At 64.5% G+C, this 46,923-nt stretch carries 48 protein-coding genes (1 of these 48 running past the window's edge); 24 read left to right on the top strand and 24 right to left on the bottom strand.

Annotated elements, in window-relative coordinates; genetic code table 11:
* On the top strand, positions 1–287 hold a 287-nt coding region (locus F3H96_RS10785), incomplete at its 5' end, for a hypothetical protein (RefSeq protein WP_210248152.1).
* Between the two features lie 406 nt (positions 288–693).
* Here the strand turns inward: F3H96_RS10785 and F3H96_RS10780 are convergent.
* Positions 694–834 (bottom strand): DUF1127 domain-containing protein, encoded by a 141-nt coding sequence (locus tag F3H96_RS10780; RefSeq protein WP_071074868.1) that lies wholly within the window; start codon positions 832–834, stop codon positions 694–696.
* Positions 835–1,186: 352 nt separating this feature from the next.
* A complete protein-coding gene (locus F3H96_RS10775; protein ID WP_149791911.1) occupies positions 1,187–2,197 on the bottom strand; it encodes an NAD(P)H-quinone oxidoreductase in 1,011 nt (336 codons plus the stop codon).
* A gap of 113 nt (positions 2,198–2,310) precedes the next feature.
* Between F3H96_RS10775 and F3H96_RS10770 the strand changes: the two genes are divergently transcribed.
* The 3 genes from F3H96_RS10770 to F3H96_RS10760 all read left to right on the top strand — a co-directional run bounded on the left by F3H96_RS10770 (position 2,311) and on the right by F3H96_RS10760 (position 4,143).
* Entirely contained in the window at positions 2,311–2,505 is a 195-nt protein-coding gene (locus F3H96_RS10770; protein ID WP_149791910.1) for a DUF1192 domain-containing protein, read from the top strand.
* 82 nt (positions 2,506–2,587) lie between these two features.
* On the top strand, positions 2,588–3,835 hold the full coding sequence (locus F3H96_RS10765) for an MFS transporter (RefSeq protein WP_149791909.1): 1,248 nt from the start codon (positions 2,588–2,590) through the stop codon (positions 3,833–3,835).
* A 32-nt stretch (positions 3,836–3,867) separates the two neighbouring features.
* Positions 3,868–4,143, top strand: a complete 276-nt coding sequence (locus F3H96_RS10760; protein WP_149791908.1) for a metalloregulator ArsR/SmtB family transcription factor — start codon at positions 3,868–3,870, stop codon at positions 4,141–4,143.
* A 127-nt stretch (positions 4,144–4,270) separates the two neighbouring features.
* Here the strand turns inward: F3H96_RS10760 and F3H96_RS10755 are convergent, their stop codons facing one another.
* The 4 genes from F3H96_RS10755 to F3H96_RS10740 form a co-directional block, all read right to left on the bottom strand.
* Entirely contained in the window at positions 4,271–4,735 is a 465-nt protein-coding gene (locus F3H96_RS10755; protein WP_149791907.1) for an SRPBCC family protein, read from the bottom strand.
* An 11-nt stretch (positions 4,736–4,746) separates the two neighbouring features.
* Positions 4,747–5,082, bottom strand: coding sequence for a metalloregulator ArsR/SmtB family transcription factor (locus F3H96_RS10750; protein ID WP_149791906.1), 336 nt, complete (start codon positions 5,080–5,082; stop codon positions 4,747–4,749).
* A gap of 5 nt (positions 5,083–5,087) precedes the next feature.
* Positions 5,088–5,744, bottom strand: coding sequence for a glutathione S-transferase family protein (locus tag F3H96_RS10745; RefSeq protein ID WP_149791905.1), 657 nt, complete (start codon positions 5,742–5,744; stop codon positions 5,088–5,090).
* Positions 5,745–5,838: 94 nt separating this feature from the next.
* Complete coding sequence (locus F3H96_RS10740) at positions 5,839–6,666, bottom strand: alpha/beta hydrolase (protein WP_149791904.1); 828 nt, start codon at positions 6,664–6,666, stop codon at positions 5,839–5,841.
* A 90-nt stretch (positions 6,667–6,756) separates the two neighbouring features.
* Between F3H96_RS10740 and F3H96_RS10735 the strand changes: the two genes are divergently transcribed.
* Both F3H96_RS10735 and F3H96_RS10730 read left to right on the top strand, forming a co-directional pair.
* Positions 6,757–7,281, top strand: a complete 525-nt coding sequence (locus F3H96_RS10735) for a helix-turn-helix domain-containing protein (protein WP_149791903.1) — start codon at positions 6,757–6,759, stop codon at positions 7,279–7,281.
* Positions 7,282–7,367: 86 nt separating this feature from the next.
* The gene (locus F3H96_RS10730; RefSeq protein WP_149791936.1) at positions 7,368–7,601 is read left to right on the top strand and encodes a hypothetical protein; all 234 of its coding nucleotides are present in this window, start codon (positions 7,368–7,370) and stop codon (positions 7,599–7,601) included.
* A gap of 117 nt (positions 7,602–7,718) precedes the next feature.
* Here F3H96_RS10730 and F3H96_RS10725 read toward each other — a convergent pair whose 3' ends face one another.
* From F3H96_RS10725 to F3H96_RS10715, 3 genes are all read right to left on the bottom strand, one after another.
* Positions 7,719–8,120 carry a hypothetical protein gene (locus F3H96_RS10725; protein WP_149791902.1) on the bottom strand — a complete coding sequence of 134 codons (402 nt, stop codon included), beginning with the start codon at positions 8,118–8,120 and terminating at the stop codon, positions 7,719–7,721.
* 310 nt (positions 8,121–8,430) lie between these two features.
* On the bottom strand, positions 8,431–8,613 hold the full coding sequence (rpmF, locus tag F3H96_RS10720) for a 50S ribosomal protein L32 (RefSeq protein WP_006203806.1): 183 nt from the start codon (positions 8,611–8,613) through the stop codon (positions 8,431–8,433).
* Between the two features lie 153 nt (positions 8,614–8,766).
* Positions 8,767–9,474: a transglycosylase domain-containing protein gene (locus F3H96_RS10715; RefSeq protein ID WP_188131350.1), complete on the bottom strand. Its 708-nt coding sequence runs from the start codon at positions 9,472–9,474 to the stop codon at positions 8,767–8,769.
* Positions 9,475–9,602: 128 nt separating this feature from the next.
* On the opposite strand from F3H96_RS10715, the gene F3H96_RS10710 reads away from it, so the two are divergent.
* From F3H96_RS10710 to F3H96_RS10700, 3 genes are all read left to right on the top strand, one after another.
* Positions 9,603–10,520 (top strand): polyprenyl synthetase family protein, encoded by a 918-nt coding sequence (locus tag F3H96_RS10710; RefSeq protein ID WP_149791900.1) that lies wholly within the window; start codon positions 9,603–9,605, stop codon positions 10,518–10,520.
* Positions 10,521–10,839: 319 nt separating this feature from the next.
* Complete coding sequence (locus F3H96_RS10705; protein ID WP_149791899.1) at positions 10,840–11,058, top strand: 4-oxalocrotonate tautomerase family protein; 219 nt, start codon at positions 10,840–10,842, stop codon at positions 11,056–11,058.
* A 155-nt stretch (positions 11,059–11,213) separates the two neighbouring features.
* Entirely contained in the window at positions 11,214–13,547 is a 2,334-nt protein-coding gene (locus F3H96_RS10700) for a response regulator (RefSeq protein ID WP_149791898.1), read from the top strand.
* A gap of 15 nt (positions 13,548–13,562) precedes the next feature.
* Here F3H96_RS10700 and F3H96_RS10695 read toward each other — a convergent pair whose 3' ends face one another.
* The 4 genes from F3H96_RS10695 to F3H96_RS10680 all read right to left on the bottom strand — a co-directional run bounded on the left by F3H96_RS10695 (position 13,563) and on the right by F3H96_RS10680 (position 17,013).
* On the bottom strand, positions 13,563–14,300 hold the full coding sequence (locus tag F3H96_RS10695; RefSeq protein ID WP_149791897.1) for a class I SAM-dependent methyltransferase: 738 nt from the start codon (positions 14,298–14,300) through the stop codon (positions 13,563–13,565).
* 164 nt (positions 14,301–14,464) lie between these two features.
* Positions 14,465–15,325 (bottom strand): lytic transglycosylase domain-containing protein, encoded by an 861-nt coding sequence (locus F3H96_RS10690; protein ID WP_149791896.1) that lies wholly within the window; start codon positions 15,323–15,325, stop codon positions 14,465–14,467.
* A gap of 4 nt (positions 15,326–15,329) precedes the next feature.
* Positions 15,330–16,580: a flavodoxin-dependent (E)-4-hydroxy-3-methylbut-2-enyl-diphosphate synthase gene (gene ispG, locus F3H96_RS10685; protein ID WP_149791895.1), complete on the bottom strand. Its 1,251-nt coding sequence runs from the start codon at positions 16,578–16,580 to the stop codon at positions 15,330–15,332.
* Between the two features lie 253 nt (positions 16,581–16,833).
* The gene (locus tag F3H96_RS10680; RefSeq protein ID WP_149791894.1) at positions 16,834–17,013 is read right to left on the bottom strand and encodes a YdcH family protein; all 180 of its coding nucleotides are present in this window, start codon (positions 17,011–17,013) and stop codon (positions 16,834–16,836) included.
* A 242-nt stretch (positions 17,014–17,255) separates the two neighbouring features.
* On the opposite strand from F3H96_RS10680, the gene F3H96_RS10675 reads away from it, so the two are divergent.
* The 3 genes from F3H96_RS10675 to F3H96_RS10665 all read left to right on the top strand — a co-directional run bounded on the left by F3H96_RS10675 (position 17,256) and on the right by F3H96_RS10665 (position 19,161).
* On the top strand, positions 17,256–17,459 hold the full coding sequence (locus tag F3H96_RS10675) for a DUF465 domain-containing protein (protein WP_027166663.1): 204 nt from the start codon (positions 17,256–17,258) through the stop codon (positions 17,457–17,459).
* Between the two features lie 131 nt (positions 17,460–17,590).
* On the top strand, positions 17,591–18,088 hold the full coding sequence (gene purE, locus F3H96_RS10670) for a 5-(carboxyamino)imidazole ribonucleotide mutase (protein WP_149791893.1): 498 nt from the start codon (positions 17,591–17,593) through the stop codon (positions 18,086–18,088).
* Positions 18,085–19,161, top strand: a complete 1,077-nt coding sequence (locus tag F3H96_RS10665; protein WP_149791892.1) for a 5-(carboxyamino)imidazole ribonucleotide synthase — start codon at positions 18,085–18,087, stop codon at positions 19,159–19,161. Before purE ends, F3H96_RS10665 begins: the two co-directional genes overlap by 4 nt.
* Positions 19,162–19,168: 7 nt before the next feature.
* Here F3H96_RS10665 and F3H96_RS10660 read toward each other — a convergent pair whose 3' ends face one another.
* On the bottom strand, positions 19,169–19,591 hold the full coding sequence (locus tag F3H96_RS10660; protein WP_149791891.1) for a lysozyme inhibitor LprI family protein: 423 nt from the start codon (positions 19,589–19,591) through the stop codon (positions 19,169–19,171).
* A 241-nt stretch (positions 19,592–19,832) separates the two neighbouring features.
* Here F3H96_RS10660 and ykgO point away from each other — a divergent pair, with 241 nt between their 5' ends.
* From ykgO to F3H96_RS10645, 3 genes are all read left to right on the top strand, one after another.
* Entirely contained in the window at positions 19,833–19,958 is a 126-nt protein-coding gene (gene ykgO / locus F3H96_RS10655; protein WP_040974291.1) for a type B 50S ribosomal protein L36, read from the top strand.
* Positions 19,959–20,103: 145 nt separating this feature from the next.
* The gene (locus tag F3H96_RS10650; protein ID WP_149791890.1) at positions 20,104–20,736 is read left to right on the top strand and encodes a hypothetical protein; all 633 of its coding nucleotides are present in this window, start codon (positions 20,104–20,106) and stop codon (positions 20,734–20,736) included.
* A gap of 125 nt (positions 20,737–20,861) precedes the next feature.
* Positions 20,862–21,923, top strand: coding sequence for an alpha/beta hydrolase (locus F3H96_RS10645; protein ID WP_149791889.1), 1,062 nt, complete (start codon positions 20,862–20,864; stop codon positions 21,921–21,923).
* 230 nt (positions 21,924–22,153) lie between these two features.
* Here the strand turns inward: F3H96_RS10645 and pyk are convergent, their stop codons facing one another.
* Both pyk and F3H96_RS10635 read right to left on the bottom strand, forming a co-directional pair.
* Positions 22,154–23,581, bottom strand: coding sequence for a pyruvate kinase (gene pyk / locus F3H96_RS10640; protein ID WP_149791888.1), 1,428 nt, complete (start codon positions 23,579–23,581; stop codon positions 22,154–22,156).
* Complete coding sequence (locus F3H96_RS10635) at positions 23,578–24,066, bottom strand: DUF1036 domain-containing protein (RefSeq protein ID WP_149791887.1); 489 nt, start codon at positions 24,064–24,066, stop codon at positions 23,578–23,580. The genes pyk and F3H96_RS10635 overlap by 4 nt, the downstream gene beginning before the upstream one ends.
* Before the next feature lie 235 nt (positions 24,067–24,301).
* Between F3H96_RS10635 and F3H96_RS10630 the strand changes: the two genes are divergently transcribed.
* The 3 genes from F3H96_RS10630 to F3H96_RS10620 all read left to right on the top strand — a co-directional run bounded on the left by F3H96_RS10630 (position 24,302) and on the right by F3H96_RS10620 (position 27,036).
* Complete coding sequence (locus F3H96_RS10630) at positions 24,302–25,099, top strand: N-formylglutamate amidohydrolase (protein WP_149791886.1); 798 nt, start codon at positions 24,302–24,304, stop codon at positions 25,097–25,099.
* A gap of 53 nt (positions 25,100–25,152) precedes the next feature.
* Positions 25,153–25,461, top strand: a complete 309-nt coding sequence (locus F3H96_RS10625; RefSeq protein ID WP_149791885.1) for a DUF1244 domain-containing protein — start codon at positions 25,153–25,155, stop codon at positions 25,459–25,461.
* 393 nt (positions 25,462–25,854) lie between these two features.
* Positions 25,855–27,036, top strand: a complete 1,182-nt coding sequence (locus F3H96_RS10620) for an MFS transporter (protein ID WP_149791884.1) — start codon at positions 25,855–25,857, stop codon at positions 27,034–27,036.
* On the opposite strand, the gene F3H96_RS10615 is transcribed toward F3H96_RS10620, so the two are convergent.
* Positions 26,994–27,908: a LysR family transcriptional regulator gene (locus F3H96_RS10615; protein ID WP_149791883.1), complete on the bottom strand. Its 915-nt coding sequence runs from the start codon at positions 27,906–27,908 to the stop codon at positions 26,994–26,996. The genes F3H96_RS10620 and F3H96_RS10615 overlap by 43 nt on opposite strands.
* A gap of 96 nt (positions 27,909–28,004) precedes the next feature.
* Here F3H96_RS10615 and F3H96_RS10610 point away from each other — a divergent pair, with 96 nt between their 5' ends.
* Entirely contained in the window at positions 28,005–28,961 is a 957-nt protein-coding gene (locus F3H96_RS10610; RefSeq protein ID WP_149791882.1) for an SDR family oxidoreductase, read from the top strand.
* A gap of 27 nt (positions 28,962–28,988) precedes the next feature.
* Here the strand turns inward: F3H96_RS10610 and F3H96_RS10605 are convergent, their stop codons facing one another.
* From F3H96_RS10605 to F3H96_RS10580, 6 genes are all read right to left on the bottom strand, one after another.
* Positions 28,989–29,147, bottom strand: a complete 159-nt coding sequence (locus tag F3H96_RS10605; RefSeq protein WP_149791881.1) for a DUF3309 family protein — start codon at positions 29,145–29,147, stop codon at positions 28,989–28,991.
* Positions 29,148–29,294: 147 nt separating this feature from the next.
* On the bottom strand, positions 29,295–32,468 hold the full coding sequence (locus tag F3H96_RS10600) for an efflux RND transporter permease subunit (protein ID WP_149791880.1): 3,174 nt from the start codon (positions 32,466–32,468) through the stop codon (positions 29,295–29,297).
* A 77-nt stretch (positions 32,469–32,545) separates the two neighbouring features.
* Positions 32,546–33,745, bottom strand: coding sequence for an efflux RND transporter periplasmic adaptor subunit (locus F3H96_RS10595; protein WP_149791879.1), 1,200 nt, complete (start codon positions 33,743–33,745; stop codon positions 32,546–32,548).
* Between the two features lie 367 nt (positions 33,746–34,112).
* Positions 34,113–35,534: a coniferyl aldehyde dehydrogenase gene (locus tag F3H96_RS10590; RefSeq protein ID WP_149791878.1), complete on the bottom strand. Its 1,422-nt coding sequence runs from the start codon at positions 35,532–35,534 to the stop codon at positions 34,113–34,115.
* Between the two features lie 237 nt (positions 35,535–35,771).
* Positions 35,772–36,902, bottom strand: coding sequence for a patatin-like phospholipase family protein (locus F3H96_RS10585; RefSeq protein ID WP_149791877.1), 1,131 nt, complete (start codon positions 36,900–36,902; stop codon positions 35,772–35,774).
* A gap of 200 nt (positions 36,903–37,102) precedes the next feature.
* Positions 37,103–38,218: a citrate synthase/methylcitrate synthase gene (locus tag F3H96_RS10580; RefSeq protein ID WP_149791876.1), complete on the bottom strand. Its 1,116-nt coding sequence runs from the start codon at positions 38,216–38,218 to the stop codon at positions 37,103–37,105.
* Between the two features lie 108 nt (positions 38,219–38,326).
* Between F3H96_RS10580 and F3H96_RS10575 the strand changes: the two genes are divergently transcribed.
* Positions 38,327–39,469, top strand: a complete 1,143-nt coding sequence (locus F3H96_RS10575; RefSeq protein ID WP_149791875.1) for a citrate synthase — start codon at positions 38,327–38,329, stop codon at positions 39,467–39,469.
* Between the two features lie 173 nt (positions 39,470–39,642).
* Here the strand turns inward: F3H96_RS10575 and phaR are convergent, their stop codons facing one another.
* Positions 39,643–40,236 carry a polyhydroxyalkanoate synthesis repressor PhaR gene (gene phaR, locus F3H96_RS10570; RefSeq protein ID WP_149791874.1) on the bottom strand — a complete coding sequence of 198 codons (594 nt, stop codon included), beginning with the start codon at positions 40,234–40,236 and terminating at the stop codon, positions 39,643–39,645.
* A 305-nt stretch (positions 40,237–40,541) separates the two neighbouring features.
* On the opposite strand from phaR, the gene F3H96_RS10565 reads away from it, so the two are divergent.
* From F3H96_RS10565 to F3H96_RS10550, 4 genes are all read left to right on the top strand, one after another.
* Positions 40,542–41,726, top strand: coding sequence for an acetyl-CoA C-acetyltransferase (locus tag F3H96_RS10565; protein ID WP_149791873.1), 1,185 nt, complete (start codon positions 40,542–40,544; stop codon positions 41,724–41,726).
* Positions 41,727–41,834: 108 nt separating this feature from the next.
* Positions 41,835–42,560: an acetoacetyl-CoA reductase gene (gene phbB, locus F3H96_RS10560; RefSeq protein ID WP_149791872.1), complete on the top strand. Its 726-nt coding sequence runs from the start codon at positions 41,835–41,837 to the stop codon at positions 42,558–42,560.
* A 713-nt stretch (positions 42,561–43,273) separates the two neighbouring features.
* On the top strand, positions 43,274–46,648 hold the full coding sequence (locus F3H96_RS10555; RefSeq protein WP_149791871.1) for a helicase-related protein: 3,375 nt from the start codon (positions 43,274–43,276) through the stop codon (positions 46,646–46,648).
* 13 nt (positions 46,649–46,661) lie between these two features.
* On the top strand, positions 46,662–46,923 hold the 5' portion of the coding sequence (locus tag F3H96_RS10550) for an RNA-binding S4 domain-containing protein (protein WP_149791870.1). It continues 125 nt past the right edge of the window; only the first 262 of its 387 coding nucleotides appear in the window; it begins with the start codon at positions 46,662–46,664; its stop codon lies beyond the right edge, outside the window.

Raw genomic sequence — 46,923 nt, 5'->3', positions numbered from 1 at the left:
CGGTCCAGGACAGCGCCTTCGTCGCCGCCGATCCGGCGGCGCTGGCCGAGATCCTGTGCCTCCAGGAAGAGCGCGTCGTCGCTCGCGACAACACAGTCGCCTTCGCGCGGCTCAGATTGCAGCTGCCGCAAAGTCCGATCCGACATCACTTCGTCAAAGCCACGGTCAAGATCAGGCAATATCCTGATGGCACGTTCGCAATCTTCCACGGGCCGCGTCGCATTGCGGCATATAGCTCCGATGGCACCCCAATCCAGAACTGCCGTCAAATCGGCAGAGCTGCGTGAACCGCTTCGACGCAAACTGAAGCGGACAAATGATGTGCTACCAAACCGGACAACTTGATTAGCTACCGACATGTTTTTGGCAACAGCGCATGCCCCCCGAGAAACTGGAATCGATATCCGGAAGGATCGTGCGCGGTGCCGAGTGCGACAGCGATCCTTGCGCGTCCGAAAGGACGCGCGCCGCTGAAGTGCAGGTCGGCGAAGCGCGTGGGGCGGTTTTGGGAGAACGACGGGCAGCCTCAAAGCCGCCGGTCGAATCCGCTTCGACGCGACGCACCGCTTGGAGGCCCCAAAAGACAAAACCCGCTGGACGAGGTCCAGCGGGCTTGGAACCGGAAACGAAGCAAGCGTCTCGACGGCTCTGCTTGCATGTCCCAGCCCGGCCTTGCGGTCGGGCTGCGTCTGATTACACCGCCTGGCGGGCGATACGCTCGATGTCGGCACGATTGATGCCGAGGTCGCTCAGCTGGCGGGCATTGAGCTTGTTCAGCTCGCGCACGGTCTCGTTGTACATGCGCCACTTACGGAAAGCACGGATCGGGTTCATAATGGTTCTCCAGTCGTTTGGTCAAATCGTTTGATGCCGCGTAAATAGGCACGCTTGCCTACAATTTGAACGGACGCTTTTGCATGGCCGCAATGCGTTTTGTGCAATGCAGCATTAAGCCTTTGTTCAGCTTGGTGCGCCCCGCAGGCGGGGTCGAGATTCAGGTCAGGCCGAGGCGAGAATGGTGGCTTCCGAGAACCGGCCTTCGCCGGCCGTAGCCTTCATAGATCGCATACACTTATGAGGGCCTCGGCCGGCGAAGGCCGGAGCGGAGCGTACTTATAGTAAGTGAGCACCGGGAGCGGAGGAAGCCGCCATTCACAGTCCGGCCTCACCTGAATCTCGGCCCCGACTAGCCGACGTCGAGGACTATCTTGCCGATATGCTCGCCCTCCTCCATCCGCTCATGCGCCCGCCAGGCTTCGGTCAGCGGAAAGATCATGTCCATGACCGGGGCGACCTTGCGCGTGCCGAGCAGCGGCCACACCTGGGCCTCCAGCGCGGCGGCGATCGCCGCCTTGAACTCGACGGTGCGCGGCCGAAGCGTCGAGCCGGTATGCGTCAGTCGCTTCACCATGATCTTGGAGAAGTCGGCGCTGGCTACGGCGCCGGCCTGCAGCGCGATCTGGACGATGCGCCCTTCAATGGCCGCGGCATCGTAATTGCGCCCGACATAGTCGCCGCCGACCATGTCGAGGATGACGTCGGCACCCTTGCCGCCGGTCGCATCCTTCACGGCGGCGACGAAATCCTCCTCGCGGTAGTTGATCGCGCGGTCGGCGCCGAGCTTGAGGCAGGCGTCGCATTTGTCCTTGCTGCCGGCGGTGGTGACGACATAGGCGCCGAATGCCGAAGCGAGCTGGATGGCGGTGGTGCCGATGCCGGACGAGCCGCCATGGACAAGCAGTGTCTCGCCCTTTTTCAGGCCGCCGCGCTCGAACACATTGTGCCAGACGGTGAAGTAGTTTTCCGGAACCGCCGCTGCTTCGGAATGCGTGAATCCGGCCGGCACCGGCAGCACGCTGCCCGCATGCACCTTGACATATTCGGCATAGCCGCCGCCTGGCGTCAGCGCGCAGACCCGGTCGCCTAAACGCCAGCGCGGTACCTCGTCGCCGAGCGCCACGATTTCGCCCGAAGCTTCGAGGCCCGGCAAATCGGACGCGCCCGGCGGGGGCGGATAGGCACCCTTGCGCTGCTGCACGTCCGGCCGGTTGACGCCCGCGGCATGCACGCGGATCAGCACCTCGCCCGGGCCGGGCACCGGCACGTCGCGCGTTTCAGGCTTCAGCACTCTCGGGCCTCCAGGCTGCGAGATCGCGATGGCCGTCATCTTCGCCGGAATCTTACGATCGTTCGCCATGGCTTTCCCGTCTCCTCGAATCTGTCCCGCCGCCGGCGGTTTGCATCGGCGCCCCTGCCCTATGTATGCTGATTGCCGGATCAGGCAAATGGCCAAACAAGGGAGGAGCGACGATGGCGATTTTCGACGACGAACCCGAGAAAAAGCGGCGCCCACACGAGATCGGCCAGGACCTGTCGCTGCTGTCGGTTGACGAATTGGCCGAGCGCATCGCCCTCCTGCGCGACGAGATCGCCAGGCTGGAAGCCGAGCGGGCCGCCAAGGGCGCTACCAAATCCGCGGCCGAGGCACTGTTTCGTAGGGGATAGTTTCGCCGGCGTGTCCGCCCGCCCCGGAAAAGCCTGATTGCGACTGCCAGACCTGCGCCCCGAAATTCCAGCCGGATCACTCATGTTTGCAACCTACAGACCGATCCTTTCGCTGCTTCGCGGCACCGCGTTCCTGCTCGCGGCCTCCGGCCTGCACGGCCTGCTGCTGCCCTTGCGCGGACAGATCGAAGGCTTCTCGACCGCATCGCTCGGCCTGATGGGCACGGCGTGGGCCGGCGGCTTCGTCGCCGGCTGTTTCTTCGCGCCGCGCCTGGTGCGCCGCGCCGGCCATGTCAGGGCCTTCGGCGCCTTCGCTGCGTCGGGCGCGATCATCGCGCTGCTGACCGGCCTCATCATCGACGAGTATTTCTGGATCCTGCTGCGCGCCTTCACCGGCTTCACCATGGCCGGCGCCTTCATGGTCATCGAGAGCTGGCTGAACGAGAAGGCCACCAACGAGAACCGCGGCACCGTCTTCGGCCTCTATATGATGGTCACCTATGCCTCGATCATGGGCGGCCAGATGATCGTCGCCGGCGGCGATGTCAGGTCGGCCTCGCTGTTCATGATCACCGGCATCCTGTTTTGCCTGTCGCTCATTCCGACGGCGGTCTCGACGCAGTCGACGCCGAAGCCGCTGCAGGACGTCAAGCTCGACGTCAAAGGCCTCTACGCCAATTCGCCCGTGTCCGCGGTGGCCTGCGTTCTCATCGGCATCGCCAACGGCGCCTGGGGCACGCTGGGCGCCGTCTATGGCGCCCGCATCGGCATCTCGACCGCGGAGATCGCGCTGATGATGAGCCTCGTGGTCGTCGCCGGCGCCGCCATGCAGCTTCCCGCCGGACGCCTCTCGGATACAACCGACCGGCGCTTCGTGCTGGCCGGCGCCGCCTTCGGCGCGGCTCTGGTCGCGTTGCTGATCTTCCTGTTCGCGCCGCGTTCGGGTGTCTTCGTCATCGTGATGACGGCCGCCTATGGCGCTTTCGCCTACACGCTCTATTCGATTGCCGTCGCCCATGCCAACGACCACGCCCGCTCCGAGGACTTCGTCAAGGTTTCCGGCGGCCTGCTGTTGCTCTACGGCTTCGGCACGATGATCGGCCCGCTGTTGGCCGCCGCCTTGATGGGGACGGTGCGTCCGGAGGGGCTCTTTCTGGCGACTGCCCTCGCCCATCTCAGCCTCGCCGGCTACACGCTGCTGCGCATCCGCGCCCGCGCGCCGGTGCCGATCGAAGACCGCGATGCCTTCAAGACCCAGCCTGCCGACCGCGCGGTCACGCCCGAGGCCTTGCGGCTCGATCCTCGCAGAAAGGTTGAAACCAATAGTTGAGATTCGGGGAACTTTGCCCCACAAATAAAGGCATGATGTTTTCTGACGCCTTCATGGCGATAGCCGATCCCAACCGGCGCTATCTCTTGGAAGAACTCCGGCGCGGCCCGAAGACGGTGAACGAATTGGCGGCCGGATTGCCCGTCTCACGACCGGCCGTTTCTCAGCATCTCAAAGTCCTGCTCGACGCCGGCCTGGTCAATGCCAAGGCCGAAGGTACAAGGCGCGTCTATACTGTCAGCAGCGCCGGCTTCGTCAGGCTCAACATCTGGCTCGACCAGTTTTGGGAAACAGCGCCGGGGGAATGACTTAATGCATGTCGTCCGAGAGTGTGAGCGGTCTTGGGACAACGACATGCATCAAGACTAAGACTTAAAGCGCGGCGCCGTTTCAGCGCGACGCGCGAGCATGATGCTCCGCCAACTGCTCAGAGCCTCAGTTCGCTGCCGCCAGTGCCGCGCCGAGCGCGTCGAGCAGTTCGCCCGTTCCATGCTCACGCGTGGCCGGTGTGTCGATGCCGTCGAAAAAGGCCCCTTGCTCGGTCAGGACAAGTCGCGTGCCCTTGCCTTCCGCGATGAGCTCGATCGTCGCGAGTGAAACAGAGACCCTGGTTTCGCCGAACAGCAGCTCGTAGCTGTAGACAATGCGCCGGTTCGGCACGATGTCCTGATAGACCGCGTTGAAGAAATGCATTTGTCCGTCGCTGGGGCAGCCGGCGTTCACCTCGCGGCCGCCAACACGAAAGTCCATCTCATGCCGGCTCGGCATCGGATTGTCGGGATCGACGAACCAGCGCTTCTTGGCCGCCGGATCGCTCAGCGCGAAAAAGACCTTCTCGGGCGCCGCCGGATAGACTCGTTCGACGACGAAGGTGGAATGGACGACGGATCGTTCGCTCATCTCGAATCCTTTCAGGTTTCGTCTTTGGTTTCAGCGAGGAAATCGCCGAGACGGTCGAGCCGGCGCTCCCAGGCAAGGCGCCGCTCGTTGATCCACCGCTCGGCGGCCCTGAGCGCCTTCGGCTCGATCCGGCAGGTCCGCACGCGGCCAAGCTTTTCGGTCCTCACCAGGCCGCTTGCCTCGAGTACGTTGAGGTGCTGGACGACGGCCGAAAGCGACATCGCCAGCGGTTCAGCCAACTGGCTGACCGACGCCGGCCCGCGCGACAGCCGCTCCACCATCTGCCGCCGTGCCGGATCGGCGAGCGCCTGGAACATCAGGTCGAGCTGGGCGGGATCGTGCAGCATTGAGGCTAGCCGTCGTTGTAGGGGAAGAGCTTGAAATAGGGCTGCGCTTCCTCGATCACACGGGCGAAGGACGGGCGCGCCAGCAGACGGTCGTGGTAGCGTTTCACGGCCGGGAACCCGTCGCCGAACGGCTCGACCTTGTTGGCGTAGAACAGCGCCGGCGACGCGGCGCAGTCGGCCATTGTGAAGGTCTCGCCCACCGCCCAGGTCTTGGCCCGCATCTGCTCTTCGACGATGGCGTAGGAATTGCGCAGCTGCGCACGGCACTCCTCGACGCCGAACGGGTCTACCTTGTCCTTGGGCCGAAGCCTGTCGCCTACGATCTTCTGCATCGGGTGCTGCACGTAGAAATCGTAGAAGCGATCGGCCTGACGGACCTGAAGCGCGAGATCGACATCGGCGGGAACGAGCTCTACCGGCCCGGGATAATGCGCGGCAAGATATTCGACGACGATGGTCGATTCCAGCACGGTGCGGCCCCGCGCGTCGTCGTGCAGCGCCGGCATCTTGCCGGTCGGCGATATCTTCAGAAAAGCCGCGCGCGAGGCTTCGTCAGCGAGGTCGACGATGACCGGCGTGAACCGCGTGCCGTTCTCATAGGCCGCGATCAACGGCTTCCAGCAGAAGGATGCCAGGGGATGGAAGTACAGCGTCAGGGACATTTTTCTCGTTCTCTTGCGCATTCGCGGATCGGATAAATACTGAAGTAACTACTTCACTATTGAGGCGGACTGTTCGAGTCAAGACAGTCGTTCGCTAGCCGTGGGTGGCGATGGCCTCGATGATTTGCCGCCAGTCGTTGCGGTGCAGTTCGTGGCCACCGCCTTCGATCCGCACCAGCCTGGCGCCCGGAACCGCATTCGCCAGTGCCTCGCCATGCTCGAACGGAAAGAGAGGATCGGTCGCGCCGTGGATGACGAGCAGCGGCACGGTCAAATCCTGCACCGTCCGCTTCGGACCTTCGCTCTTCAGCGCAAAATGGTTGGTCGCGCTGGCGAGACCGCCGGAACGGCCGTAATCCTCCTCGATCATCGCGCGCGTCCGCGTCTCGTCGAACGGATGCAGGCTGCTGGCAATTGCGCGCGCGTCCCTGACCATGAAATCGAGCACCTGCCGCCGGTCCGACCAGTCGACGTCACCACCCGCGGCTGAATGTTTCCTGTAGGCCTCGCTCATCCCCGGCAGCTTGGACGTGTCGACGCCCAGCGGCGAGCTGGAGATCACGGTAAGCGCGCTGACGCGTTCTGGATATTTCAACGCCACGATCTGGGCGATCATGCCGCCCATCGACATGCCGGCGACATGCGCCTTGGCCACGCCATGGTCATCGAGAACGCGCATCGCATCGTCGACCATGTCCTCGAACGTATACGGCGGATTGCCCGGCGTGTATTTCGTCGACTGGCCGGTATCGCGATTGTCGTAGCGGATGACGAAGCGGCCGCGCTCGGCAAGTTGCCGGCAAAAGGCCTCGGGCCACCAGAGCATCGAGGCCATGGCGCCCATGACCAGAAGAATTGCCGGGTCGGCCGGATCGCCGAACGTCTCGGACACGATCTCAGGGCGTTGCGCTGTCGCGGTCATCCATTCCTCCTCCTATCTGCTTGCAATTTGCAATCAGTTGCACGATAATGAAACCGATATCATAATGCAACCGGTTTTTTGGAGATCGTCATGAACACAGAGCACCGCTCCGGCTGCCCCATCAATCTGTCGCTCGAAGTGTTTGGCGACCGCTGGAGCCTGATCATCCTGCGTGACATGATCTTCGGCGGCAGGCGCCATTTCCGCGAAATGCTCAATGGATCGCTGGAAGGCATCGCCTCCAACATCCTCGCCGACCGGCTGAAGCGGCTGATGGAGCTCGGGCTGCTGACCAAGGCGGACGATCCCAGCCACAAGCAGAAGGCAATCTACAGCCTGACCGAGATGGCGATAACCCTGGTGCCGATCATGGCGCATCTCGGCGCCTGGGGACGGGTCTGGCTGCCGGTGAGCGAAGAACTTTCGATCCGCGCCGAATTGCTGGAGAAAGGCGGCCAGCCGCTATGGGAGCAGTTCATGGACGAACTCCGCCATGAGCATCTGGGGCTGCCGTCAAAGACGCCGCCAGGCATGCCGACCGTGCGCCAGCAATTGCGGGAAGCCTACGAGGCTGTGCTCGCACGAAAAGCCGAGGCCGTCCCCCTCATGCCGTAGGCTGACCACTTATTTTCCCACTTGCCGGCATTTCCCTGCTATCAAGGGAAAATTGGGTATCGCGATTTGCGGATTGGATTTTGCGCGTGGCCGACAACTCCAAGGACGCCGCGCGTGCGCGCGCCGATCTACGTTTCAAGAAGCAGGAAGAGGCAGCCACCCTTCGCGAGAAGGCGATGGCGGAATATGCGGCCGAAACCGACGCGCGCAAGGCCAAGACGATGAAGCTCAAGGCGCTCCGGCTGGCCAAGGAAGCCGAAGATCTGGCTAACCCTTCGCCGGCCACAGCCCGCAAGCCGGCGCGCTCGAAGAAAAAATAGAGCAGGCACCAGCCCTATATCGCGTCGCGTCGAAACGGAGTCGGGCGACGCGTTTTGAGCCCTGCGTCGGTGCATGTCGATCGCCCAAATCCGCTCCGCGCATTTGAGCGACATACGTCAGTTCAGATTGATGTCGCGGCTTGCCGACCGCATCGACACCGAAAACCCGGCCAGCACGTCGAACAGCGCGATGACCATCAGCGTGAAGAACACCGAATGCGCCGCGCCCTTCACCAGCAGGAACTCGACCAGGAAGGCGATGAACACCACCGTCGACAACAGATGATCCAGGATCGATGCGTTGGTGGTGCGGACCGATTTTGAGATCTCGACGAACAGGAAGATCAGCCCGATCAGCACCATCAGGTCGCCAATCGTCATCGAGAAGACGCCGCCCGACATCATGCGGAACGAGAGCATTTCGGTCATCCAGGGATCGTCGCCGCCGCCGAACAATCCAAGCAGTCCGAGATTGTAGAGGACGAAGGGCACGATCAGCAGCGGTATGGCACCGAACATCTGGGCGACTCCAATGGGGCACCCCCTTTTGTAAAATCCGCGGCAAGCGCGCCGTCAAGGTTTTTCGCCGGCGCGGCGAACACGCTCTAAGACCTAATGAAATAACGATGTCAGCCGGTTGCCTGCCCGACATAGCGCCCCTCAAGCCACCGGCGAATGATCCCTGGTGCTTGAAACAGGCCGCGCACGGCGGCGGCATGGAACACCGACGGGTCTCGCCCGACTGCGTCGGCGGACCATCGAGGTCGCCAAAAACAAAAAGACCGGCCAGAAGCCGGTCCTTTGAAAGCTCACAAGCCGTGGAAGCTTCTCAGCTTTCCTTCGGTTCCAGAACCTGGCGGCCGCGGTACATGCCGGTCTTCAGGTCGATGTGGTGCGGCCGGCGCATTTCGCCGGAATTCTTGTCCTCGACATAGGTCGGGGCCTTGAGGGCGTCGGCCGAGCGGCGCATGCCGCGCTTCGACGGAGAGGTTTTTCTTTTTGGAACGGCCATGGATATGCTCCACTACATGGTCAAAATGCCCCGGCAACCCTCGCGAAAGGGCCGCATCGAGGCCATAATCTGAGAAAGTCGGGTGCCTATACACGCCTTGCGCCGTTTTGGCCAGCGCCGCCGTGAAAATTTTTGAGCCGGCGCCTCCTCGCTTTAATCCAGACAACCGACATAGGCGCCGGAGCGGCCGGCCCGGCGCTCGATGAGGGAGGCCAGCCGCCGCAAACCCGGCCCCGGCCTGGCCGGGTTGCGCGCGATCGGATTGGGCAAGCTGACGGCAAGCAGCGCCGCCTGCCGGCGCGACAATTGCTTGGCCGAGACACCGAAATGATGCTGCGCGGCGGCCTCGATGCCGTAGATGCCCGGCCCCCATTCGGCGACGTTGAGATAGATCTCCATGATCCTGCGCTTCGACATCACCGCATCGAAATAGACCGCCAAGGGCAACTCGACCACCTTGCGCACGCTGCTGAGCGGCCGCGCCCATAAAAAGAGGTTCTTCACCGTCTGCATGGTGATGGTGGACGCGCCGCGCGTCGCCTCGCCGGCCAGCGCGTCGTCGACGACGCCGCGCAATTCGCCCAGATCGACGCCGCGATGGAAGCAGAACTGCCCGTCCTCCGACATGATCACCGAATGTGCCAGCACCGGCGCGACGTCGTCGATCGACACCCAGCGCCGGTCGTAGCCGGAGAAGGTCACGAGGTCTTTCAGCATCAGCGTCGAAACCGGATGCACGAAGGGCGGCAGGTAGAGGAAGGTGAGCACGACCGGGATAGCCGCCAGCACCAGCGCCACGATCAGGCAGCGCCGCGCGATGCGGTTCAGACCGGCGCGGTTCAGGCGCCGCGGCCGCGCCATGTCCAGCCCTTCGCTTTCATGTTCGACGATCGGTTCCGTCAAGCCGCCCCACCCGTGCCTCGCCCTCTCCGGCATAAAGGCGCGAGCCTGCTTGCGCAATGTCTGAGTGTCGGCTACCGCTCGCGGCCATGAGCAAAGACGACGAGATCGCCTTCGAATCCGCGCTTTTTATGCGCGCCGCTGCCGTCGAGACCCGGCTGCGGCAGGTCCTCGACGGGCATCCGCTCGCCGGCGAAATCTCCCGGCCCGAGCGCCTGATGGCGGCCATGCGCCACGGCGTGCTCAATGGCGGCAAGCGGCTGCGCCCTTTTCTGGTCATGGAAAGTGCCGCGCTGTTTTCTGCCGATGGTGACGCCGCGCTCCGCGTCGCCGCGGCGCTCGAATGCGTGCATTGCTATTCGCTGATCCATGACGATCTGCCGGCGATGGACGACGACGATTTGCGCCGCGGCCAGCCGACCGTGCACAAGGCCTTCGACGAGGCGACCGCGATCCTCGCCGGCGACGCGCTGCTGACTTTAGCCTTCGACATCATCGCCGACGAAGCAACCGGCCTGCCGGCCGAGCACCGGGCGGCGCTCGTGCTGGCGCTTGCGCGTGCCGCGGGCGCCGGTGGCATGGTCGGCGGCCAGATGCTCGACCTCGATGCCGAGCGCAGACGGCCGGACGAGGCCGGCATCATCAGGTTGCAGGCGATGAAGACCGGCGCGCTGATCCGTTTCGCCTGCGAGGCCGGCGCGATCGTCGCCGGGGCACCACCCGCCGACCGCGAGCGGCTGGCCGAATTCGGCTCGGCGATCGGCCTTGCCTTCCAGCTTGCCGACGACCTGCTCGACCTGACGGCCGACGCAAAGCAGATGGGCAAGGCGACGAACAAGGACGCCGCCGCCGGCAAGGCGACGCTTGCCGCCCTGCACGGGCCCGACTGGGCGCGCGAGCAGCTCCACGGCCTGATCGACCAGGCGCAAGCGCTGCTCGAACCGTATGGCGAACAGGCGGATATGCTGAACGCGGCGGCGAAATTCGTGGCCACGCGCAACAGCTGATAGCGCGGCGCCACAGGCGACCGCGAATGCCAGCCCGGCACCGATACGATCTTCGCAAGCTTGCCTCTGCGAAATGCGGGATGCCCACGCCAGGAAAGCGCGCAGCCGCGGAGCGAGCTGCCGGTTCTGTGGATAGAGCGCCGACGGCGGCTCTGATTGTTCGCCCTGTGCGAATACTGCTGTCAATGGCGGGGTGATTATCCGGCATCCTCAGCAATCTATATCCGGACCAGGACAACGAACGGAGATCGACCCGTCCGATGACGGCCTCGCCGACTTCCATCCATCGCCGTGAAGTCCAACTCGAAAGGATCCAGGAATGCCCTTTGCCAACTTCAAGACGCCGGCGGCCGCCCTCACAAAAGCGCAGAAGGAAGACCTAATCCACAAGACCACGCAAATGTTCGTCGACTATTTCGGCGAGCGTGTGCGCCCCTACACCATGGTGCTGATCGAAGAAGTCCCCGATGGAGGCTACGGCCGCGCCGACGAAGTCTTCATACTTCCCGACGCCTATCGGGCGAAGGACACTCCCTGATTTGACCCGGCGAGCCGCTGGCCAAGTGGCTCGCGCTTGTCGGCAACCCAACTTGACCCGGCGCGCCCGGTCATCATGGCGCCACCAACGAAATCTTAATGTAAATCAAGCGTAATCCCGGCCATTAAAATTGTGCGTATGTGTTGGGGTTGCGCATGCCGGAATATCCCTCGTTCGTCCGGTCGATCCGGATCCGCTACATTTCTGGATTGCTGATCTTCGCGCTGGCTTCGGCGGCAGTGATGTTCGCGCTCAACCGCGTGAACTCCTACCGCCATGAAGTCGATGCGCTAAGCGGCAATTTCGTCATCTTTTCCCGCGACCTGCGCAACGCCACCAATTTCGCCGAAACCACCGGCACCGCCTGGCGGACCGAGACACGCGATGCCCTGGCGGCCGCCGCGCGCGGCCACTCCGAGCGCCTGATGGGGGAGATCGAGACCCTGAACGCGCAGCTTGCCGCGATCAGGCCGCGTCTGTCGAAAAGCACCGTCAATGCGTTGGACACCGCCTCGGTGAATGGCGACCTGTTCTGGTCCGCGCGCGACATGGTGCGCAACTTCAACCTGATGTCGGCGGCGCAGAAGGTCGACGAATGGAGCTATCGCGAGATCCGCAACCAGAACGATCTTTTCGCCCAGCCAATGCTGGTGCGCGTGCGCACCGCGCTCGACGACGAGCGGCGCCTTGCCGACGCCTCCAGCGACCGGCTGCTCTTGTGGGCGAGCGGCCTGCTGATCGCGGTGATCGCCATCGCCGCGGTTCTGATCTTCCGGCCGATGGAGAACGCGATCCGGCGCGCCTTCGCCGAAACCGCCGCGTCGCTGTTCAAGGCCGAAGCCGCCGACCGCGCCAAGTCCGAATTCCTCGCCAATATGAGCCATGAGATCCGCACGCCGATGAACGGCGTGCTCGGCATGGCCGAGTTGCTCGCCAAGACCGAGCTGACGCCGCGCCAGAAGACCTTCACCGATGTCATCGTCAAATCCGGCAACGCACTCCTCACCATCATCAACGACATCCTCGACTTCTCGAAGATCAATGCCGGCCAGCTGACGCTCGACCCCGCCCCCTTCCGCCTGGCGGAAGCGGTGGAGGATGTGGCGACGCTGGTGTCGGCGCGCGTCGCCGAAAAGAACCTCGAGCTCATCGTGCGCGTCGACCCGCGCCTGCCGGCTTTCGTCGTCGGCGATGCCGGGCGCTTCCGCCAGATCGTCACCAACCTGCTCGGCAACGCCGTGAAGTTCACCGAGAAGGGCCATGTGCTGGTCGATGTCAGCGGCGACGTCGTCGACGGCGTCGTCCAGCTCAAGGTTCGTGTGGAGGATACCGGCATCGGTATCCCCGCCGAAAAGCTGCAAAACGTGTTCGAGAAATTCGCCCAGGTCGACGGCTCCTCGACCCGCCGCCACGAAGGCACCGGGCTTGGCCTGGCGATCGGCGCCCGGCTTGTCGACCTCATGGGCGGCAAGATCGGCGTCGAGAGCGAGATCGGTCGCGGCTCCGTGTTCTGGTTCGCCGTGCCGCTGCCGGCGCATGACCAGGAGGCGCGCAACGACCTCGTGCCGGTCGATGTCACCGGCGCCCGAGTGCTGGTCATCGACGACAATCCGGTCAACCGCGAGATCCTGCTGGAGCAGCTGCGAAGCTGGAGCTTCGACTGCGCCGCCGCCGAAAGCGGCGCCGTCGGTCTCGCTTTCCTCGACCGCGCCTGCCAGCTCGGCGCCTCGGTCGACTGCATCATCCTGGATTACCAGATGCCCGGCATGAACGGCGCCGATGTCGCGAGAGCCATCGCCGCCGACAGCCGGTTGGCTGGCATTCCGGTGGTGCTGCTCACCTCCGTCGACCAGGTCGATTTCGGCAGGCTGGTGATCGATTTCGGCATCGTCGCGCATCTCACCAAGCCGGCGCGCTCGGCGGTGCTGCTCGGCACGGTGATTGCCGCGATCCAGAAGGCGCGCACGCAAGGCGCCAAGGCGCATTTCGTGCGCGAGCCGGTCGTGACCCAGGCGGCCCCACCGGCCTTCACCGTCATCCGCGGCCCGGCAGTGCCGGTGCCTGCGGCCCCGGAATCGACCGCCGCCCCGAGCGGGCCGATCGACATTCTCATCGCCGAGGACAATGACGTGAACCAGCTGGTCTTCGGCCAGATCCTCAATGGTTTCGGTCTCAGCTACCGCATCGCCGGCAACGGCCGCACGGCGGTCGAGATGTACCGCTCGCTGCGCCCTCGTCTTGTGCTGATGGACGTCTCGATGCCGGAGATGAACGGCTATGAGGCGACCCGCGCCATCCGCGCGATCGAAGCGCAAAACGGCGATCACACGCCGATCATCGGTGTCACCGCGCATGCGCTGAAGGGCGACCGCGAGAAATGCATCGAGGCCGGCATGGACGACTATCTGCCGAAGCCGGTATCGCCCGACCGCCTCGGCGCTAAGATCGGCACGTGGTTGAGCGAAACGGTGGCGGCCAAGACGGCTTAGCCGTGACCGGGCCGATCAGCGCAAACGCCCGATGGGAATGATCTCCGGCGAGCTGTCAACATAAGGTTCGCCACGCCAGTTGCCGAGCCAATGCTCGACCAGAAGACCGGCCTCGTCCAGCATCCTGGCGATATCGTCTTTTGTCGGGAATGCGATCTTGGATTCAGCCCCCAGAACCTGTCGTCTCCCTGAGACCTCATAGAAGGTCGAATAGGTGACGACGCCGGTGGCGGCATCGCGTTCGACGTCATTCCATGATTTGACCACGCCAAGGTTCGGATGCGTCAATATCCGTTCGGAGCGCTGCGGCGTCCATTCCAGCCACTCCTTCACAGTGGGGTTTCGGCTGTCGAAAATGAAGCGTCCTCCGCTCGCAAGATGCGCTGCGATCGTGCGCAGGACTGCGCCCTGGTCCTCTTTTGTCAGGAAGACCTGAAACGCATGTCCGGTCAGCAGCACCAGGTCGAAGCGCCTTCCGAGCCGGACGGTTCGCGCATCGCCCTCGACCCACTCGACCTTGTCTCCCCCGGGTCTGCCGCGCCCGACCTCGAGCATCGGCAAGGCAGGATCGACTCCGGTGACACGGCGTCCGTCGCTAAGGGCCGCAGCCAATTGCCCGGTACCGCAGCCGAGATCAAGAACCGAGCGTGTGTTGACGGCAAACTCAAGACAGTAATTGAAATCGTCGCCGCCTACGTTCTCGATGTCGTAAAACTGAACGAGTTCGGGGTCGCTGTAGAGTCTGTCGGTCATGGCTGTCGCCTATAGCCGAAATTGCGGCCGGATGCGAAGGCTGCGACAGAACGCTCCGCGCGCTAGCCGCGGCGGAAAGGCTCCTTCTCGAGGCCGTGATGCTGCCGACACCGTTGAGCAGGACGACTTTCGCTGTCATGTCTTGACGCCCCTGTCTTGATGCTTCACCGGTTGCGCAGCACCACGCAGGCGCCGCCGACGCTGTGCAGCTTGCCGCAGATGCCGTCGGCCTCGGCACGTGAGTCAGCGCCGATCCTGACCGCATAGATGCCGCGCCGGCCGATCGGCGTGCGCACCCGGCTCACCACCGGGTCACGGCTGGCGAGCAAGGTCGGGAACCGGCCCCTGACCCTCAGCCATTGGCCGATCGCCGCCGAACGGCGGAAATTGCCGGCCACCTGGACACCCCACGGCTTGACGTTGATCGAGGCCATGGCGATGGTCCGCGACATGATCACCGGCAGACTGCGGCAGGCGACCGCGAAGCTCGTCTTCGGGTCGAGCGGCTGGATGGCGCCGGCGTAGGAAGCATCCGAGAAGTTGTCGACGGGTTCGCCCATGACGTCGAGGACATAGCTTTCCGTCTCCATCGGCAGGAAGCCGCCTGAGGCGAGCCAGCGCGACACCCGGTTCTCGCCGGCATTGTAGGCCGCCGCCGCGAGGCCGAGATTGCCGTAGCTCGCCTTCATCTCGGCAAGATACTTCGCCGAAGCCGGAATGGCCTGCTCGATGTCGAAGGAGTTGGCCAGGCCGCGCATCTTGGCGGTGCCCGGCATGAACTGCGCGATGCCTTCGGCGCCGACCGGGCTCACCGCATTCGGATCGAAGCGGCTCTCCTTCCAGATCAGCCGCGCGAAGAAATCCTTGGGCAGGCCGTTGTGTTCGGCCTGGGTCTCGATCAGTTCGCAGACGCGGTTGATGAGCCGCTTGGCGGCCGACCGCGACTGCGGCGGATCGGCCAGTGCGTTACCGGTCGAGCACAGCCCCAAAAGCAGGAAAAGCGTCGCCTTCAACAAACGACGCATAGGCTTATTCCGCGGCGGCTTTGCCGTGTCCGTACCGCTGCTCGATATAGTCGGCGACCATCTTTTCGAAGTCCTGCGCGATCGAGGGGCCGCGCAGCGTCGCCGCCTTCTTGCCGTCGATGAAGACGGGCGCCGTCGGCGTTTCGCCAGTGCCGGGCAGCGATATGCCGATATCGGCGTGCTTGGATTCGCCGGGACCGTTGACGATGCAGCCCATCACCGCGACCTTGAGGTTCTCGACGCCGGGATATTTTTCGCGCCACACCGGCATGTTTTTGCGGATGTCGGCCTGGATGCTCTGGGCGAGTTCCTGGAACACGGTGGATGTCGTGCGCCCGCAACCGGGGCAGGCGGCGACGATCGGCACGAACTGCCGGAAACCCATGGTCTGCAAGAGTTCCTGCGACACCTGCACCTCGCGGGTACGGTCGCCATTCGGCTCTGGTGTCAGCGAGATGCGGATCGTGTCGCCGATGCCTTGCTGCAGAAGGATGCCCATGGCGGCGGACGAAGCGACGATGCCCTTGGTGCCCATGCCGGCTTCGGTCAGGCCGAGATGCAGCGCGTGGTCGGAACGCGTCGCAAGCTCGGCATAGACGGCGATCAGGTCCTGCACGCCGCTGACCTTCGCCGACAGGATGATCTTGTCGCGGCCAAGCCCGATCTCTTCCGCCATCTCGGCCGACAGGATCGCCGATTGGACAATCGCCTCGCGCGTGACCTCCTGCGCGGTGAGCGGAAAGCCCTTGGCCTGGTTGTCGTCCATCAGCCGGGTCAGCAGCTCCTGATCGAGCGAGCCCCAGTTGACGCCGATGCGCACCGGCTTGTCATATCTGATCGCCATTTCGACGATCGCGGCAAACTGGCGGTCCTTCTTGTCCTTGAAGCCGACATTGCCGGGATTGATGCGGTATTTCGCCAGCGCCTCGGCGCAGGCCGGATGATCGGCCAGCAGCTTGTGGCCGATATAATGAAAGTCGCCGACCAACGGCACCTCGATGCCGAGCCGCAACAGCCGCTCGTGAATGTGCGGAACCGCCGCGGCGCTCTCGTCGCGGTCGACGGTGATGCGCACGATTTCGGAGCCGGCGCGATGCAGCGCCGCGACCTGGGCGACAGTCTGGTCGACATCGGCGGTGTCGGTATTGGTCATCGACTGCACCACGACCGGCGCGCCGCCGCCGACCATCACGCCGCCGACCGATACGCCGACCGAAGCGCGCCGCGGGAAGGGAGAAGAAAAATATCCGGTCATGCCGGCCGCCTCTATCAGGGAGTTCCGGGCATGAGGTGGCGGAGCAAAGATGGCTTGTCAATGGCAAGCGATAGGCAAGGTCGGCAAATACGCTGCCCGCCATTCAGCCGCCATGTGGCTCAGCAGGAATATCGGGCCACAAGATGCACGCTCAAAGCGGTCACAAATTCAGCGCAAAACACTCGGCCGGTGGCATTGCTTGCCACCGGGAGGCTGCACCGCGGCGGGAGCGGTGATGTTGCCTAAAGGAGCTTCAGTGTGCGGTCGGTTTCGCCTTCAGCTTTTCAATCTCGTCCTTGATTGCCAACTTGCGCCGCTTGAGAGTGGCGATCTCGAGGTCGTCTACCGACGGATGATTCATCGCGTCGACAAGCTCACGCTCGATATCGCCGTGCTTTCGTTGCAGCTCGTCAAGATGGGATGCAAGAGACATGATTGGTTCTCCCTTTCATGGTTTCCTCGATTGCAGCCGTCGCAGGCGCCTCCACCGCAGGTTGCGACTGTGACGGCACAATGACAGTTTGCCACCAACCGATCTTGATGTCGAATGCCACGTGGTAGCATTCCACGACAAAGTGAAATGTGGTAAGGGCTGCGCGCCGGTCACAGAAGTTGCAAACCCACCGGTCCCGCCCAAACAGCCCGATTGGGCGATGCATACGCAGACGGTAGATAATGTCCGAACAGGAACAGGCTGAAATACGCCTCGAATATTCCCGGCTCAAGCAAGAACACGCCGATTTCGACGCCGCCATCAACGCGATGATCGCCATGGGCTGCGACCCGCTTCAGATCCAGCGCATGAAGAAGAAGAAGCTTCTTCTCAAGGATCGGCTGATGGCGCTGGAAGACCGTATCATTCCCGACATCATCGCCTGAGCCGAATGTGGAGGCCGCGCCCCAAGAGGCTGCGGACCCCGCTGACGGCCAAGGGGCCCGCAGCCATGACAATCCTTGCGGCAGCAGGCGAATTCCGCTAAGGCGCGCCTTTGCCGCCGGGAGCGAAAACCTTGACCGATCAGCGTGCCGACGTCGCCATCATCATGGGCAGCCAGTCCGACTGGGCGACGATGCGCCAGGCGGCGGAAACGCTGGAGGCGCTGGGCATCCCGCACAAAAGGCTGATCGTCTCCGCCCACCGCACGCCCGACCGTCTCTACGAGTTCGCCAAGGGCGCAAAGGCCGCTGGCTACAAGGTGATCATCGCTGGCGCCGGCGGCGCGGCGCATCTGCCCGGCATGACGGCGGCGATGACGCCGCTGCCGGTCTTCGGCGTTCCGGTCGAATCCAAGGCGCTGTCTGGCCAGGACTCGCTGCTCTCAATCGTGCAGATGCCGGCCGGCATTCCGGTCGGCACGCTGGCGATCGGCAAGGCGGGTGCGGCCAATGCGGCGCTTCTCGCAGCGGCGGTGCTGGCGCTCAATGACGACAAGCTCGCCGCCCGGCTCGACGCCTGGCGCTCGGCGCAGACCGCCAAGGTCGCCTCCGAGCCGACGGACGCGCCATGAGCTTGGCTCCAGGTTCAACCATCGGCATCATCGGCGGCGGCCAGCTCGGCCGCATGCTGGCGATGGCCGCGGCGCGCCTGGGGTATCGCACAATCATTCTGGAGCCGCAGGCCGACTGCCCGGCGGCGCAGGTCGCCAACCGGCAGATCGTCGCCGCCTATGACGATCCGGCAGCCCTGGCGGATCTCGCCGCCGCCAGCGCGGTGGTCACCTATGAATTCGAGAACGTCCCGGTCGCTGCTGCGGAGGCGCTCGCGGCAACGGCTCGGGTCTTTCCGCCGGCACGCGCGCTCGAAGTCGCGCAGGATCGCGTCACCGAGAAGAGCTTCCTGAACGGCATCGGCATCCCGACGGCGGCGTTCTGCCCGGTCGACAATGATGATCAACTGACCGAGGCCCTGAAAAAATTCAGCGGCAGCGGCGTCCTGAAGACCCGCCGCATGGGCTATGACGGCAAGGGCCAGCGCGTCTTCCGCAACATGGAAACGGTCGGCTTCGCCGGCGTCTGCGAGGCGATGGGCGATGTGCCGCTGATCCTGGAATCGCTCGTCGCGTTCGAGCGCGAGATTTCAGTCATCGCCGCGCGCGGGCTCGACGGAACCATCGCCGCCTTCGATCCGGCCGAAAATGTCCACCGCGAAGGCATATTGCGCAGCTCGACCCTGCCGGCAGTCATCCGCCCGGAAACGGCCGCCGCCGCCAAGGATGCCGCTGCGAAAATCCTCTCCGCGCTCGACTATGTCGGCGTCATCGGCGTCGAGTTCTTCGTCCTTGCCGACGGCTCGCTTCTAGCCAACGAGCTGGCGCCGCGCGTGCACAATTCCGGCCACTGGACCGAGGTCGCCTGCGTCATCTCGCAGTTCGAGCAGCATATCCGCGCCGTCGCAGGCCTGCCGCTGGGCTCGCCCGCCCGGCATTTCGACTGCGTGATGGAAAACCTGATCGGTGACGACATGCTGAAGGTGCCGGCGCTGCTCAACGAGCCCGACCTGATGCTGCATCTCTACGGCAAGGCCGAGTCGCGCCCCGGCCGCAAGATGGGCCATTTCACCCGCATCGTTCGGGCGCGATAACCCTGGCTTACTGCATATTCTGGTCTTCGTCCCCATCCGGGTTGGCGCAGCTCGGATCGCTTGACTTGCAGTTGGCGTCGGCGGCGAGCTGCTTTATGCGCGCGTCGGTAAGCCGCATCAGGCACTGCGACACCTCCATCGGATGGATGGAGCCGCCGTCGCTGTCGGCCGTCGAATAGGCGCATTCGGCATCGCGGAAAGCGATCCAGGCGCGCTGCGCCGTCTGTAGGAGCTTGTTCGAGGCCTGGTCGTTGCGCCCGACAAGATCCTTGTAGGCGGCGTTGAGCTTGGCATCGGCCGCCTGGTAATCGGCGTCGGCGCAGATGTTCATCATCGATTGGCTGTCGTCGTTGCGGTCGCAGTCCTCCGCCCGGGCGGCCGGGGCGGTTGCCAGAAAGGCAAGGCAGGCGGACAGAAAGAGGCGGCGCATGGAGACCTCGGGTCGCTTGGCGTTGGGTCACCATCCCAGCCGCTCCCGAGTCGCGCAATGCCGTGCTGCGCGGATGGCGAACATTTGATAGGCTGCGCCACTTGTGGCATTCGAATACGCGCACGTGGTTGACACGGATAAGGCTCCTCGTTTATGAGCCACGCAAGTTCAAAGGCGCGCTTTTTCCGGGCGCGCCTTTAAAATTCGGCCCGGGACGGGCCCTGACCGAACAGGCAAGACCATGAAGATCAAGAATTCGCTCAAGGCGCTCAAGGCGCGTCATCGCGACAACCGGCTGGTTCGCCGCAAGGGACGCATCTACATCATCAACAAGACCGCTCCGCGCTACAAGGCGCGCCAGGGCTGACGCTTGCGCGTGGCTGATGCCTGTCGCCCAAAGCTGCGCAGCGGTTTTGGGAGACATGCGCCGCGCTGATGTCGATTGCCGGTTCGCCGGCCCTCTCACGCTAAAATCATTTGGACGATCCGCCGTCCGGGATTAGATTCCGGCGATGCGGATTCGTTTTGCTTTTCTCACCGCTCTTTTGCTGTCCGGAACGGCCCTGCCCGCTTGGACCGAAGAGCAGGTCACGCCGCCTTCGGCTACCCCTCCCGGCACCGAGCCGCCGCCGGCCGCCACCCCACCGTCAGTGGCCCCGACCAAACAGGGCCGTCTCGACCAGCTCTTCGCCGAGTTGAGGCGCGAGCGCAACGAAAAGGCCGCCGAGCGCATCGCCGGCCGTATCTGGAACGAATGGAACCAGTCCGGCAGCGCCTCGATCGACCTGATGATGCAGTGGGCGCAAAAGGCGACGGAAGACCAGAAATTCGACGTCGCGCTGGATTTCCTCGACCAGGTGGTGACCTTGCAGCCCGACTATGCCGAAGGCTGGAACCGTCGCGCCACCGTGCATTTCCTGATGAAGAACTACGGGAAGTCGATGGCAGACATCGACCGGACCCTGCAACTCGAGCCGCGCCACTTCGGCGCGCTTTCCGGCCTGGCGCAGATCATGGCCGACACCGGCCACAAGCAATCGGCGCTGGAGGCGTGGCAGAAGGTGCTGGCGATCTATCCGATGATGCGCAGCGCCCAGAACCAGGTCTCGACGCTTTCCGAAGAGCTGGCCGGCGAAGGCATTTGATGCAGTAGGAATTATGCAGTAGGGGAAGGGAAAGAGCACCTACTGCCTACTGCCTACTGCCTACTGCCTACTGCCTACTGCCTACTGCCTAAAACCAAACTCCACCACCTCTCGTATATCCCCGCATGAACCTGATCTGCGCCGCGCTCCTCTTCCTCGTCGCGCTCCTCTTTGCCCTTGCTGGCGTTACCCGCGCCGGCGTCTGGTCGATCGAGCGCCGTAACCCTCCTGCCGGCGAGTTCGCCGACATTAACGGCGCGCATATCCATTACGTGCATATTCCGGCCGCCTCGCACGCCGATCTTCCCCCGGTCGTCTTCATCCATGGCGCCAGCGCCAATCTGAAGGACCAGATGGTGCCGCTTGGGCCGGCGCTCGAAGGCCGCGCCGACATGCTGTTCGTCGACCGCCCGGGCTTCGGCTGGTCCGAGCGCGGCAACAACGAAACGCTTGCCGCGCAGGCGGACACCATTGCCGCGCTGATGGATCGCCTCGGCATCGACAAGGCAGTCATCGTCGCCCATTCCTTCGGCGCCGCGATCGCCACCGCTTTCGCCCGAGGGCATCCCGACAAGACGCTGGGCCTGGTCTTCATCTCGCCTGCCAGCCATCCTTGGCCAGGCGGCGCGACCGCCTGGTATTACAAGCTCGCCGCCACCCCCGTAATCGGCTGGCTGTTTTCCGAGACGTTGGCCTACCCGGCAGGCATGCTGCGGATAGGCGGCGCAACGGCCTGCGTCTTTTCGCCGAACGATGTTCCGCACGGCTATCTCGAAAACGCTTCGATCCCGCTGGTGTTGAAGCCATCCGCCTTCCGCGCCAACGCCCGCGATGTCGCCCAGCTCTACGCCTATGTCCGTGCCGCCTCGCCTGGCTACCGCGAGATCAAGGCGCCGACCGTCGTTATCTCGGGCGACCGCGACAAGGTCGTCTACGCCACCATCCATTCGGTCGGCCTCGGGCGCGACATTCCCGGCGCCTTGTTGGTCTGGGTCCGCGATCTCGGTCACAAACCCGACTGGATTGCGCCAGGCCTCGTCGTCGGCGCTATCGAGAAGGTCGCTGGCGCCCCGGTCGATCTCCAGGCCCTGGCGAAAACCGTGGAAGACCGGATCGCCGGCGATGCCTATGACGACGGAAGATGCCCCGACATCAAAGTGCCCGACGCCGAGCTCGCGCCGGGCTGAACTCGAAGGTTCAAGCGCCAAGGGCGTGTTGAGCTTCGGGTCAGGCCGAGTCGAAAATGGCGGGTTCCGAGAACCGGAGCGGAGCGTACTTAACGTACGTGAGCACCGGCCTACGCCGGCCGTAGCCTCAAATTAACCGCCACGTCGGTCATGAGTGCTTCGGCCGGCGAAGGCCGGAAGCGCAGGAAGCCGGCATTTGCAGGCCGGCCTCACCCGAATATCACCACGCCCTAATGCGTATCCGATCCTATATAGGCGATCCGCAGCATGTTGGTCGAGCCCGGCGTCCTCAGCGGCACGCCCGCGGTGATGATGACGCGGTCGCCGGGCTTGCCAAAGCCTTCGTCGAGCGCGATGCGGCAGGCCCGGTCAACCATGTCGTCGAGGTCGATGGCGTCCTCCGAGACGACACAATGCGTGCCCCACAAAAGCGACAGCCGGCGCGCCGTGTTGAGGATCGGCGACAGCGCCACGATCGGCACCTGCGGGCGCTCGCGGGCGGCGCGGAGCCCAGTGGTGCCCGACGCGGTGTAGGTGATGATCGCCGACAATTTCAGCGTCTCGGCGATCTCACGCGCCGCCAGCGAGATCGCGTCCGCGCCGGTCGCTTCCGGCTCCGAGCGCTGCGCGTTGATGATGCCGGCATAGGTCGGATCGGTTTCGACCTTGGTGGCGATGCGGTTCATCATGGCGACGGCCTCGACCGGATAGGCGCCGGCCGCGGATTCGGCCGAAAGCATGATGGCATCCGCGCCTTCGAACACGGCGATAGATACGTCGGACACCTCGGCGCGGGTCGGCACAGGTGCCGTGATCATCGATTCCAGCATTTGCGTCGCGATCACCACCGGCTTGCCGGCGCGGCGCGCGGCGCGCGTGATCTGCTTCTGGATGCCGGGCACGGCCTCCAGCGGCATCTCGACGCCGAGATCGCCGCGCGCGACCATCAGCGCATCGGACAATTCGATGATCTCGGCCAGGCGGGTCACCGCCTGCGGCTTTTCGATCTTGGCCATGATCAGCGCGCGGCCGCGCGCGATCTTGCGCGCTTCGGCGAGATCCTCCGGCCGCTGCACGAAGGATAGCGCCACCCAGTCGACGCTCGCCGCCAGCACGGCGTCGAGATCGGCGCGGTCCTTCTCGGTCAATGCGCCGACCGGCAGGTCAGTGTCGGGCAGGCTGACGCCCTTCTTGTCGGAGATGCCGCTGCCGGCGACGACCGTGCAGGTGATCGACCTGCCATCGCTCTTCAGGGCCTTCAGCTCCAGCTTGCCGTCATCGATCAAAAGACGGTGACCGGCCTCCACCGAGCTCAGGATCTCCGGATGCGGCAGGTAGACGCGGTTGGAGTTGCCGGGTTCGGGATTGTCGTCGAGCGTGAAGGTCTGGCCGGCGGTCAGCGCCTCCTTGACGTTGGCGAACTTGCCGACCCTGAGCTTCGGGCCCTGCAGGTCGGCGAGGATACCGATCGGCCGACCGACGGCGGCCTCGACGGCGCGGATGCGGCCAACGAGCGTGCGCATCAGCTCGTGGTCGGTATGGCTCATATTGATGCGGAAGACATCGGCGCCCGCTTCGAAGAGCTTCTTCAGCATCTCCTCGGAAGAGGAAGCCGGCCCGATGGTGGCGAGGATCTTGACCTTGCGGTTGCGTCTCATTGACTGTTTGTTCCCGGAGCGGGGGCCGCTGGCGCGCCTCCCGTTGCGGGCTCGTCGGTCAACTGGACCATCCAGCTGGCCTGCTCGCCCGTGTCATATTCCTGAAATCCGGCGCGTTGAAAGCCCCGGGCGACGCAATCATTCACGCCGGCAATCTTGAACTCTTTTTCGGCCACGCACATGTTGATCGGGCCGTCCCAGCGCCCGCCGCGCTCGGCGTCTTCTGCATAAAGATAGTAAAACCTTGATGACAGCGGACCCTCGATCAGCGTCTTGCAGGTCGATCCCTCGATATGCCACCAGCCCTCGGTGATCCAGCCGGCCTTGGCGCGATAGCCGATGCCGACGCCCACCAGATTCTGCGTCGCGTTGCAAACGCGGAAGTCGGCCCGGGCCGGCGAGGTCGCGCAAAGCGCGAACAAACCCGCGCCGATGATCAGCAACGGCACGGCCAGGCGCTTGCGCAACCGACCGGCAAAACCCATCGCAGATCCCCTCGCGAACCACATTTGCATCTCTCGAAGCCCTTTTCAGCAAACTCCGGTCGCATGTCAACGCGCCGTTTTGTTCAATTCCAATCGATTTAGAAGGGTCCGTCGCGCAAGTTCTCGTCCCATCCGGGATTTTTTGCAGAAACCTTGGCCAAACAACGGCATTGCGCCAGCGTCCTCTTCGTGGAATGACGATACCACATCGAAGTCGCCACCCCCTTTTCAGCTGATGACCCGATCCACAGTTTTCACGCCGTTCGACATTGTCGAGGGCGACCGCAAGAAAGGCGTCGTGCTTCTCGCCGATCACGCCCGTCGCGACCTGCCAGACGAGTATGGCAGTCTCGGTTTGCCGGCATCCGAATTCGACCGCCACATCGCCTATGACATCGGCGTCGAGACGGTGACGCGCGAGCTCGCCGCGGCGCTCGACGTGCCGGCGGTCTTGGCCGGCTTCTCGCGGCTGTTGATCGACCCCAACCGGGGTGAGGACGACCCCACCATGATCCGTCAGCTCTATGACGGCACCCTGGTGCCGGGAAACTATCCCATGGCCGCCGAGGAGCGCGAGCGGCGGCTCGACCGCTTCTACCGGCCCTATCACGACGCCATTGGCGCGATGATCGCCTCCGTCGCCCATGCCTCAGGCAAAGCGCCGTTCATCTTCTCCGTGCATTCCTTCACGCCCGTGATGCAGGGTTTTGTCCGCCCCTGGCATGTCGGCGTGCTGTGGGACCTCGATGATCGCGTGGCGCGGCCGCTGATCGACATGCTGGCCGAGGATAATAGCCTCGTCGTCGGCGACAACGAGCCCTATGACGGTGCGCTGCGCGGCGACACCATGTTCCGGCACGCCATCGTCAACGGCTATGCGCACGCGCTGATCGAAATTCGCCAGGATCTGATTGCCGACCGCGCCGGCGCTCTCGCCTGGGCCGAGCGCCTGGCACCGATCGTTGACGCAATCGACCGCCGTCCCGATATACACGAGGTGAAGATGTTCGGCTCGCGCACCGGGCCGGCATAAGGCCGTCAGGCCAGCAATTTACGTGAAGGCCGTCAGGCCGGGAGTTTCCCGAGATGACCGAACTCAGCGACGACCAGAAGCGCGATTTCGAGGCAGCTGCCTTTCGCCGGCTGGTGGAGCATCTGCGCGAGCGCGGCGACGTGCAGAACATCGATTTGATGAACCTCGCCGGCTTCTGCCGCAACTGCCTGTCGAACTGGTACCGCGAGGCTGCCGAGGCGGACGGCGTCGCGCTCTCCAAGGAGGAGTCGCGCGAGATCATCTATGGCATGCCCTATGCCGAATGGCAGGCGCTCAACCAGACCGAAGCGTCGGAGGCCAAGAAGGCCGAGTTCGAGGCGAGGCGACCGAAAGATCACTGAGCGGTATATGGCTCGCCCCTGCGGCTTCGTCATTCTGGGGCGGAGCAAGGAGCGAAGCGACGCGCGCCGTTACGCCTGCGGAGGAATGCTACGGTCCAGAAAAGAGGATGCATACCGCTGACGCTACGGTGCCAAAGCCTGCGCCGCTGCGACGCCTCGAAGTCACGGAATGGATCCTCGGGTCTGCGCGCGTCGCTTCGCTCCTTGCTCCGCCCGTGGATGACGAACGAGAAAGCGTTTCTGCCAACCTCCAAAGCAGAATCTGTCACGAACGAAACCGGCCCTCGGTCCGCTCGCTTCTGGCCCAACCACTCGCGAGGGAGCAGTTCTTGACTACAGATTGAATCGATCTAATTTGCCGCGCAAATCCACCGGCGCACCGGATTTCAGAGCATGAGCATGCCAACCACAATGCAGGCCGCGACGCGCGGCCGCTGGGCCGTTGCCGGCATTTTCCTCGCCAACGGCTTCCTCACCGGCAGCTGGGCGCCGCAGATTCCGGTGTTCCTCACCCGCCTCGACATCTCGAAATTCACGCTCGGCCTGCTGATCCTTTTGTTCGGCGTCGGCGCGGTCATTGCCATGACCTGGTGCGGCCATCTCATTTCCAGGCACGGCTCGCGCACGGTGACGCGGCTGTTCGGCATCTGCGGCAGCTTTGGCCTGTTGATCGTGGCGCTTGCGCCAAACGTTCCCCTTGCGGCGATTGCCATGCTCATCTTCGGCGGCTCGATCGGCGGCATGGATGTCGCGATGAACTCCAATGCCGTGGTCGTCGAACGCAGGCTGTCGCGCGCGATCATGTCGTCCTCGCACGGCTTCTGGAGCCTTGGCGGTTTCGCCGGCGGCGCGCTCGGCGGCTACACCATCGAGAGTTACGGCTACCTCTCCCATGCGATCATGGTGACGGTGATCGCCTTTGCCGTCGTCGCCATTGCCATCAATTATCTCGTCGCCGAGGAGCGGCCGCGGGCCGTCGAGCACCGGAAATTCACGCTGCCACGCCACGCGACGGTCTATCTGGTCGGATTGATGGCGCTGCTCACCATGATCTCGGAAGGCGCGGTGCTCGACTGGGCGGCGCTTTTCCTGCACCAGGAGCTTGGCGCCGACCTGGCGATTGCCGGCCTCGCCTATGCCGCCTTCTCCGGCGTCATGGCGCTGATGCGTTTCCTGGGCGACGGCGTGCGCAACCGCTTCGGCGCGGTGGCGACGTTGCGCGGCTCGGCGCTGATCGCCGCCGCCGGCATGCTGGTCGCCGGCCTCTCGCCCTCGCCTTACCTTGCCATTGCCGCGTTTGCCTTTTGCGGCTTCGGCATTGCCAATATGGTGCCGATCATCTTCTCGGCCGGCGGCAACCAGGAAGGCATGTCGTCGGGCACCGGGATGAGCGTCGTCACCACCATGGGTTATTCCGGCATATTGGTGGCGCCGTCGGCGATCGGCTTCGTCGCCGAGCGCTCGAGCTTCGGACCGATTTTCATCGCGCTTTCCGGACTGTTGGTCGTCGTCCTGCTGATGGCCGGACTGGCTTACAGGGCCGAATTCGCTGCCGAGCCGCTGGCGGCCGAATAGCGCTTCAACGCCTCATGCAGGAAATCCGCCACGCGGCGGATGCGTACGCTGGTGCGCACGTCGCGATGCATGGCGAGCCAGACCGGCAGGTTCGGCAGGGGCACGCCCGGCAACAGCTTTTCCAGATCCGGGTCTCGGTCGGCTAACGGTTCCTGGCCGATGCCGATGCCGTTGCCGGCCCGCACCGCTTGCCACAGCACGATCTGATTGTCGGTCCGGAAGCGGAAATGGCTGCGGCCCACCGGAATGCCAAACGAGGTGAAGCCGCGAATGATCTCGTCGCTGCGGTCGAAGCCGACCAGCGCGTGATTGGCAAGGTCGGTGGGCTTTTCGGGGCGGCCGCTCCGGTCGAGGTATGAGCTGGCGGCGCACAGGCAGAGCGCGATGTCGGTGACCTTGCGCGCCACCAGTTCGTTCTGCGCCGGCCGGACCATGCGGATGGCGATGTCGGCGTCGCGGCGCAAAAGGTTCTCGACCTGGTTCGAGGCGACGATCTCGACCTCGATGCCCGGCTCTTCCTCGCCAAGGCGGGCCATCATTTCAGGCAATACGCAGGCCGCGACAACCTCCGAGGCGGCGATGCGCACGGTACCCTCGATCGCCTCGACCGCGCCCAGCGCCAATAGGGAAAAGGCAATGGCCTCTTCGCTCACCGCCCGTCCGCGCTCATAGAGCGCGCTGCCGGCCTCGGTCAGCTCGTAGCCGCGCCGACCGCGCCGGAACAGCGTGACGCCGAGCGCCAGTTCCAGCTCGGCGATATGGCGGCCGAGCGTCGGCTGGCTGGCCGAGAGCTTGCGCGCAGCCGCCGAAAGGCTGCCGCTCTCGGCGACCGCGACGAAGCTTTTGATCAGGTTCCAGTCGAATTCCTTCATTCATTTTTGAATAACAGATCGCCAATCTCAGTCAATTTTAATTCATCTTCGGGCGCATCAGATTAGCGAGGCAAACGCGAACAACGGAGAAAGCAAATGACCAAGATCGCAATTCTGGGCGCCAATGGCCGGCTCGGCCGCGTGGTTGGCAAGGCTTTCATCGACGCCGGTTTCGATGTCCGCGCCGTCACACGCACCGGCAAGGTTCCGGCAGAGATGAAGGGCGCTGTCGCCGTTGCCGGCGACGCGCTGGATCGTGAGTCCCTGAGCCGCGCAACGCAAGGCGCCGACATCATCTTCAACGGCCTGAACCCGATCTACACCGACTGGGGCAAGTGCCTGCCGATGGCCGAGAACGTCATGGCCGCCTGCCATGCCAACAACGCGCTGCATCTCTTCCCCGGCACCGTCTACAATTACGGTTCGCCGATGCCGGCGGTGATCACCGAAGAGACGCCGTTTCATCCGACCACCGAAAAGGGCCGCATCCGTTGCGCCATGGAAGACCTGTTCCGCGGCGAGGCGGAAGCCGGCCGCGTCCGCACCATTGTCCTCAGAGCCGGCGATTTCTTCGGCGGCACCGGCAGCGGCTCCTGGTTCGACCTCGTCGTTGCCGCCAAGATGAGCAAGGGCGTCTACACCGCGCCCGGCCCGGCCGACCTTACCCATGAATGGGCCTATCCGCCGGACTTCGCCGTCGGCTTCGTCGGCCTGGCCCGCAACCTTGGCAAGCTCGGCTTTTACGAAGCCATCAACTTCCCCGGCCACGCCATCACCGACCTCGACATGAAGGCCGCGGCGGAGAAGGCGCTGGGTCGCAAGCTGAAGCTCTCGTTCATGCCCTGGTGGGTGCTGCGCGCCGGCAGCCCGTTCGTGGCCATGTGGCGTGAGATCGTCTCGATGTCCTATTTGCGCTTCGAAGCGCATCGGCTGGTCTCGACGCGGCTGGCCGAGGTCATCGGCGAAATTCCGCACACCCCGCTCGAACAGGCGGTGAAACAAGCCCTTCAGGATATCGGCATCGCCCTCGTGCCTTATAAAGCGGCCGGTTGAAAGTGTCCGGCCGCCTCATTGTCGAGATCAGATCCTGCCCATCAACAGCAGGATAAGCAGCACCACCAGAATGACGCCGACGATGCCGGACGGCCCGTAGCCCCAGGATCGTGAATGCGGCCAGGCCGGCACCGCTCCGATCAGGATCAGGATCAGAATGATGATGAGAATTGTGCTGATCGCCATGAGAACCCTCGCCCTTGATAACGCATGCCGCCGTCCCAAAACCGCTGCACACGTTTGGGCGAGATGCGTAATTGACCTCGAAGGGACAATGCAAAAAGCCGCCCGGTTGTTCCCGGGCGGCTTTTGTCGTCGGGTTCTGAACGCGCTCTATTCCGCGGCTTTCGGGAAGGCGACCGCAGGCTCGGCGCCGGCCTCCACGACCGGTTCACCCGTCGAGGCCTTGCCCTTGCCGCGCCGCAACAGGCGGCTGAACCAGTTGCGCTGACCGGGCTTCACCTTGGCGCGGGTGAACACCATCAGCATGGAAGGCGTCACCACCAGCGTCAGCAGCGTGGCGAAGGAGAGGCCGAAGACGATCGCCGAGGACAGCGAGATCCACCATTGCGTCGATGGGGCGTTGATCGTCGTCTCGTGATGGAAGATTTCCAGGCCGAGGCCGAAGGCGATCGGCAGCACGCCGAGGATAGCGGATACCGCCGTCAGCACCACCGGACGGGCGCGCTCGCGGCAGGTCTGCAGCACCGCGTCCATCTTGTCCCAGCCTTCCTCGCGCAGCCGGTCATAGGTGTCGATGAGCACGATGTTGTTGTTCACCACCACGCCGGCGAGCGCGATGACGCCGATGCCCGACATGACGATGCCGAAGGCCTCGCCCGTCAGAAGCAATCCGAGGAACACGCCGATCGTCGCCATGACCACGCAGGACAGCACAAGCCACACGCTGGTGAACTTGTTAAACTGCGCAAGCAGCACCAGGAAGATGAGGAAGATCGCCGCGCCGAACGCCTTGCCGAGGAAGGCGCTGGCTTCCGCGCTGTCCTCGTTCGAGCCGGCCAGCTTCCAGCGAACGCCGCTGCCCAGATCCATGTCGGCGACGGCCTTGGTGACCTGCTCCTGTACAGCCGCGACCTGCGCGCCGGCGCTGACATTGGCCTGCACCACCACGGTGCGCGCACCGTCGATGCGGTTCAGGATACCGACGGTCGGTTCAGGCTTGCGCACGACGAAGTTCGAGATCGGCACCGACCCTTGCGAGGTCTGCACCCGTAGCTCGTCGAGCGTCGACAGCGTGCGCCGGTCTTCCGGCAGGCGCAGACGGATGTCGACGGCATCGTCGGCGCCGGCCGGCCGGTATTCCGAGAGCTTGAGGCCGTTGGTCACCAGTTGCACCACCGTGCCGACCGAAGTCGGACTGATGCCGTATTGCGCCGCCTTGGCGCGATTGACCTCGATCGCCCAGTCGACGCCGGGCGGCGGCAGGCCGTCCGAAATGTCGATGACATTGGGGATCTTGGCGATGCGCGCCGCCACCGCGCGCGCCTTGTCGTCGAGCCCGGCCGGATCGGCGGCCGACAACCTGATCTGGATCGGCTTGCCGGTCGGCGGCCCGGCTTCCGGCACGCGCACTTCGACATCGACGCCGGGAATGCCGGCCATCACGCCGCGCAGGTCGTCGAGGATCTGGTTGGCGGACTTGCGCTCGCGCCAGTCGACGAATTCGTACTGGATGACGCCGACCACGTCTTCCGGAATGTCCTGGCCGCCGCCTTGCGTCTTGCCGACGCGGGTATAGACCGACTTCACGCCCGGCCAGCCGAGCAGCCGGTTTTCCGCCGTCTTGGTGGCGGCGTCCATTTCGGCCAGCGAAAGGTTGCCGCGGGCATGCACATAAAGCAGGCCGTAGTCAGGCTCGACGCTTGGGAAGAACTCGACGCCGGCGCCATATTTCGAATAGGCGAAGCCGACGCCGACCAGCAAGCCGACGGTGAGCAGGATGACGGTCACCGGGAAGCGCACCGCCTGCTTGACGACGGCCATGTACCAGCCGTCGCGATGATCGCTTTCGTGATGCTCCGGCGCCTTGGCGAAGATCGCGCCCAAAGTCGGCGCGAAGACCAGCGCGTAGAGCATCGAGGCCGACAGCGTCACGATCAGCGTGATCGGCATGTATTTCATGAAGTCGCCGATGATGCCGGGCCAGAAGAGCAGCGGCGAGAAGGCGGCGATGCGCGTCATCGTCGCCGCGATGACCGGGCCGGCCATGCGCTTGGCGGCCAGCGCGAAGGCATCCGCCTTCGGCATGCCCTCGCTCATGCGCCGTTCGGCGAATTCGGTGACGATGATGGCGTCGTCCACCAGCATGCCGACCGCCAGGATGAGGCTGAACAGCACGATCATGTTGATCGTATAGCCCATCATGGCGAGCAGCAGGATGCCCATCAGGAACGACGACGGGATGGCAAGCCCGATGAGCAGCGACGCCCGCCCCGACAGCGCATAGAGGATGACGATGAACACCAGGATGACGGCGATCATCACATGGTTCTGCAAGTCACCGAGCAGCTGGTTGACGAAGACCGATTTGTCCTGCGTGTAGGTGACATGCATGCCTTCCGGCATCGATTTGATGAAGTTATCGGACACTTCCCTGACATGGGTCAGCGTATCGATCAGGTTGGCGCCGATGCGCTTCTTCACCTCGATGGCGATGGCCGGCCTGCCGTCGAGGCGGGTCACCGTCTCGGCGTCCTTGAAGGTCGAGCGGATCGTGGCGACGTCCTTGGCCCGGACCACGGCATTCGGCGTGGCTACGACCGGCAGGTTGGCGACATCCTCGGGCGTCTCGATTAGCGACGGCACCTTGACCGCGTATTTGCCTTCCGAGCCTTCGAGATTGCCGGCAGCGACCAGGCTGTTGGAAGCGCCGACGCCCTGGATCACCTGGTCGAGCTGCAGCCCGTAGGAGGAAAGCTTCACCGGATCGATGACGACTTCGACCAGGTCGTCGCGCGCGCCTTGTATAGTGCCCTCAAGAACGCCCGGCACTTCCTCGATGCGGTCGCGCAGTTCGCGCGCCGCCGCCGTCAGCACACGCTCGGGCACATCGCCGGACAGCGTCACGACCAGGACGGGAAACTCAGAGATGTTGACCTCGGTAACAACCGGTTCTTCTGCCGCCTGGGGCAGGTCAGCCTTCGCGTCCTGAACCTTCGAGCGTGTATCAGTCACCGCGGTGTCGACTTTTATAGACGGCAAAAACTCAAGAAAGACAAAGGCGCCGCCCTGATAGGCGGATGATTTCATCTCCTTTAACCCTTTGAGACTTTTGAGCTTTGCCTCTAGAGGCCTAAGCAGAAGTCTTTCAGCGTCTTCGGGCGCAATGCCTTGATAGGCGACATTTATGTAAACATAAGGGGTCGGAACATCCGGCTCCGCTTCCTTCGGCGTCGACTGATAGGCGACCCAGCCCGCTGCGAGCAGGAACATCAGCGCCGAGATCGTGAGGCGGGCGTTGTTGATGGCGAGTCTGACGATGTCCATGACTTATGCTTGCTGTTTTCTAGGGAAGCGGCGACACTGGTCAGCGGTGCCGGTCGAGCCGGCGCCAAGCGGTCGCGCTACTGGGTGCCGGCGGTGGCTTCGCCGATCAGCTTGTTGATGGTCGCCTGGTCGGCTTCAACGGGCTTCACCAGGTCGCCTTCCTTGACCAGTTCCTGGCCGGCGACGATGATGCGCGCTTCGTCCGGAATGCCGCCCAGCACCAGGCCGTGTGGCGTATCGTCGACCAGGTCGATCGGGAAGAACGCCACCTTGTCGTCGTTGCCGACGGCACGGATGCCGAGGTCGCCCTTGTCACCGAGCGTCACCACCGAGCGCGGCAGCATGACCGCATTGGTCGGCTCGGCGCTGAGCGTGATCTCGGCCGTCATGCCGGCGGGGATGGAGCCGTCTGCATTGGGGATAGCCACTTCGACACGGAAGGTGCGGGTCTGCGACGAGGCATCGCGGCTGATGTAGCGCACGGTGCCGGTGACCTTCTGGTCGTTGACCAGGCGGACATCGGCTTCGTCGCCGATCTTGACGTAGCGCAGGTCGCGCTCGCTGATTTCGCCGCGGGCGATCACCGGATCGAGCTTGAGGACCGTCGCCACCTCGCCGCCCTGCATCACCGAACTGCCGAGCTCCACCGGAATGCGATCGATGACGCCGTCGAACGGCGCCTTGACCTCGTTGCGGTCGAGTTCGGCCTGCGCGGTATCCAGCTGGGATTGCGCCAGGGTCAGATTGGAGCGCGCGGTGTCGAGCTGCAGTTTCGGCAGGTTGCCGGTCTTGGCCAACCGCTCTGCGGCGTCGAGCTCGGCCTTGCGCTGCACCAGAAGCTGCTTGGCATTGTCGACGTTGGAGATCTTCTCTTCCGCCGCGAGCATCAGCACGAGGTCGCCGGTCTTGACGTGATCGCCCTGCTTGACCGGCAGCTTGTCGATGACGCCGGCGACGCGTGCCGCCAGCACGGCGCGTTTGTCCGCCTCGGTCAGCCCGGAGATGCGGATGGCGCGCGCATAGGTCTTGCGCGGCGGCGTCACCACCGCGACCGTGCGCGGTGCGGCCTTGGGCTCGGCTTGCGCCGTCTTGGGCTTGGCGGCCTCCGGCTGCCCGGCTCCGGGCTCCGCCGACTTGCCGGCGCCGGCGTGCTTGTCGGTGGTAACCGACTTGTCGGCTGCGCTGCCGACGGACGAAAATTCGCCCGTTCCCATCCAGGCCGCGAATCCGATGAGCACGGCGATGGCTGCAAGCTTGTGAAACCTGAATTTCGGCATCGTCATTTTTCCGTTGCTGGGCCTGGCGAGGTCGGCGCTCCCGACTTCGGGCGCGCGGCCGATATGGGTGCGCGCGGGGCCCGGTTCAATTTGCCGTGATCGGCGAAAGCGCGCTTCTACCTCAAAGTTGGGGCGCAATATAGCCGGAAAAGTTGCAGGATCATTGCGTGGTGGAATACTGTACCTCGACAAACATGGGCTTTTCTGCCTGCCGACTGCGGCTTTTGCTGGTGCGCCGATTAATTTCCCGCAGCTTACCTTGGGTTACTGGCAGCAGCCGTCAGCATGATGCAAAAAATCTTCCATCGACAGGGCAATTGCCCGATCGGAGTGCGGTCCCGCCTCCCGCCATCGCGGCTCGAAGCTGTCAAGTGATGAGATTGAGCAAGCGGAAGATGCGCTCGAAGGTTCTGCCGTAGGGCGGGCGCAGCAGGCCGCCGGCGCTGAGCTTCGACTGGATGAAGATCGGCTTTTGCTTGCTGAAGGTGCGAAAGCCCCATTCGCCGTGATAGGCGCCCGTGCCGCTGTCGCCGACGCCGCCGAAAGGCTGCCGCTCCTGCACCAGATGCATCATGCAGTCATTGACCGTGACGCCGCCGGCCACGGTTTCCTGCATCACCCTCTGGCGATTGGCGCTGTCGTTGCCGAACCAGTAGAGTGCCAGCGGGCGCTCGCCCCGGTTTACATGGTCGATGGCCTCGTCCACCGTGCCGTATTCGACGATCGGCAGCACCGGCCCGAAGATTTCCTCGCGCATCAGCCGCAAATTCTCGCCGGCATTGCGGACCAGCACGGGCGCCATCTTGCGGTCGGTAACGCCGAGCTTCTCATTCCCCGGATTGACCTCGGTGATTTCGGCGCCGCTGTCGCGCGCCTCGGCGACCATGTCGTTCAGCCGCCGATGATGCCGCTCGCTGACGATGGCCGTATAGTCGGGATTGTCGCCCAAGCGCGGATAGAGCCTCCCCATGGCGGCGGCGAACTTGGCCGCAATCGCCGCGCCTTGGCCTTGCGGCACCATGAGATAGTCCGGCGCGATGCAGGTCTGGCCGGCGTTGAGCAGCTTGCCATAGGCGACGCTGGCGACTGCCGCGTCGAGATCGCACGACGGGTCGAAGATCGCCGGCGACTTGCCGCCGAGCTCGAGCGTGACAGGGGTCAGATTGGCGGCGGCGGCCAGCGCCACCTGGCGGCCGACCGCCGTCGAGCCGGTGAACAACAGGTGGTCGAAAGGCAAGGACACGAACGCCTTGCCGACCTCGGCATCGCCGACCACCACGCTGACCTCGTCGGCGGCGAAATATGTCTCGACCAGGCTGGCGAGCAGGTCCGAGAATTTCGGCGTCAGCTCCGACGGCTTGATCAGCACGCGGTTGCCGGCCGCCAGTGCCGCGGTCGCCGGCGCGATGGCGAGCTGGAACGGATAGTTCCAGGGCGAGACGATGCCGACGACGCCGAGTGGCTGCGGCAGAAGGCGGTTGCGGCCGGGCATGAACGGCAGGCTGGTGGCGACGCCGCGCTCGCGCATCCAGCCGCGCAGATGCGACAGCGCATGCCTGATGCCGGCGCGAACGACGAACAATTCCGCAAGCCGCGTTTCCTGCGCCGAGCGGGCGGAAAAATCGCTGTCGATCGCCGCGCAAATCTCAGCCTCATGCTTTTCGGTGAGCGAAAGCAGGCGGTTCAGCCGGTCTTTGCGTCGCTCGAGCGACGGGAACGGCTCTTTCTCGAAGGCTCGGCACTGCGCTTCAAACCTGACCCCGAGGGCGTTCTGTCTGGTCTGCAGCATCGCTACCTCCCCTTTACGTTCAGGTAAGTTAGCCCGCCCGGACAATCGAATCCAGCGTTACGCCGGTTCCGTTGCGGAAAGTCGCCTGCGAACAGTCATCAGCCGAATCGGCGTGGACGGCGGAACCAGCCGGTGCTCGCGTGGTTCTTGCGAGCGCCTTTCACCCGCCACACCTTTGCGAGGCGGCCGTGCATCAAATCCCGACCGAACTGTCGCGCGGCGCGGACGACCCCGCTATCAGGCGCGGCGGCGCGCGGATTCCGGCTTGATGCGCGCGGCGAGGAACTCCTTGACCCGGCGACCCGGCGCCGGGCCGCGCAACGGCTTGAAGCCGTCGTCGAGCTCGCCCGAAAGATCGAGTGTCGCTTGGCTGCCGACGGCGTCGTAGTTTTCTTCCAGCCAGTCGCTCGCCGCGCTTCGGCCGAGATCGCGCAAATAGGCGATGAACGCCCATTCGGCATTGACCTTGGACGACGCCGAGAGGTCCTTGAAAGCCTCGTCGGCATCGATGCGGTGCATGCGGATGTCGCGATATTCGCCATGCGGAAGGCGTCCGGCGGCGATCAGTTCCTTGACGAAGGCGATCGAGCGGAATTCACGCAGCAGCCCTGCGTTGAAGGTGATCTCGTCGATGCGGTTCTGGATCTCGTTGGCGCTTTTCGGCGTGCCTTCGCGCACCACGGGATTGATCTGCACCAAGAGCACGTCCTCGGTCGCCGCCGTCTTGAAGAACGGATAGAGCGCCGGGTTGCCGCCGTAGCCGCCATCCCAATAGGGCACGCCCTTGATCTCGACCGCCTGGAACAGTTGCGGCAGGCAGGCCGACGCCATCACCGTGTCGAGGTCGATCTCGCCGTCGGAGAAGACACGCAATTGCCCTGTTTCGACGTTGGTCGCCGAGATGAACAGTTCCATCGACTTGCAGGCGCGCACGTTGCCGAAGTCGATCTCCTCGCCTACCACGTCGCGCAGCGGGTTGAGACCGAGCGGATTGGCGACATAGGGCGAAAACACCCGCGACATCGTGTCGAAGAAGACGTAGCCGGGCGTGTTCTCGATCGACCAGTTGCCCCAGGCGACGTCCCACGGCATGCGCTGCACCGGGCTGAAGCGGCCCTTCGCCGCCACCGCGCGCCAGAAATCGTCGAGTTTTTTGCGCGCCCCCTCGATGCCGCCGCGCACGAAACCGTCGGCCAGGGCCACCGCGTTCATGGCGCCGGCGCTGGTGCCGGACACCGCCGCGATCTCCAACCGCCCATCCTCGAGCAGACGGTCGAGCACGCCCCAGGAGAATGCGCCGTGCGAGCCGCCGCCCTGCAGCGCAATGTTGATCTTCTTCTTTTCCTCCGCCTTGCCGTTCTTCGCCATGGCGTTCCTTGTCTCGATGTGCCGGCCTGCCCCTGGGTCATTTGGACGGGCACGGCACAGTCAGCCTATGTTGCAGTGCAGCATATAAGGGCTGACCAAGGCAAGAACACGAACACACAAGCGTGATCGCTGAATTTTCGGTCGTGTAAACCTCTCCGTCCGCCCAGGAGCGGAGAGGTTGCAGCAAGCTCACCGCAACATCAGGCGACGAGATCGGGCACCGGCCCGACATAGCGCGATTGCGGCCGGATGAGCCGCCCAGTTGCCTGCTGCTCGCGCGCGTGCGCGATCCAGCCAGCGACACGGCCGGCGGCAAAGACGTTGGAGAACGCTTCTTTCGGGAAACCGGCGGCTTCGAGCAGCAGGGCCGTATAGAATTCGACATTGGTCTGGATCGAACGCTGCGGCTTGGCGATCCTGAGTACTTCGAGTGCCGCTTGCTCGACCGTTTCGGCAAAAGCCAGCCTGCTGTCCATCTTTCCGCTGCCCATCTTTCCGGCGCTCGTCTCTTTGCGCGAGCCGAGCTGCCGCAAGGCCGCCTTCAGCACGTCGGCGCGCGGATCACGCACGCGGTAGATGCGGTGGCCGAAGCCCATGATGCGCTCGCCGCGCGCAATCTCGCCGCGCAGCCAGGCGGCGGCATCGCCGCTCGCCTCGATGGCGTCCAGCATCTCGATCACCGGCCCCGGCGCGCCGCCATGCAGCGGACCCTTGAGGGCGCCGAGCCCGGCCAGGATCGCCGAGGTCAAGCCCGCCTGCGTCGACGCCACCACCCGCGTCGCGAATGTCGAGGCATTGAGCCCGTGGTCGCAGACAGTCACCAGGTAGGTGTCGAGCGCCCTGGCAAGCGCCGGCGATGCGGCGCCGGCGAGCATCCGCAGCATATCGCCGGCATGATCGGCTTTTTCGTCAGGCGCGACCGGCGTCTCGCCGCCGCCGAGCCGCAGCAGGGCCGGCGTCAGCACCGCCGGCGCCGCGATCAGCCGCAGCGCGTCGGCAAGCTCCTCGCCGTCGGGCAGCATGGCCATGCCGGCGCGCATGGCGCTGTAGATATCGAGCGGCACGAACTCGGCGAGCATCGGCTGCAGTCGATCGAAAACCTCGACACGCGCGCTGCCGATCGCCCTTTCCAGTTCAGCGTCACCAGGAAGCTCATCGAAGAAACCGTCGAACAGGAGGCGGACCACCTGGCCGTAGCGCCAGTGACCGGCCAGCTCCTTCAGCGAATGGCCGCGGACCGTGAGATGTCCGCCCGCGCCGTCGACATCGGAAAGCACCGTGTCCGCCGCCACAACATCATCGAGTCCGTTTGCCATGACCTGTCTCCTTGGGCTTTGGCATTGCAAATTTTGTACATTGCAATAATGCTGGGGAATCAATACATCAATGTTGATCAATCAAATCAATGTAAGGCGCGGAACGATATGTGGGAATGGCTGACGCGGGAGGAAGCGCTGGCCCGGCTCAACGTCCGGCCGCAGACGCTCTACGCCTATGTCAGCCGCGGCCGTATCGGCATGAGGCCCGACGACACCGATCCGCGCCGCAGCCAATACCGGGCCGACGACATCGCTGCGCTCGCCACCCGCCGGGCGCGCGGACGCAGCCCGGCAGCGATCGCCGAAAGTGCCATCGCCTGGGGCGAGCCGGCCATCACCACCTCGATCTCGACAGTTCTGCATGGCCGCCTCGTCTATCGCGGGAAGGATGCGGTTAGCCTTTCGACGACCGCGACACTCGAGGAGACTGCCCAGCTCCTGTGGGCCTCCGACCGTCCGGTGTCGTTCGCTTCGCTGACCCCTTCAGCCGTTCGGCAAGGCGGCACGCCAACGGCGTTCGCCAGGCTCTCGGCGCTAGCGGCCGAAGGCTGGCCCTCGCTCGGCCGCCGGCCGGCCATGCTGCAGCAGGACGGCGCCGCCGCTACCAGCGCGCTCGCCACAGCGCTGGGCGCCGCGCCAGGCTCGGAGCCGGTGCATGAAAGGCTGGCGCGGGGCTGGTCGGTCGACGCCGCTGGCGCCGGTCTCATCCGCAAGGCTCTCGTGCTGTTTGCCGATCACGAGCTCAACGCCTCGACTTTCGCCGCGCGCGTCGCGGCCTCCACCGGCGCACCGATAGCGGGCTGCCTGCTTGCGGGCCTCGCCACCCTTACCGGCCCGCGCCACGGGGGCGCGGGCGCCGCCGCGATCGCCCTTGTCGAGGATGCCGAGCGATTGGGACCGGACGAAGCGATCGCCCGCTGGCTCGCCCACGACCGGCCGCTGCCCGGATTTGGCCACCAGCTCTACCCCGAAGGCGATCCGCGCGCCGGGGCTTTGCTGTCCGATTTCAAGGTCGACGATGGGCTGTTGCGTCTGCGCGATGCCGCTTTGGCCGCGACCGGCATGCATCCGAATGCCGATTTCGCGCTGGCCGCGCTGACCCGGCGCCTGCATCTTCCGGCCGATGCGCCTTTCCACCTGTTCGCGCTCGGCCGCAGCGTCGGCTGGACGGCGCATGCCGTCGAGCAGGTGACCAGCAACAGACAGATCAGGCCGCGCGCCCGTTATGACGGGCCTGCCGGGACGTAGTGGTGACCAGCCTTGCAATGAAGCGCCGTAGGGTGTGTCGAGATTCAGGTCAGGCCGAGTCGAGAACGATGGCTTCCGAGAACCGGAGCGGAGCGTACTTAAAGGACGTGAGCACCGGAAGCGCAGGAGGCCGTCGTTCGCAGGCCGGCCTCACCTGAATATCAACATGCCCGTCAGGACATCGTGTCCAGCTTGCGCTGCATGGCCGCGATCTGCGCCTTCAATTCCTGCAGATCGTCGGACTTCTCTTCCTTCTTCGGCGGCTCGGCCGGCGCCGTGGAATTGGTTCCGGCGGACGGGAACGGCGTGAACATGCGCATGGCGTTCTGGAACATCTCGACATTGCGCCGTGTCTGTTCCTCGAGCGCCTTCATCGGCGTCTTCATTATGTCGATCGGCGCCTTGCCGAAAGCGCCTTTCAGTTGCTCGCGGAACCGCTCCTGCTCCTTGGAGAAGGCGATCATCGACTGTTCGAGGAAGCTCGGCACGATCATCTGCATCTGGTCGCCGTAGAAGGCGATGAGCTGGCGCAGGAACGGGATCGGCAGCATGTTCTGCCCGTCCTTGTTCTCCAGTTCGAAGATGATCTGCGTCAGCACCGGATGGGTGATGTCGTCGCCGGTCTTTGCGTCCTGAACCGTGAACTCCTCGCCTTTCTTGACCATCTCGGCCAAGTCCTCGAGCGTCACATAGGTGCTAGTGCCGGTATTGTAGAGCCGGCGATTGGCATACTTCTTGATGACGATCGGGTCGTCTTTTGCGGCCATCCGTATCCTCCCCAGGACACCGGCACCTCTCGGAGTAAGCGGCCGGTAACGATTGCGCCCTTTGTCGAGGATACGCGCAAAAGCGTCACAATTCCAAGCGGTTTGTGCACTGCGGCATCAATTAATGCTGCGCAGCCATTGCAAAATCCGCTGCGCGGTCAACGTCATGTTACCGCAACCGGCGCGCGCTCGGCTTGCCGCGCATGGCGGCTATGCCCATTTCCGGTTTGACTCGGGGTTTCGAACGGGCAAGAAAGTCCTAAAGCGATCCCGAAAATACGACACCTCGAAGTCTGGAGAAGAAAATGTCCGCTTCCAATGCCATCGTCGTCGCCAGCGCCGCCCGCACCGCGGTCGGCTCCTTCAACGGCAGTTTCGCCGCCACGCCGGCGCATGAGCTCGGCGCCGTCGTCATCAAGGAACTGCTCGCGCGGTCCGGCGTCGAGGCCGCGGAAGTCGACGAGGTCATCCTCGGCCAGGTGCTGACCGCCGCGCAAGGGCAGAACCCGGCGCGCCAGGCCTCGATCAATGCCGGCCTGCCGAAGGAGACCACGGCCTGGGGCCTCAACCAGGTTTGCGGCTCGGGCCTGCGCGCCATCGCGCTCGGCATGCAGCAGATCGCCACCGGCGATGCCAAGGTGATCATCGCCGGCGGCCAGGAATCGATGTCGCTGTCGCCACACGCCGAGCACCTGCGCGCCGGCGTCAAGATGGGCGACTACAAGATGATCGATACCATGATCAAGGACGGCCTGTGGGACGCCTTCAACGGCTACCACATGGGCAACACCGCCGAGAACGTCGCCCGCCAGTTCCAGATCACCCGCGACGATCAGGACGAGTTCGCGCTCGCCTCGCAGAACAAGGCCGAGGCCGCGCAGAAAGCCGGCAAGTTCAAGGACGAGATCGTCGCCTTCACCATCAAGGGCAAGAAGGGCGACACCGTCGTCGACCAGGATGAATATATCCGTCACGGCGCGACGCTCGACGCCATGACCAAGCTGAAGCCTGCTTTCGACAAGGACGGCACGGTGACCGCCGCCAACGCGTCCGGCATCAATGACGGCGCCGCCGGCGCGCTGCTGATGACCGAGGCGGAGGCTGCCCGGCGCGGTATCACCCCGCTGGTGCGTATCGCCTCCTGGGCGACCGCCGGCGTCGATCCGGCGATCATGGGCACCGGACCTATTCCCGCTTCGAAGCGGGCGCTGGAGAAGGCCGGCTGGTCGGTCAAGGACCTCGATCTCGTCGAGGCCAACGAGGCCTTCGCCGCGCAGGCCTGCGCCGTCAACAAGGGCATGGGCTGGGATCCCTCGATCGTCAACGTCAACGGCGGCGCCATCGCCATCGGCCACCCGATCGGCGCGTCCGGCGCCCGCGTCTTCAACACGCTGGTCTACGAGATGCGCCGCCGCGGCGCCAGGAAGGGCCTGGCCACGCTGTGCATCGGCGGCGGCATGGGCGTCGCCATGTGCGTGGAAGCGCTCTAAAAAACGAGTGAATGGTGAATGGCAAATGATGAATGGAGATAACTGACCCGTCTTCGACCATTCACCATTCACTATTGACCATTCACCAGAACAGGGAGGAGGAACTTCATGTCCAAAGTAGCAATCGTCACCGGTGGATCGCGCGGCATCGGCGCGGCGATATCGATCGCCTTGAAGAACGCCGGCTATTCGGTCGCAGCCAACTATGCCGGCAATGATGAGGCGGCCGCGAAGTTCAAGGCCGAGACCGGCATCCCGGTCTACAAATGGTCGGTCGCCGACTACGACGCCTGCGCCGCCGGCATCGGCAAGGTCGAGGCCGATCTCGGCCCTGTCTCGGTGCTGGTCAACAATGCCGGCATCACCCGCGACGCCATGTTCCACAAGATGACGCGTGAGCAATGGAAGGAAGTCGTCGACACCAACCTGTCCGGCGTCTTCAACATGACGCATCCGCTGTGGAGCGGCATGCGCGACCGCAAGTTCGGCCGCGTCATCACCATCTCCTCGATCAACGGCCAGAAAGGCCAGGCCGGCCAGGTCAACTATTCCGCCGCCAAGGCCGGCGACATCGGCTTCAGCAAGGCCCTTGCTCAAGAAGGCGCCCGCGCCGGCATCACCGTCAACGTCATCTGCCCCGGCTACATCGCCACCGAAATGGTCAAGGCGATCGACGAGAAGGTGCTCAACGAACGCATCATTCCGCAGATCCCGGTCGGCCGTCTGGGCGAGCCGGAAGAGGTCGCGCGCTGCGTCGTCTTCCTGGCCTCGGACGAAGCCGGCTTCATCACCGGTTCGACGATCACGGCCAATGGCGGCCAGTACTTCGTCTGATGTCCCAGTACGTCGTCTGATATCCTTTGTCGTCGAGGCGGCCCTGGTATCGGGAGCCGCCTTTTTTCGCCCGGCGGCAGGTCGGCGCGACAGCGTGTCTCAATTCGGCACGCAGAGGTTAACGGCCTCGACCAGTCCCTGTGCGAAACCCGTTCACAAGCTGTGTGTTCTCGGTGGGCAAGCTGTGGATAACACCATATCTAGGGGTGAACAAACCGGGAAAATCCGCCCATCGCTGATTCGTCGCCGATTCGTTCCGGCTTTGGACGGAAAGTTAACGGCCGACGGCACGAATGGCGCCGAATTCGTTAAAAACGATTAGGAAAAATCAACAATTTCATAATCTTGAGGACCGACTACAAGTCGATGGCGACCGTTCGCCGGCAAAGGTTAACGCCGGCTTCGGTCAGGCAAGACCAAGCATGAATCGGGCCAGTTTCGGGATTCAGCATGTGGTGAGACTCATGGTCAAAAAATCCACATATAGCCGTGAACAAAACCTGAATCAGGCTGAGTCAGCGATTCGTCGCTGATTCGTTCCAGACTCGTTCCAGCAGTTAACAGAAGCCGATTTTGACCGTTCCCGGCCGGCCTCGACTGTCCTAAGAGAACATTCCGCTTTCGCTTCGCGTGCTAAATCCCTATGTGTCGGCTGTCACACGCGGCGGCACCGTCGCGCTTCCGACCAAAAAGCGGCAGAGACTTCCGGGCCGATGAACATCCAGCCGAAACACTCCCAGCCGCTGATCCTTTCAGGCCGCGACGTGACGGCCGTGCTTGGGCCCACCAACACCGGCAAGACCCATCTCGCCATCGAGCGCATGGTCGCGCATGAGACCGGCGTCATCGGCCTGCCGCTCAGGCTGCTTGCCCGCGAAGTCTATGCCCGGGTCTGCGAGAAGGTCGGCGCCCACAAGGTGGCCCTGATCACCGGCGAGGAGAAGATCGTCCCGGCCGGCGCGAAATATTCGGTCTGCACTGTGGAAGCCATGCCGCGCGAAACCGACGCCGCCTTCGCCGCCATCGACGAGGTGCAGCTCGCCGGCGATCTCGAGCGCGGCCATATCTTCACCGACCGCATCCTGCATTTGCGCGGCCGCCAGGAAACGCTGCTTCTCGGCGCCGCCACCATGCATGGCATCCTGCAACGTCTGTTGAAGGGCGTGTCGGTGGTGACGCGGCCGCGCCTGTCGCACCTCGCCTATGCCGGCTCCAAGAAGCTCACCAGGCTGCCGCGTCGCACGGCGATCGTCGCCTTCTCCGCCGACGAGGTCTATGCCATCGCCGAGCTGATCCGCCGCCAGCAGGGCGGCGCCGCCGTCGTGCTCGGCGCACTGTCCCCCCGCACCCGCAACGCCCAGGTGGCGCTGTTCCAGTCGGGAGACGTCGACTACCTCATCGCCACCGACGCCATCGGCATGGGCCTGAACCTCGACCTCGACCATGTCGCCTTTGCCCAGAACCGCAAATTCGACGGCTATCAATACCGCAACCTGAGTGCCGCCGAGCTCGGCCAGATCGCCGGCCGTGCCGGCCGCCACCTTCGCGACGGCACATTCGGCGTCACCGGCCAGGTCGATCCGTTCGACGATGATCTGATCCAGAAGATCGAGGGCCACGATTTCGATCCGGTGAAAGTGCTGCAGTGGCGAACCGCCGATTTCGATTTTTCCAGCCTCGATGCGCTGAAGCGCTCGATCGAGACCAACGCGCCGGTCGAGGGGCTGACGCGGGCACTGCCGGCCGTCGACGCGCAGGCGCTTGAGCATCTGTCGCGCGATGGCGACATCCGCGCGCTCGCCTCCGGCAAGGAGCGCGTCGCGTTGCTTTGGGAAGCCTGCGCCCTGCCCGACTACCGCAAGATCGCGCCGGCGCAGCATGCCGACCTCGTTGCCTCGATCTATACGGACCTTGCTCGCCATGGCCATGTCGATGAGAATTACATGGCCGAGCAGGTGCGGCGCGCCGACACCACCGAAGGCGATATCGACACGCTGTCGCACCGGATCGCGCAGATCCGTACCTGGACTTTCGTCTCCAACCGGCCCGGCTGGCTGGCCGATCAGCTACACTGGCAGGAAAAGACGCGCGAAATCGAAGACAGATTGTCGGATGCGCTGCATGAGCGGTTGACGAAACGGTTTGTAGACCGCAGGACTTCCGTCCTCATGCGGCGCCTTAGAGAAAATACCATGCCTGAAGCCGAAATCAGCCCAACCGGAACCGTCCTCGTCGAAGGCCATCATGTCGGCGAGTTGCAAGGGTTCCGCTTCACCGCCGACCAGAGCGCCGGCGGCGAAGACGCCAAAGCGGTGCGCACTGCCGCCCAAAAAGCGCTCGCGGCCGAGTTCGAGGCACGCGCGGAGCGCTTTGCCGCCTGCGCCAACGGCGACCTGGCGCTCGGCTCCGACGGCGTCTTGCGCTGGATCGGCGCGCCGATCGGCACGCTGGTTGCCGCCGACGAGGCGCTGAAGCCGCGGCTGGTCCTGCTTGCCGACGAGCAGCTGACCGGCCCTGCCCGCGACAAGGTCGCGGCGCGCGCCGAGCGCTTCGTCAATTTCCAGATCGAGACGCTTTTGAAGCCGCTGGTCGACTTGAAGAATGCAGACCAGCTCAGCGGCATCGCGCGCGGCATCGCCTTCCAGCTGGTCGAGCATTTCGGCCTGATCAACCGGCGCGACATCGCGGATGAGATGAAGTCGCTCGACCAGGAAGGCCGCGCCGCGCTGCGGCGCCTCGGCGTGCGCTTCGGCGCCTACCATGTCTTCGTGCCGGCGCTCATCAAGCCCGCGCCGGCCGGTCTGGTGACGCTGCTGTGGGCGCTGAAGAACGACGGCAAGGACAAGCCCGGCTTCGGCGATGTTGTGCATGCGCTCGCCTCGGGGCGCACCTCGGTGGTCATCGATCCGGCTTTCGACAAGACCTTCTACAAGCTAGCCGGCTATCGCAACCTCGGCCGCCGCGCCGTGCGCGTCGATATCCTCGAACGGCTTGCCGACCTCATCCGCCCGGCGACCAACTGGAAGCCCGGCCTCGGCCAGCGCCCGGACGGCGCCTATGACGGCCACGCCTTCATGGTGACGCCACCGATGATGTCGATCCTCGGCGCCACCGCCGACGACATGGAAGAGATCCTCAAGGGCCTCGGCTATCGCTCCGAGGCAAAGCCCGCCGCCGAGGTAAAGGCGAAGCTCGAGGCGCAGGACAACGCGGCCCGCGAGGCGGCCGCGGCGAAGCAGGCGGCCGAAGAGGCCACGCGCGCTGCACAGGCGGCCGAGGCGGGAGCTGCGGTGGCGGACACGGTTGCGGAGGCACCGGTCGAGGGTTCGGAGCCGCCGGCCGCTGTCGAACCTGCAGCCGAAGCTTCGGCTGAAGCCGTCGCCGAAGTGGCAGCGGAGCCTGCCGCGGTAGAGCCGGCAGACGTACCGGCCGAGGCTCCGGAAGAGGCTCCACCCGCGGAGGAAGACACCGCGGTGGCTCAGTCAGTCGAAAGCGCCGACGCGCTTACCTCCCCCTCGATGGGGGAGGTCGCGGCGCGAAGCGACGCGGGTGGGGGTGACGGCGCCGACGTTGCAGACACCGACACCGCCGGCGCCCCCCACGAGGGGGAGGGTAACACCGCCGAAATCCCAGCCGAGGCCGAGGAACCGAAACCAATCCTTCTTTGGCGGCAGGCCCGTTTCGATCACCAGCGCCCACGCCATCGCCACGATAACCGTCGCGACAATCGTCCGCGCAGCGGCCAGCCTGCGCGCGACGGCCAGGCTGGCACCGCCAGCGGCCAGCCCGGCGACAAGCCCGCCCATGAGGGCCGGCGCGACGGCGCCGGCAAACCGCGCTTCGACCGCTCGAAGTTCAAGCCGAGGCCGGAGACAGGCGATCGGCGCGAAGGCAGGCCGCAAGGCGAGCGGCCGGACCGCCGCGAGGGCCGGCCCGACTGGAAGGGCAGCAGGCAGGACGGCAAGGGCAATGCCGCGGGCGGCAAGCCGGCCTTCCAGAGCAAGCCGCGCGAGGAGCGCCCGCAGCGCTTCGACCCGGATTCGCCCTTCGCCAAGCTTGCCGCCTTGCGCGACCAGCTGAAGAAATAGCACGCCGGTACCGATGGTTGGAGAAGGTCGCCAGCGCATCGACAAATGGCTGTTCTTCTCGCGCGCCGTGAAATCGCGCTCGCTGGCGGCGAAGCTCGTCATTGCCGGGCGCGTCCGCATCAATCGCGACAAAGCAGCGCAGGCCTCCGATCTGGTCAAGCCGGGCGACGTGCTGACCATCACTCTGGAGGGCCGCATCCTTGTCTGGAAAGTGCTCGACTGCGGCGCCCGGCGCGGCCCGGCGCAAGAGGCGCGCCTGCTTTACGAGGACATAT

Origin of the sequence: Mesorhizobium sp. NFR06, from assembly GCF_900115245.1 — a bacterium.
GTDB lineage: Bacteria > Pseudomonadota > Alphaproteobacteria > Rhizobiales > Rhizobiaceae > Mesorhizobium.
Note: the sequence above shows the minus strand (reverse complement) of the source record. Positions and strands in the feature narration are given on the sequence as shown.

Excerpts from the sequence above, each read along its gene's own strand:
- F3H96_RS10650 (WP_149791890.1), top strand. The coding sequence starts at position 20,104 with ATGCGGATTCGTTTTGCTTTTCTCACCGCTCTTTTGCTGTCCGGAACG.
- F3H96_RS10585 (WP_149791877.1), bottom strand. The coding sequence starts at position 36,902 with ATGGCGAAGAACGGCAAGGCGGAGGAAAAGAAGAAGATCAACATTGCG.
- F3H96_RS10700 (WP_149791898.1), top strand. The coding sequence starts at position 11,214 with ATGCCGGAATATCCCTCGTTCGTCCGGTCGATCCGGATCCGCTACATT.
- F3H96_RS10775 (WP_149791911.1), bottom strand. The coding sequence starts at position 2,197 with ATGGCGAACGATCGTAAGATTCCGGCGAAGATGACGGCCATCGCGATC.
- F3H96_RS10575 (WP_149791875.1), top strand. The coding sequence starts at position 38,327 with ATGTGGGAATGGCTGACGCGGGAGGAAGCGCTGGCCCGGCTCAACGTC.
- F3H96_RS10780 (WP_071074868.1), bottom strand. The coding sequence starts at position 834 with ATGAACCCGATCCGTGCTTTCCGTAAGTGGCGCATGTACAACGAGACC.
- F3H96_RS10630 (WP_149791886.1), top strand. The coding sequence starts at position 24,302 with ATGACCCGATCCACAGTTTTCACGCCGTTCGACATTGTCGAGGGCGAC.
- F3H96_RS10715 (WP_188131350.1), bottom strand. The coding sequence starts at position 9,474 with ATGGCGCGGCCGCGGCGCCTGAACCGCGCCGGTCTGAACCGCATCGCG.
- F3H96_RS10635 (WP_149791887.1), bottom strand. The coding sequence starts at position 24,066 with ATGGGTTTTGCCGGTCGGTTGCGCAAGCGCCTGGCCGTGCCGTTGCTG.
- F3H96_RS10595 (WP_149791879.1), bottom strand. The coding sequence starts at position 33,745 with ATGCCGAAATTCAGGTTTCACAAGCTTGCAGCCATCGCCGTGCTCATC.
- F3H96_RS10705 (WP_149791899.1), top strand. The coding sequence starts at position 10,840 with ATGCCCTTTGCCAACTTCAAGACGCCGGCGGCCGCCCTCACAAAAGCG.
- F3H96_RS10610 (WP_149791882.1), top strand. The coding sequence starts at position 28,005 with ATGACCAAGATCGCAATTCTGGGCGCCAATGGCCGGCTCGGCCGCGTG.
- F3H96_RS10745 (WP_149791905.1), bottom strand. The coding sequence starts at position 5,744 with ATGTCCCTGACGCTGTACTTCCATCCCCTGGCATCCTTCTGCTGGAAG.
- F3H96_RS10770 (WP_149791910.1), top strand. The coding sequence starts at position 2,311 with ATGGCGATTTTCGACGACGAACCCGAGAAAAAGCGGCGCCCACACGAG.
- F3H96_RS10665 (WP_149791892.1), top strand. The coding sequence starts at position 18,085 with ATGAGCTTGGCTCCAGGTTCAACCATCGGCATCATCGGCGGCGGCCAG.
- F3H96_RS10735 (WP_149791903.1), top strand. The coding sequence starts at position 6,757 with ATGAACACAGAGCACCGCTCCGGCTGCCCCATCAATCTGTCGCTCGAA.
- F3H96_RS10680 (WP_149791894.1), bottom strand. The coding sequence starts at position 17,013 with ATGTCTCTTGCATCCCATCTTGACGAGCTGCAACGAAAGCACGGCGAT.
- F3H96_RS10590 (WP_149791878.1), bottom strand. The coding sequence starts at position 35,534 with ATGCTGCAGACCAGACAGAACGCCCTCGGGGTCAGGTTTGAAGCGCAG.
- F3H96_RS10690 (WP_149791896.1), bottom strand. The coding sequence starts at position 15,325 with ATGCGTCGTTTGTTGAAGGCGACGCTTTTCCTGCTTTTGGGGCTGTGC.
- F3H96_RS10615 (WP_149791883.1), bottom strand. The coding sequence starts at position 27,908 with ATGAAGGAATTCGACTGGAACCTGATCAAAAGCTTCGTCGCGGTCGCC.
- pyk (WP_149791888.1), bottom strand. The coding sequence starts at position 23,581 with ATGAGACGCAACCGCAAGGTCAAGATCCTCGCCACCATCGGGCCGGCT.
- F3H96_RS10740 (WP_149791904.1), bottom strand. The coding sequence starts at position 6,666 with ATGACCGCGACAGCGCAACGCCCTGAGATCGTGTCCGAGACGTTCGGC.
- ykgO (WP_040974291.1), top strand. The coding sequence starts at position 19,833 with ATGAAGATCAAGAATTCGCTCAAGGCGCTCAAGGCGCGTCATCGCGAC.
- F3H96_RS10645 (WP_149791889.1), top strand. The coding sequence starts at position 20,862 with ATGAACCTGATCTGCGCCGCGCTCCTCTTCCTCGTCGCGCTCCTCTTT.
- F3H96_RS10755 (WP_149791907.1), bottom strand. The coding sequence starts at position 4,735 with ATGAGCGAACGATCCGTCGTCCATTCCACCTTCGTCGTCGAACGAGTC.
- F3H96_RS10580 (WP_149791876.1), bottom strand. The coding sequence starts at position 38,218 with ATGGCAAACGGACTCGATGATGTTGTGGCGGCGGACACGGTGCTTTCC.
- F3H96_RS10695 (WP_149791897.1), bottom strand. The coding sequence starts at position 14,300 with ATGACCGACAGACTCTACAGCGACCCCGAACTCGTTCAGTTTTACGAC.
- F3H96_RS10625 (WP_149791885.1), top strand. The coding sequence starts at position 25,153 with ATGACCGAACTCAGCGACGACCAGAAGCGCGATTTCGAGGCAGCTGCC.
- F3H96_RS10760 (WP_149791908.1), top strand. The coding sequence starts at position 3,868 with ATGATGTTTTCTGACGCCTTCATGGCGATAGCCGATCCCAACCGGCGC.
- phbB (WP_149791872.1), top strand. The coding sequence starts at position 41,835 with ATGTCCAAAGTAGCAATCGTCACCGGTGGATCGCGCGGCATCGGCGCG.
- F3H96_RS10565 (WP_149791873.1), top strand. The coding sequence starts at position 40,542 with ATGTCCGCTTCCAATGCCATCGTCGTCGCCAGCGCCGCCCGCACCGCG.
- F3H96_RS10675 (WP_027166663.1), top strand. The coding sequence starts at position 17,256 with ATGTCCGAACAGGAACAGGCTGAAATACGCCTCGAATATTCCCGGCTC.
- rpmF (WP_006203806.1), bottom strand. The coding sequence starts at position 8,613 with ATGGCCGTTCCAAAAAGAAAAACCTCTCCGTCGAAGCGCGGCATGCGC.
- phaR (WP_149791874.1), bottom strand. The coding sequence starts at position 40,236 with ATGGCCGCAAAAGACGACCCGATCGTCATCAAGAAGTATGCCAATCGC.
- F3H96_RS10555 (WP_149791871.1), top strand. The coding sequence starts at position 43,274 with ATGAACATCCAGCCGAAACACTCCCAGCCGCTGATCCTTTCAGGCCGC.
- F3H96_RS10605 (WP_149791881.1), bottom strand. The coding sequence starts at position 29,147 with ATGGCGATCAGCACAATTCTCATCATCATTCTGATCCTGATCCTGATC.
- F3H96_RS10660 (WP_149791891.1), bottom strand. The coding sequence starts at position 19,591 with ATGCGCCGCCTCTTTCTGTCCGCCTGCCTTGCCTTTCTGGCAACCGCC.
- F3H96_RS10710 (WP_149791900.1), top strand. The coding sequence starts at position 9,603 with ATGAGCAAAGACGACGAGATCGCCTTCGAATCCGCGCTTTTTATGCGC.
- F3H96_RS10620 (WP_149791884.1), top strand. The coding sequence starts at position 25,855 with ATGAGCATGCCAACCACAATGCAGGCCGCGACGCGCGGCCGCTGGGCC.
- F3H96_RS10765 (WP_149791909.1), top strand. The coding sequence starts at position 2,588 with ATGTTTGCAACCTACAGACCGATCCTTTCGCTGCTTCGCGGCACCGCG.
- F3H96_RS10750 (WP_149791906.1), bottom strand. The coding sequence starts at position 5,082 with ATGCTGCACGATCCCGCCCAGCTCGACCTGATGTTCCAGGCGCTCGCC.
- F3H96_RS10600 (WP_149791880.1), bottom strand. The coding sequence starts at position 32,468 with ATGGACATCGTCAGACTCGCCATCAACAACGCCCGCCTCACGATCTCG.
- F3H96_RS10725 (WP_149791902.1), bottom strand. The coding sequence starts at position 8,120 with ATGTTCGGTGCCATACCGCTGCTGATCGTGCCCTTCGTCCTCTACAAT.
- ispG (WP_149791895.1), bottom strand. The coding sequence starts at position 16,580 with ATGACCGGATATTTTTCTTCTCCCTTCCCGCGGCGCGCTTCGGTCGGC.